Origin of the sequence: Mesorhizobium prunaredense, assembly GCF_900156895.1 — a bacterium.
Classification (GTDB): domain Bacteria; phylum Pseudomonadota; class Alphaproteobacteria; order Rhizobiales; family Rhizobiaceae; genus Mesorhizobium; species Mesorhizobium prunaredense.
Genome location: NZ_FTPD01000006.1, coordinates 1 through 57,671, shown reverse-complemented (window position 1 = coordinate 57,671; position 57,671 = coordinate 1). Strand labels below are relative to the sequence as shown.

Genomic DNA, 57,671 nt, shown 5'->3' with positions numbered 1-57,671 from the left:
GCTTCTTGAGAGAGATGATCAGCAAACTCTCGGTGGCAGGTGCCCAAATTATTGAGCGGCCGACCTTATTGTTAGACGCCGTGCGAAAGTTCGACCTTCGAGCGCTGTATCTGCCGGACCGCAAACGTATTTTGCTGGATCAGTCACAACCCGACGCGAAACAGCGATGGAACGAAGCCCACGAGATTGGACATAGTCTTCTCCCCTGGCATGCCGACCTAATGTTGGGTGATCACGAACAGTCACTGACCCCGGGTTGTCACGCTCAGATCGAGGCGGAGGCCAACTACACCGCCGGCCAACTTCTCTTTTTGCAGGAGAGATTTGTTCATGCAGCCAACGATTCGGTGCCCAGCCTTTCAGCTGTGCGGGACCTTAAGGATGACTTTGGCAACACATACACCACCACCTTCTGGCGCTATGTTGAAGGTGCCCACACCAATTTGCCGATGGTCGGTTTGATCGGGGCCCATCCGAAGCGACCGTCAGGGACCTTCAGTATTTCACGGCCCTTTCGTTATTTGATTGAGTCGCCGGCTTTCTCCGCAGCATTTGGAGGCGTCACGCCAGCCGAACTACACCGTGCCATCACATCATATTGTGGCCCTCAAAGAGCAGGGCCTCTGGGCTGTGCAGAGCTGATCCTGCCTGACAATAACGGAGATCCACACGTATTTTTCTTTGAGTCCTTCTCCAACACGTATGATTGCCTGACGTTGGGCATTTATCGGCGTCGTCACTCTCGCGTTGTCGGGTTTTAAGCCCACCTTGTCGTTCAGATGGTGGTTCAATGTGGTCGGAACGACACCGGAAGAGCACGTCGTATCATCGGCATCGGCAACGCCATAGTTGGAAGAGACACCGCATGGTCTTGCCTGGGCATACCGACCACCATAGTGGACAGGCTTGAGGTTGGAAGGCACAGACGCTACTACTACAGGCCTGAGGTAAGGACTCAGGGGATAGATGGGCTACGGAGTGCTGACCCAGACGCGGTACGGACCTTGACCCATGGTCCCATCTACTCTATGTTCCATTCTATCGGTGCAGATCGACTGAGAACCTACGGGGTTCGATAGTGCCGATGTCGTCAGGGTAACCTGATCACTTGCCTAGTGCTGTGGGCCTTTGGGTTTGACATTAGTCGAGGACATATGGGGAGGCTTCGTGCCTCCCCACCCGTTTCAGTAGTACGCTTCCCCCCCAACATCGTCATGGCCGCCACGGTGCCAAAGGGCACTTTCTTCCTGACGTCAACCATGTTGGTCCGGACGTACCCGCTCTCCACAAACATATCCAAGGGGTAAGACTCATCGACCATGCCGTCGACATCCGTCCTTCTCACACGGAAGAACACGCAGTAGCGGTACTGGGCTCCCTCGGCGGGCTTGGCATAGAGTTGGTAGATGGTCCAGTTGGGCTCGTAGGTTAGCGACACGGTGGTACCGGGCTTGACGAAGAGGCCGTTGATCATCTCGCATAGCTTCGGGGTATGGTCGTACCGCTGCCTACAGAACAGCCTTAGCGGGGATTGCTCAACCACAACGTCGTCCTCTGCCTGGACCTCGCCATCTCCGAGCGAACGTGAATAGCAATGGTTGCTGTAGCGGACGCTGACCTTGAACTTGGTCTTTTCGCCGCCCTTGGGAGTCCATTCAAACTCGCCAAATGATTGGGACAAATGTGCCAGCGCGAGCTTTTCCTCGCGGTGCGTGATAAATTCCGGATGCATGATGGACCTGTGATGGCGGGCAAATGTAGTCTTTTCTTGCTATATAGCGGTTTGTCGGCGAGATGCGTCCGATTTGTTAAAAAAGCGATGCAAAACGATGATCTCCGCATCGGGCGATCTCGAAAATTGCATCAGGACATGCCCATCATCAGAGAGCGCCAATGCCTTTTCCCTGGACTCGCACCGATGAACGACACGCTCCTGATCTCGCGACCATTGAATAGGCCAGCCTGGAATATTGGCCCGATTCGTTCTCACCGATGGTCTGGAACCCAATCCGCCTCGAATGACTTGTTCATGGTTAGACCTTGAAGGAGAGACCCCGTTGCCCGCACCGGAGGAAATGGATGTCGTCCTCGAAAAGCTGCCTTTGAGGATCGGCGCCTACGTACCCGACGACTTGCTGGAAGACTGGTTCGCGCCGGGAACGGGCATGAACCCGGTCAGCCCGGCAGCGCTGGCGGCCGCCAAGACTTACGGATGGCGCTTTGAATGCGAGTTCAAGCACTATCCCGAGCGGATGGAGGGCGTATTCTGGAAGTGGGTGCCGGCGATCTGATCCGCACAACGACGCCAGCCTAAGTAAGGCGACGCTGCCGTTTCTGGTCTCGGATCTGTCAAACCGAGTGGACTTGAAGGCCATGCGTACCTATCTGCTAATACGTTCTCAGCGAATGTTAGGCATATGGGTAACGAACGCATTCAACGTCGGCTTGCCGCCATTCTGGCGGCTGACGTCGTCGGCTACAGTCGGCTCATGGAGTGGGATGAAGCAAGCACGCTGACGGAGCTGAAGCTCCGGTGGAGCGATATGGTGGAGCCGCTCGTCGCCCGCCATCAGGGCCGTGTCTTTAAGACGATCGGCGATGCGATACTGGCCGAGTTCGGCAGTGCCATTGGCGCCGTCGAATGTGCGATCGAAGTGCAGCAGGCCATGGCCGCGGCGAATGCCGACGTTCCCGCGGAACGGCGCATCGTGCTGCGCATTGGTGTCCATCTCGGCGATGTAATGGTCGAGGGCAGCGATCTTTATGGCGACGGCGTCAACGTGGCCACCCGCATCGAGGGGCTCGCCGATCCGGGGGGCGTGGTGATTTCAGATGGCATCCACGAGCATATGCGCGGCCGCCTGGGCATCGATTTCGTCGACGGCGGCAATCGCGAGGTCAAGAACATCGAGCGCGCGCTGCACATCTGGACCTGGTCGCCGAAGACAGCCGCGCCCGCCGATGCAGTCGGTGGATTGCAGCCGCCGCTCGGCAAGCCGTCGATTGCGGTGCTGCCGTTCGACAACATGTCGGGCGATCCCGAGCAGGGCTATTTTGCCGACGGGATCGCCGAGGACATCATCACCGACCTTTCGAGGGTCTCGGGCCTGTTCGTCATCGCCAGGAATTCCTCCTTCGCCTACAAGGGCCAGGCACCGGATGTGCGCAAGGTGAGCCGCGAGCTCGGCGTCCGCTACGTGCTGGAGGGAAGCGTGCGCCGGGCCGCCAACCGTATCCGCATCAACGCCCAGATGATCGACGGGACGACGGGCGGCCATCTCTGGGCGGAGCGCTATGATCGCGATCTCGAAGACATCTTCGCGGTTCAGGACGAGGTGACCCGCACCATCGTTAGCGCACTCGAGGTGAAGCTGACCGCCGGCGAGGAGGCGCGGCGCGGCAAGCACGGCAAGGTCGATCCGGAGGTCTACGATCTGATTGTCCGCGCCCGTCAGACCGCCTTGCAATTTCGTCCCGAGGCATCGGTTGAAGCGCGCAAGATGCTGGAGCGCGCACTGGCGATAGATCCGGGGCTGGCTCTCGGCTATTCGGGGCTCGCCATGGTCACCTTCGCCGACTACGCCAACCAGTGGAACGGCGCGACCGAGGACAATCTGACCAAGGCGCGGGAACTGGCGCATAAGGCGATCGAAACCGACGACACCGAGCCGCAAGGCCATGTCGCGCTTGCGATCTGCCTTTCCTGGATGCGGCGCCTGGACGAGGCGGAGCATGAAGCGGAGCGTGCCATCGCTCTCGACCCCAATTCCGCGCAGGCCTTCAGCGTACTCGGCAACGTGAGGGATTTTCAGGGGCGGCATGAAGATGCGGTTGCGCTTTTCACCCGAGCCCATCGGCTCGATCCCCAGTTCGACCTGTCCCTGCATTTAATGGGAAGGGCCCTCCTGGCGCTTGGCCGCTTCGACGAAGCCGAGATCGCGTTCAAGCGGCGGCTGGCGCTGGCGCCGCGGACGGACATGACGCGCTTCTATCTCGCCTGCCTCTATGGCCTCACCGGACGCCACGACGAAGCGCGCCGCTACTGGCAGGAGACGCAGCAGGTCAATCCGAACTTTTCCGTTGAACGCCTCGGTCAGATACTCCCCTATCGGAATCCCAGTCAGCTCGGTCGGCTGGTGGAGGGGCTGCGCAACGCCGGCATCGCGATCTGATCAGATATTCCGGTCCACCAGGCAGGCGATAGTTCTATGAGGATAGCAATTTTCGCCGGAGCAAATTGTATCACGAGGCCAGGCTCTGTGAGGCCCCGGGCATCGTGAGAATAAATATGCCTTTTAGACTGTGTCCCCGGTCCATGCTGCAAGTTGCGCTTGGCTATGCCCGCCAGCAGGGCGGCATAGCCCAATGCCACGCCCCAAGGTGGGACGACCGACCAATGAAACCGACCGGCATCCAATGCTGCAACGGGAATGATCGCCACCATCGCCGGTAGGATGACGGACAGCAGTACCTTGTCCCAGCGTTTCGTGCCGGGCCGAAACCGGCTGCGCGCGCGGAAGATTATCGGATTGACGCGCGCCAGCACGAGCGCCGAGATGCCGAAGGCCAGGATGACAACCGCCACGAATAGCCACCCGGCTCGCCAGCCGATTGAGCCGGCCGGGAGGAATAGCAAGCCGAGCAGGGAAAGTGGCAAACCAATCGCATAACCAACCGCCTTGCCGCGCGACATTGGTCTCGAGTCCTGAGGTGCTTGCAGGGCGATATCCCTCCATCGTAACCGCGGACGCCAGCCAGGGCGAGGGCTGCACGTAATTATGTCATTCTCCGAACGACCCAGAGCGACCGGCCCGCATGAGCGATTCCGGACACGAGTCGAAGGCGAGGATCATCTTTGAGCCGGTCAGCCTCAACCCCATCAAGAAGCAGGATCCGCTGATCGGTCTCGTTTGCGTTCGGCGTAATCCAGCAGCGCCGATCCTCGCAGCAAAGCCCGGCTTCCGGATGCTCCTGGAGGTACTCAATCGCATATTCGGCGTCTACCTTTCTCGGTCCCGCGTCCACGGACATTTGTTCTTCTCCTCCTCCGTCTGCGATCGGCGAGGGACTATACTTGATTATGGCGGTGTGCGGCGCCATCTCTGGCGCGCCTAAGAAGAGTCGGGCTGGCGGTCGCGTTGGAAAAGGCCGAGAGCGGCAGACGCGCCTACAGGATCAAAGACGGACCCTCGCAGCCGAGGATGATCGCGCCATCTCCAGACCTTCGCGAAACCCCCGCAAACGTCGCGCTCGTGCACCCTGCTGACCGGCACCGGGTGGCCGCTCCTTGGATATATCAGCCCATCGACATGAGCCGCTTTCGCAAGTGCCTTTAGCGAACACTGGCCCGTCGCATAGCGCTGAACAGGTCTGCGGAATTCCGCATAGATTCTCGGGAATCACGAACATCGCACTCTGTGAGCATACCTTACACCTAAAATCGTCATGGACGGGTGCCTTGGCATCCGGTCACAAAGGTTAGAGACGGTGGAGAATTGCAGTCATGTCGGGAATTAACCTTCAGAGCTTTTGCCGCCGAACAATAAGCCGCCGGCCGCATTGAACCAGGCGCCCCGGCACGCAGGCAAGCGCCGACCGGCGTCAGGGCAAACCGGCCGTCCGTCTCCTCGGTGAACAGACCGACGCTGGCGAGCAGACGCAAGACGCGCTTAAGGGAACGGGCGTGCGTCCCGGTCGCCTTGGCCAGATCATCGACGTGACGCGGGCCTTCGCTCAAGTGATCGGCGATGCCCAGCTTTGCGACGACGTGGATCGCCCGCGAGACATGGTAGCCGGTGATCATTCCGAAGAGGGGGAAGGGTGGCGGAATCTCTTGCGATGACATTCGAAGGACCTCCGGTTTGTGCGAGTGCGAAAGTCAGCGTGCGCCTCGTTGAACAAATGTTACCAGAACAATGCACGCTACCGGTCTGCCGCTGGCAGGCACACAACGCGGGGTTCTGGTAAAGCCCATGAAGAATGGGCAGGTGGGAGGGTTGAATGAGCTTCGAGCTAGCAATGCTTGCGGCGAGCTGCGTGCTCTGTTTGATCCAAATTGTTATCTCCTCCCACGCAGCCAGCCTTCAGCGAGGTTATCGGTGGACTGCCAGCTCCCGTGACGCCGAAGTCCCCCCGCTCACGGGCATAGCTGGGCGCTTGGAAAGAGCGCTTCGAAACTTCCTCGAGACGTTTCCGGTGTTTGTGGCTGCGGTCTTCCTTGTTCACTTGCTCGGCCGTGAGAGCGCTCTCAGCGAATGGGGAGCTGGTCTCTATGTTTCGGCCAGGTTGGTTTACCTTCTACTCTATGCAGCGGGCGTTCCCTTGCTCCGCTCGCTCGCCTGGAACGCCGCGTTCGTTGGAATTATCCTTCTTTTGCTCGCGTCAGTCTGGCCTTAGCTGTCGTGACCGTATGCCGATCGCCGCTGCGGCGACGTCCGCTTCCTTGACCATCGCGGAAGTTCCAAGAACAACTCTCGAACGACCTCATTGGGTCAGGTTTTGCCGCTTGAGCCGGCGGCCCGAACCGGTAACTAGCGCCATAAGGCGACCTTCATGTCGATTCTCCAAACATGCCGTTCGCGCTACGACCTGATGCGACCCCCAAGCTGACGTTAACGCGTCGGTCACTATTGCTCCGCACTCAGATGCGCTGGATGTAACCTTTGAAGCTCAGAAAGGCGCCCAGCGTGCCGGTAATCAACGCCGCCACAACGGTTGAGGTGCGGCCGCTATAGATTGTCGAACCTACCGCAAGTGCGACCTGGGGCAAGACGATGCGCATGATGCCACCGATCGTCATTAGCCAACCCAGCACTGTAATGATTACGCGCCAGTCCAACTCCCATCTATTGTGCAGGTTAACGATTGCGAGGCCAGCGAGTAGCGACAGCAAACCGGACAGATAGAACAGGATGCCAGGGCGTAGTCCCTCAGCGATCATACTCTCGTACACGTCGAGATTAATCAGCATGCCGAGCGCGACAGCGATGAACGTCGGCCCCAGAAGTCTGGCGAGAAATAGCGATCGATCCAAAGAGACACCTCCGCATCGCGCCGACCAATCAGAGTGTACACTCCTCAGCGTCCGCAAACCACCCGACACGGTCATACCACACTCTTAGGACGGTTTGCCCATGACGCGAGACCCTGGGACTTGGTCGCGCCAATAGCCGACCTTCGGCTGGAATCGATTGTTGCCAATGGCATCGAACGCAAAGGCGACGAGCCAGGGAATCCGTCTGGAAGTAGACGTGTGGCGTCGTTCGAATGATGACAGTGTTCTTCAAGCCCGCCCAGATCAATGCGATCCGAGCATGATGATATTGTTCTCGCTGTCGCGGAAAAGGGCGTAGGTGGCGCCTGGCTCCCAAGGTGCCGGCGACGGCGGTTGCGTGAACTCCACGCCGCGCTCTGTCAGCCGTTCATAGGCCGCCCCGACATCGGGTGTAATTAGAATTGCACTCGGCGTCTCGCCGGGCGTGTCGTCGGGCCGCTCTGTGAAAAGCAGATGGGTGGGCGACTCACCGACGGCCAGCTCGATCCAGCGGAGACCGTCCCGATAGGGAGCATCCGTCGCGACCTTAAGCCCTACCTTGTCGCGATAGAATGCGATCGCGCGATCCTGGTCGCGCACTGGCAGATGGGCGAATTTTACATGGCTGAACATATGATTCTCCTTGGTCCCGCCCGGTCCTCCTCACCCCTCCATTGAACGATGAAGAACGATGAACGCTCTCGCTGCATCGCCTACCCGGCGCCACGGCCAAGACGGTGAGATCGCCGACGTCGAGGACACGGTCGCCGCCGGCTCAGACATTCCAGGGAAGCCTCCCGGAAGCACTGAGTCACAAACCACGTGAACCATCTCTTCCGAAGCCCGAGCCCACAGGTCACGTGCCTGAAACCCGGAACTGTGGATCGGCGCGGTCGCGTCGGCCGTTTGCCTGCGCCAACGGTCGGCGCGATCTTTATTGTCGCTTCTTTTTTCAGCCCATCTTGGCAATGACCTTTGCCATATCGTTGGCGTCGAACGCCCTTAGCGTCTGCGTTCGGACGTTGCCGAGCGAAGCTATTGATAAGCTGAGCGCGGTCGCGGCTATATCATCGTCGGCTTCGGCAATCGCGACCACGTCGTGCTGACCGAGCGTCCAGTAAAGCGAATGCACTTTGACCCCGCTCTTGGCCGCCATCTCCTTGAATGCTTCAGCACGCTTTACGGTGTCCTTGACTGTCTTTGCCCCCTGATCCGTGAAGTTGGTGAGCAGCACATAGTAAGCCATATTATCCTCCCATAGACAGGGAGGCGTGCGGGCGCTTCGGCGACCGCCGTATCTCCCGCCTCAAAGCATAGCACGTCACGCGAACTGCGTCCCATTGCTAGGGCCGATTGCAAGAATGGCTCCCTTATGACGCCTTGGCTCGGGAACAGTGGGCGGAAGGCCCTAGCAGGCCGTTGAAGAAGGATCACGTTTGGCCTGGAGGATGGCCTCGTCGCCATTGTGATGCGAATGTGATCTCGATCGAGCCGTGGTCCAGCAGTTCGGCGAAGCCATCCCTGCGACGTCGTCCAACTCCTCGCAGCCGGCCCAAGTGTAGGAAGACCGTCGAGGGACTGTAGCTGAGATCGACGGCCACTTGGAGGACAAGACTTACAGCACGCTTTCGCCACCAGCCAGAACGATTGTCATAGCGGTGTCTGTCGCTGTCCTGAGTCCAGAAGCTCGAGTCTCGATTTTCGGGCAACAATCTTCGCCCGATGTGTGGACGGGTTCATGTAAAGCGCTCTATCGCAGAGATGGTGGCGAAGTTTTCCTTCGCTGGTCCGGACAAGGTCGACCGGCTGTCGAACCAGTTTCCGGTCTAGAACGGCGCACTCCGGCTGACATAATCCGATGATCGTTGTCGATGAGTTGGTGCGCGGTACGACCATGTTTGTGTCGGCGCGGTGGGGTCTGATCCCGTATTGGGCGAAGGACCCGAAAGGTGGCGCACAGCCGAATCAACGCCAAGAGCGAGACTTTGAAGACCGACGGCCGAGCGGTGCCGCGCGAAGGCGGCGACTGGCAGGTGTCAAACGTGCGGTGCCGTGCCAATCGGCAGCTTTGCCCATTCCAAGATTGCGGGTCCCTGATATATTACTCTGACCATCTCGTTCGCAGGATCCGTTTTGCGCATTTGCAGCCGGCAACTCGAGCGAGAGCGTAAGCAAGCCTTCCTTCCCGCCGACGCGCCGAACCTCGGAGGTGTTATGCTAGTACTGCTTTTCGGCCTCGTGATCTTCTTCGGAATCCATTCTGTTCGGATCGCCGCCGGCAGCTTTCGTGATGAGCAAATCGCCACAAACGAGCGGCGCTGGAAGGGACTTTATTCGCTCCTATCGATCATCGGCTTCGTGCTGATCGTCTGGGGCTGGAGTCTTTATCGGCCCAATGCGCCTGAGATCTACGAGCCGCCCTCCTGGGGCCGCCATGTCGCGTCGGTGTTGGTGCTCGCCGCATTCGTCTTTCTGGCAGCCGCTTACCTGCCCACGGGTTCAATCAAGCATCGGCTGAAGCACCCGATGCTGGTGGGCATCATCCTTTGGGCCATCGGCCACCTCCTAGCCAATGGCGACCTTGCCTCGCTCCTAGTCTTCGGAGCATTTCTGGTTTACGCGATTGTCGATCTCATTGCCGTCATTCCACGCGGCGATCCGGCACCCGCGGTCGTGCGACCGCGTAGCGACCTGATTGCTGTGGGCATCGGCTTGGTGGCTTTCGCATTGTTCGGGCTCTGGCTGCACGGCTGGCTGTTCGGAGTCTCGCCCTTCGCTTGAACGTCTCTGCTTCCGGCCCCGGTCCTGCCGGACGGCAAGGCGCCCACAAGCGGCCGTCAAGTATGCCCCATAGCTCCATCTGCAACCTTGTGAGAACACGCTAGCCGGCGTTCGACCAACCGGCGGCGGCGGGCGGCCTGAAATGTGCAGATCGAGAGACAGTCGCCCATCACGTTTCCCTTCCACTCTGCCATTGTCTGGAACCCAATCGGTTTCAGATGACTTGTTCGTTGATAGCTCTTGAAGGGAGACCGCATTGTCCGCACCTGACGAAATGGATGTCGTCCTCGAAAAGCTGCCTTTGAGGATCGGCGCCTACGTGCCCGACGACTTGCTGGAAGACTGGTTTGCGCCGGGAACGGGCATGAACCCGGTCAGCCCGGCAACTCTGGCGGCCGCCAAGACTTACGGATGGCGCTTCGAATGCGAGTTCAAATACTACCCCGAACGGATGGAGGGCGTGTTCTGGAAGTGGGTGCCGGCGATCTGATCCGCGCAATTTGCATCGGCCTCTTGGCGCTTCGGTGATCGAGGTTGCCGCGCAGTCGCTCTCCCTGATCGCCTCAGCCTATCGGCGTCTTTCCGGTTCCGCCGCATTCGGGGCAGGTGCGGCCGTCGATCATGCCTGTCCCGGCGCAGCGGCGACAAATCACGCCGGCGCCGGGAATGCCTGGCGCGTCGGGATGGCTTCGCCAAATTGCGCGGGTTTGCCTTGCAGCTGTTTTCCTAGCCTGGCGCCGGCCTCGTCGACTTCAAGCAGCGTGCTGCTGTCATCCGGCAGACCTTCGCCGGATTGGCCTATGGTTTCGTTGTGCGGCCGGTCGTTCGTGCCTGTGGTTATCTTTGCTTTCTGAGCCATTGCGGTACTCTTTTGCGGTGGCGCAGCTCTCAGCTCCTGCGGTTCGAACGCCTCAGTTCCGCAGAGGTTCCGGTGGGCAATCGTCCGCCGGCGGGCGGACGGAAGCGGCAAAACGGCCGGCGAGCTCATCGCTCAAGCATCGGAGATCGCTTCAATGGCGCCCTCGCAGCCTTTGCGTCAGCCCAGCCGCTCCGAGCGCACTTTCACATCGTCGCTCAGCTGCCGCACGATAGCGGCGGTCTTGCGGATATCCGCTTCGTCGAGAGCGACACCCATGGTCGAGGCGATCGCCATCAACTGGGCGTTCAGCTCGTCATAGCGCGCGGCGCCTTTGCGCGTCAGCTGCACAAGCTTCGAGCGCCGGTGTTTTGGATTGTCGATGAATTCGACCAGCCCCTCGGCCGCAAGCTCATCCGCCAGTCGCTGCATGCGCTGACGGCTGGTGGGCCGCATCTGGGCGATCTGCGGCACGGTGAGCGGACCAAGCAGCGCGAGGCTTCGCATGAAGCCGAACGCACCGCCGCCCCAACTGGTGATGAGCCCTGTCTTCTGGCCGAGAGCCCGGATTCTGAAGAAGCACTGGGCCACTTCGAGCATCAGCTCGGCGATCGCCTCGGCCTTGCCGTCAACGTTGGGGTCCGCCCCCGTCGTTCGGTCAGTCCCGTGTCGTGCCGACGCCATCGCTTCAGTTCCTTTTGTCCGGGCCAATCTCTGCGATTGACACCTCCGTTGTCAACTTTTAGAATGACACCTTAGTTGTCGTTTCTAGGCGGCTATGAGCTTCGTAGCCCTAGGCATCTGCGGGAGCAGACATGGCAATGGACCAGGCTGGGCAAACCGACAGCGGAACCGCAGGTGTCATCGCGAGACCGCCGCTGCTCTTTCTCGCTGCTTTGCTGATTGGCTTCGTGCTGGATCGCCTGCTGCGTTTGCCGTTCCCCGGTCCGGGGCTGGTTAGCTGGATCGTCGGCGGCTCGCTGATCTTGATCGGTTTTACGCTTTTCGCGGCGGGCATTCGCAACTTCATGCGCGCGGCGACGCCGGTGCCGACGAATGAGCCGACGCGCGTGCTGGTGACGACCGGCATCCACGGCTGGACGCGCAATCCGATCTACCTCGGCATGTTCCTCATCTATGGCGGCATCGGCGTCGCCGCGCAGAATATCTGGATCCTTGTCCTCACGCTGCCGCTTGCCATCCTGATCCGCTACGGCGTCGTCGCCCGCGAGGAGGCCTATCTCGAGCGGCGTTTCGGCGGTGCGTATCGCGGCTACCGGCAAACCGTGCGGCGGTGGCTCTGAGCGTCGCAAAAAATGCCGACAGCAGCGTCAGGAAACCGCAACGAGATGACCGTTGCCAAGATCCTTCAAAGCCAGCTTTGGCGGGTCCTCGCCGATTTTTCGGGTCGGGCTCGGGATCTCCTGATCGAGACGCGCAAAACGCGGCCGGCGCTTTGCCGGATCGGGCACCGGCACGGCCTCGATCAAGCGCTTGGTGTAGAGATGGCGCGGGTTCGAAAAGACCTGGTCGCGGGTGCCCATTTCGACGATCTGGCCGAGATACATGACGGCGACACGATCGGAAATGTTCTCGACCACCGCCATGTCGTGCGAGATGAACAGATAGGCGATGCCGAATTCGCGCTGCAGTTCCTTCAGCAGGTCGAGCACGCGGGCCTGCACCGACACGTCGAGCGCCGAAACGCTCTCGTCGGCGATGATGAGTTTGGGTCTGAGCGCCAGAGCGCGCGCGATGCAGATGCGCTGGCGCTGGCCGCCCGAGAATTCGTGCGGATAGAGCTCCATCTGGTCGGCCGACAGGCCGACGCGCTCGAACAGCGCCGCCACAAGCTGGCCGCGCTCTTCCTTCGAGGCAATGCCATGGATCAACAGCGGCTCGGCAACGAGGTCGCCGACGCGCATGCGCGGGTCAAGCGAGGCATAGGGATCCTGGAAAATCATCTGCACGTCGCGGCGAACCGCCTTGCGCTGGTCACGGCCAAGGCCCGCCAGATTGCGCCCGCCGATCACGATATCGCCGTGGTAGGGCACAAGCCCGGCCAGCGCCTTGGCGGTGGTCGACTTGCCGCAGCCGGATTCGCCGACCAGCGCCAGAGTCTCGCGCGGCGCGATCGAAAAGCTGATGCCTTCGACGGCGTGGACACGGCGGTTCACTTGGCCGAAGAAGCCACCGCGCAGGTCGAAATGGACATGCAGATCGTTGACCACCGCCACGCTCCCGGGCATTTCCGCTTCGACGGATTTTTGTTCGGCGGATTTTTGGCGGCCGACGCCGGTACCAATGCGCGGCACGGCGGCGAGCAGCTCGCGCGTGTAGTCGGCTTGCGGGCGGGCAAAAATATCGGCGGCTGTTCCCTGCTCGACCATGCGGCCGTGCCGCATGATGACGACGCAATCGGCCATTTCGGCGACCACGCCCATGTCGTGGGTAATAAGGATGATGCTGGTGCCGTGTTCGCGCTGCAGATCGCGCAGCAATTCCAGCACCTCGCCTTGCACGGTGACGTCGAGCGCCGTCGTCGGCTCGTCGGCGATCAGCACATCCGGTTTCAGCGCCAGCGCCATGGCGATCATCACGCGCTGGCGCATGCCGCCGGACAGTTCGTGCGGAAACTGTTTTAGCCGGCTTTCGGCTTCCGGGATGCGGACGGCCTTCAGCGCCTCGACGGCGCGCCGGCGCGCCTCGGCGCGGGAGAGACTGGTATGCGCCTCGATGGATTCGACCAGTTGCCGGCCGATCGACAGCACCGGATTGAGCGATGTCATCGGCTCCTGGAAGATCATCGCGATGCGGTCGCCGCGAATGCGGCGCATCTGGCGCTCATCGAGCACCGCCAGATCGATGTCACCTCGATCGATATCGCGAAGCCGGATCGTGCCGGATTCTATCCGGGCGGCCGGCTGCGGCAGCAACTGCATGATCGCCAGCGCGGTCATCGATTTGCCGGAACCGGATTCGCCGGCAATGCAAAGCGTCTCGCCGCGCGCAAGCGAGAACGAAAGGTCTGATACCACCGGCCGCTCGCCGTCTTCGCCGCGCACGCTGACGGTCAGGTCGGAGATCTCCAGCACCGGACCAGCCGTGACCGAAACGGCCGGGGCGGGAGCCCCGGTCCGCTTGCTGGTTGCGCCTTTGCTCATTCGAAGACGCAGCGCGGGAAGTAGAACGACACCACCCAGTTCGGCATGTCGACGATCTCGCTGATCCGGAGATCGCCGCAGACCGAAACCAGCATGTAGGCCTCGACCGGGTCCATTGCGTAGCGGCCGGCAAGCAGGTCGATCATCTGCGAGACCGCTTCCCTGGCGCCCGTCATCAGGTCCGGTCCGATGCCGGTCGTCACCTCATAGCCCTTGGCATCGAGATGGCGCGTCACCGGCCCGGGCGTGGTGAAGCGCGGTGTCTTCAGCCTGATATCCTTGACCAGATCGAGCTTGAGCACGACATCCATCGGGCTTTCGATCGCCGTGCCGCACACTTCACCGTCGCCCTGCGCGGCATGCGTGTCGCCGACCGAAAACAGCGCACCGGCCACCTCCACCGGCAGATAGAGCGTGGTGCCGGCCGCGAGATCGCGGATGTCGAGATTGCCACCGACGCGCCTTGGCGGCACCACCGAGTGGAGGCCCATTTCAGCCGGCGCGTTGCCGATGGTGCCGGCAAAGGGTTTTAGCGGCACCCGGGCCTGCTTGCCGAACAGCGCCGGCTCGAGCGAGGCGGCGTCGTATGTCCAGATGTTCAGCGCCGGCTCCGGAAAGTCGTCGGCGAGCAGGCCGAACCCCGGAATGTTCGCCGTCCAGCCGAAGCCGGACGGCTTGAACATCTCGATCGTCACCTTCAGTGCATCGCCCGGCTCAGCCCCGTCGACGAAGATCGGCCCGGTCACCGGGTTGATCCTGTCAAAGTCGAGCTTGGCGACATCGGCAACGGTGCTGTCGGGCTGAAGCTGGCCACCGGACGAATCAAGGCACTGGAACTCGATCGTCGAACCGGGCGCCACCCGCTCAGTCGGGACAAAGGAATTGTCCCAGCCGAAATGGTGATGGCGCCCATGGATGGTGTAGTCGCAGTTATTGCACATCGGTCACATACACATTGTCATAGTTGATCGGGATATGGACGGGGTCGACATAGAGATTGTCGGCGCCGCCCATCCGGGTCGATTTCATGGTGAAGCGCTGCTCGTTGAAGACCGGCGCCCAGGGTGCGTCTTCCATGATCTTGCCGTAGATCGCGCTCCACATCCTGGCACGTTCGGCTGATTTGGCCGGATCGACGATCGAGTCAGCCTCCGCCGCCTTGGCGTCGAGATCCTTGTTGCAGTACCACGACCAGTTCCAGCCGCCCGGAACCGCGCCGGCGCAGCCGAGAATCGGCCCATAAAAGTTCGACGGATCGGGGAAATCGGCGATCCAGGCCATGCCGCCGGACCAGATCATCGGCGCGCCGGCCTTGTCGCCGCCGGCGGCGATGACGTTGGCCTGCGCGAGCGACTGGATGCTGGCCTTGATACCGACCGCCGCCAGGTCCTGCTGGATGGCCTGGGCGATGCGCGGGTTGGGATCGGTGTTCATGGCGAACAGCTGCGTGTCGAAACCATCGGGATGACCGGCCTCGGCAAGCAAAGCCTTGGCCTTGGCCACGTCATAGGGATAGCCCTTGAATTCCTTGTCATAGCCGGGCATCGACGGCGGCAGCGGCTGGTTGGCCGGTACTGCGCGGTTGTTGATCAGCTGGACGATACGGTCCTTGTTGATCGCCATGTTGACCGCTTGCCGCACCTTCGCATTGTCGAACGGCGCCATGGTGGTGTTCATGGTGATGTAGCCGGTGTGCAACTGGCCGCCCTCGACGACACGGGCCTTCTGCTCGGGATCGGCCATCACCTCCTGGAACTTGGCCGGCGGAATGACGTCGCCGAGCACATCGATCTCGCCCTTCTGCAGCCGCAGCAGCGCAACGATCGGCTCCTGGCCGATCTCAAAGCTGATCTTGTCGAGATGCGGCAGACCCTTGTGCCAGTAATCCGGGTTGCGCTCGAAGACGACGCGCTGGCCGAGCGTCCATTCGGCGAACTTGAAAGCCCCGGTGCCGACCGGATGCTTGCCAAAATCCGCGCCGTATTTCTCGACCTCTTCCTTGGGCACGACATGCGAGAAGTTGATGGCCATGACATGCAGGAAGGTGGCGTCGGGCCGGGTCAGTTCGAACTTGATCGTGTAGGGGTCGACGACGGTGACGCCCGACAAGCTTTCCGCCTTGCCGGCAGCGACCTCGTCATGGCCCTTGATCGAGCCGAAGAAGCCGGCGCCCGGGCTCTGCGTCTTCGGATTGGTGACGCGGTCGAGCGAATATTTCACGTCGTCGGCGGTCATCTCGCGGCCATTGTGGAACTTCACCCCCTGGCGCAGCTTGAAGGTGAAGGTCTTGCCGTCGGGCGCAATCTCATAGCTCTCGGCGAGGTCGGGACGCAGATTGGTGGTGCCCGGCTCGTAGTCCATCAGCCCGTCGAACAGGCTCTTGATCATCGACCAGTTCTGCCAGTCATAGCCGATGGCCGGATCGAGCGTGGCGACGTCGTCCTTGTAGGTGATGGTGATCGCGCCACCCGGCTTGGCGTTCGGATCGACGGCGTGTTCGGCGCGGGCGCTTGTCATGCCGAGCATCAGCGCGAGCGCCGACACCGCAACGGTGGAGGTCAAGAATTTCTTCATCTCATGTTCCCTTTCTCTGGTTGTTATCGGTCTTTTGGTTTTCATCTGAGCTTGATGCGCGGATCGATGAACGGTGCGACGGTGTCGGCCAGGAGATTGCCGAGCACGATGGCGAAGGCCGAAACCAGGGTGACACCCATGATGATCGGAATGTCGACGCGCTGGATGGCCTGCCAGGCAAGCTGGCCGATGCCGGGCCAGCCGAACACGCTTTCGACCACCACGATGCCGCCCATGAAGATGCCGATGTCGATGCCGATCATGGCGATGACCGGCAGAATGGCGTTGGGCAGAGCGTGGCGGAAGATGATGGCGCCGCGCGCAAGACCCTTGGCGCGGGCGGTCCGCATATAATCCTGGCGCAGCACGTCGATCATCGACGAGCGCATCATGCGGGCGTACCAGCCGGCGCCGAGTATTCCCATGGTCAGGGACGGCAGCACCAGATGGCGCCAGGTGCCGTAGCCGCCGATCGGAAACCAGCCGAGCTGCACGGCGAATACGTAAAGGAGCAGCAGGCCGACGACGAACTGCGGCGTCGAGACGCCGACAAAGGACGCGACCATCAGCGTCTGGTCGGTGGCGGTGCCGCGCCTGACGGCGGCAACAAGGCCCATCGTCAGGCCGATCGCCAGCTCGCAAAGGATGGCGCCGACCATCAGCAGCAAGCTTGCCGGCAGCCGCGAGATGATGAGCTCCGTGACCTCGGAACGCTGGATGTAGGAGCGGCCGAGATCGCCGCTGAGCAGGCTAATCAGATAGTGCCAGTACTGGATGAAGAAGGGCTGATCGAGGCCGAGCTGCCGGCGGATGTTCTCGACCGTTTCGGGCGTGGCACTGCGGCCGGCGATCTGCCGGACGGGGTCGGCGGGCAGCAGGTAGAGCAGTGCAAAGGTGATCAATGAGACGCCGAGCAGGATGAGCACGGACTGGATAACGCGGCGGCCGAGATAGGCGATCATGCCCGACCCCTTTGCGTCGGATCGAGGATGTCGCGCAGCGCATCGCCGATGAGGTTGAAGGCCAGCGCCAGCGCCAAGATCGCCGCACCAGGAAAGAAGACCAGCCAGGGCGCTGCCTGAAAATATGTCTGGTTCTCGAAAATGATGTTGCCCCAGGATGCGGTCGGCGGCTGCACGCCGATGCCGAGAAAACTGAGCGTTGCTTCGAGCAGCACCGTGGTCGAGATGCCGAGCGTGCCCCAGACGATGATCGTCGGCAGCAGATGCGGCAGGATATGGCGAAACAGGATGCGTGGCGCGCTGGCCCCGATCGTACGCTCGGCGTCGATGAACTCGCGCTCGGCGAGCGAGCTTGTCTCGGTGTAGATGACCCGCGCGGTCTGCACCCAGTTCACCAGAGCGATCACCATGGCAACGATCCACAGGCTCGGCTGGAGCACCGCCGCCAGGCAGATGGCGAGCAGCAGCGCCGGAAAGGCCATCATCAGATCGGTGAAGCGCATCAGCGCGCCACCGATCCAGCCGCGGAAATAGCCCGCGGTGACGCCAACCAGCGTGCCGATCAGAAGCGCCACGCCGTTGGCGACGATGCCGATGATCAGCGAGGTGCGTGCGCCGAAAAGGATGCGGGTCAGCAGATCGCGGCCGAGCAGATCCGTGCCCAGCCAGAAGCTGGCATTCGGCGGCAAGGGCGCGCCTTCAAGCGTCAGCCCGTCGAACATCTGCTCGTTCGGATCGTAGCCCGTCAGCCACGGCGCCAGGACGGCGCCGGCCACGACGACGGCAACGATCACCAGGCCGATCAATGCCAGAGGACGCTTGACCAGGCGCCGCCAGACGCCGGCGCGTGGCCTGGCCGGCATGCGCCCGGTTGCGGGGAGATCAGGCGCGATGGGACTGGTCATCGCCGCCTTCTTCCGTCATCGCCACGATCCTGCGCGCGGCCTCCTCGACGCTGATCTGCCAGCTCATCGCCAGCGACCGCAGTTGCGCATAGGCGCGGCCGTCCTCGGCACCTTTCGATAAGGCCTCCACCGCGCGCACGATGGTCTGGCGCTCCGCGACGCGCAGGCGAAGCGACGATATCTCGCTTGCCAAAAGCTTGCGCGCCTCGAAACTCTGCCGCGCGATCAAAAGGGCGCTGTAGACGCCGGCATTGCCGACCGGCTTCAGCAACTGGGCGTCGGCCTTGTGCGACAGCGCCCACTCGATGCGGCCCGGCGCTTCGGAGCCGATCAGCGCGACCAGCGGCATCGGTGCCTCACCCGGCGTCCACGGGAATTGTTCGTCGAAGCCGAGATCCGCATCGAAGAAAACGAAGTCCGCCGCCAGCGCCTCGGCCGGCAGTTCCGGCCAGCAGCCGACCGTCTCGAGGCCGATGGCCGACAATTGCCGCGTGATAGCTAGCACCGTCGGATGCGGACGATGCAGGACAAAGGCCCTGGCGCCGCCGAGGTTCGGGATGCGCGGGACCTTGCTCACGACACCACCCTCAGGCGTGGGCGGCCGAACGTCTCGGTCCGGTCATAGCGGGACAGATAGGGATCGGGCGCGACACCCTTGGTCACCATCACAGTCTTGAACGCGGTGCCCTCGATGCGCCCGATCTGCACCGGCAAGGTGGCGTGCTGGGTTTGCGGATCGATGGAGATGTCGCCGAGCGGGGTTCGAAACGAGGTTCCGGCAAAGGCCTGGGGAAGGTCCGGCCATTGTGCGCCGGGATTGCGGGCGAGGATCTCGGCAAGCGTCCGCACCGAGGCATAGGCCGCCGCCTCGAAGGACGAGGCAGGCATGATGGAGGGCGCCGAATCGCCCTGGCGATCCGCTACCGAGATATCGTGAAAGTACGGCCCGACGGAAAGGTGGCCATTGCCCGCCTCGTTGAGCGCCGGCAACTCACATTCGGTCAGATTGCAGGACAGGATCGGGCAGCGCTCCGGCCTGAAATGCGGGTCGCGTTCGGCAAGTTCGGCATAGGCCGCGATGAAGGCATAGGACGAGGAGCCGATCAGGTTGTTCAAGATGAAATCCGGCCGGGTCGCCTGGATCTCGGCGATCAGCCTGGAGACATCGACCTCGCCGAGCGGCAGGTAGCGCTCGCCCAAAACCTTGCCGCCGGCGTCGGCGATCAGGTCGCGGGCGACACGGTTGGTCTCCCAGCCCCAGATGTAGTTCGAGCCGAGCAGGAAACCGTTGGCGCCGAAGCGCGGCACGACATGGGCCAGCAGCGGAACGAGATGCTGGTTTGGGCAAGCGTGCATGTAGACGACATGCTCGTTTGCTTCGAAGCCCTCATAGGGACAGGCATACCAGAGCGTGCCGCCGGCGCGCTCGAGGATCGGGATGACCTCCTTGCGGCTCCATGACGTGATGCAGCCAATGATGTGGCGCGCGCCGCTGTTGGCGAGAATGTCGGCGCATCCCGTCGCGTAGCCATCGATGTTGCCTTGCGGGTCGCGCTCGACCGGAACGAATTCGATCGGGATGGCGGGATCGGCATTGATGTCTGCGATGGCCGTCATCGCACCCGAACGGCAGGATTCGGACAGCAGGCGGTAGTTGCCAGACCGCGAGTAAAGGATGCCGATTTCAATACGCCGTCCCAAGCAAATCCCCAAAATAACAATGCCCCGCAGCCGCCGCCGCGGAAGGCGAGGCATACGAGGCATTTTTGCCGCCCGGCGATCAGAGCCGGTATTTTCGTCGATAGCGTATTCGGTACGGCGGGTCAGTCAAGCGGGAAAGTGAAGGCCGGGAAAGTGACGGCGTTGCTGTAGAAGGGGGAGCGCCATTCGGGCATTCACCAATTGTCGATGTCGGCGCTGCCCCTCATCGCCCTGCCGGGCACTTCTCCCCGTATAGTGACGGGGAGAAGGACAACCGTCACCGAGGATTTCGCCAATCGGCAGCGGTGCAGGAAATCCCCTTCTCCCCGTCACTATACGGGGAGAAGGTGCCGGCAGGCGGATGAGGGGCAGCACAAGCCTCAAGCAATTGCCCCACCTACTCGCCGTAGACGTCGAAGGCAAAATACTTGTCGTTGATTTCCTTGTATTTGCCGTTGGCGCGGAGCGCGTCGATCGCCGCGTCGAATTTTGCGGCCAGATCCTTGTTGCCCTTCTGCAGCGCGATGCCGACGCCTGGGCCGTGGATGGCCGGGTCTGGGGCCAGGGTGCCGAGCAGCTTGCAGCAGGCGCCCTCGGGCTTTTTCAGCCATTCGGTCAGCAGGATCGAGCCGTCCATCACCGCGTCGAGACGACCGTTGACCATGTCGGTGCGGGCGTCGTCGCCGGTCGGATACGGTCTGATGGTCGAGCCTGCGTATTTCTGCTCGGCGAAATTCTGATGGATCGTGGCGCTCTGCACGCCAAGCGCCTTGCCTTTCAGGTCCTCGGGCGAGGTGCCGGTGACGGTCGAATCCTTCGGCACCGCGATGGCCGGCGGCGTCTGGTAGTATTTGTGGGTGAAGTCGACCTTCTCGGCGCGTTCCGGCGTGATGGTGATGTTGATGATGGCGTCGAACTTGCCGGCCTGCAGCGCCGGGATCGAGCCGTCGAAATCCTGCACGACGAACTCGCACTCGGTCTTCATCTCGGCGCACAGCGCCTTGCCGAGATCGATGTCGAAGCCGCCCAGCGTGCCGTCGGCATTGGCATAGTTGAAGGGCGGATAGGCGCCCTCGGTGCCAAGCCTGAGTTTCTTGTCCTGGGCGGAGGCAGCGCCGGTGGCGAGTGCCATGGCGACGGAAGCGGCAGCCAGGAAACGAGCGAAAAGGCGCATGATCCAGATCTCCGTTGATGGGAGAAGTCTACGGGCTTTTCTACGCGCGGCGGAGACGGAAACGACATGGCCTGCGGCGATCACGGCGCGGCCGGGCCGATTGGAGGCTTCGGCGGTCAGCGTTGCCCGGCTGCTCGCGCCCGCTCGGTGGCGGCCTGGTCGATTGCCGACCCGTCCGCGGAAAAAGCGACGCCAAATTTCTCGCTGGCCTGTTCGGGCGTGTAATAGCCCAGGGCGACATCCCGCAGCACCAGTTGTGGATCGCGCTGCAGGGGATCGCCATAGCCGCCGCCGCCCGGCGTGCCGACGCGCACGCGGTCGCCGGCCTGCAGCGCGATGTCCTGCTCCTTGGAAAGGTGCGGCGGCACATGTTCCTCGCCGTCGCGAAACACGGTCACCGTGTTGACCGCGCCGTCCTTGCCGCCGAGCGCGCCCTGCGGGCCGAAACGGCCATGGTCCATGACGAAGGAGGCGCGGGCGTCGCCGCGCAGGATCTCGACCTCATAGGCGAGGCCGAAACCGCCGCGACGCTTGCCGGCGCCGCCCGAGCCTTCGCGCAGGGCATAATGGCGGTAGAGCACCGGAAACGCCTGCTCCATGATCTCGACCGGCGGCGATTTGGAGATGCCGATGGTCGAGCAGCCATTGCTGAGGCCGTCGTGACCGGCATTGCCGCCATAGCCGCCGCCGGAGATCTGGTACATGACGTAGTCGCGGCCGCGGGCCGGGTCATTGCCGCCGAGCGCGAAATTGCCGCTGGAGCCGGCCGGAGCCGCCGTCACCTTGTCGGGCAGCGCCTGCACCATCGCCGCGAACACCGCTTCGGCAATGCGCTGCGAAACCTCGGCGGCGCAACCCGACACCGGGCGCGGATATTTTGCGTCGAGGAAAGTGCCTTCCGGCCGCTTGACGATCAGCGGCTCGAAGGCGCCGGCGCTGATCGGCACGTCGGGGAAAATATGGCGCATGGCGAGATAGACCGAGGACAAGGTCGTCGCCAGCACGCTGTTCATCGGCCCGGCGCAGGGTTTTGACGAGCCGGCGAAGTCAAAAGTGAGCGTGTCGCCGTGTTTCTCCACCGCCAGCGCGATGGTCAGCGGCTCGTTGACCACCCCGTCGGAATCGACGAAGGCTTTGGAGCGATAAATGCCGTCGGGAATGGCCGCTATGTTGGCGCGCATCTGCTCGGCGGCGCGGCGGCGCAATTCGGCGATCGCCTCAACGACCGTTTCGTCCCCGTACCGATCCAGGATTCCATTGAGCCGGTCCTGGCCGATGAGCAGTGCCGCCGCCTGCGCGCGGATATCGCCGATGCGCTGGTCGGCAACCCGGATGTTCGAGCAGATGATGGCGTAGATCTCGCGATCGAGCACGCCCTGCTTGAACAGCTTTACTGGCGGCAGCCGCAAGCCTTCCTGCTCGACCGCCGTTGCCGAGGCGGAAAAGCCGCCCGGCACCGAACCGCCGATATCGGGCCAGTGGCCGGTGTTCGACAGCCAGCAGAAGATTTTGCCATCGCGGTAGACCGGCATGGCGAAGCGCACGTCCATCAGATGGGTGCCGCCGAGATAGGGGTCGTTGACGATGTAGATATCGCCGGGCTCGGGCGGCAGGCAGCGCCCGTCGGCGATCATCTCGATCACCGTTTTGGTCGAATACTGCATGACGCCGACGAACACCGGCAGGCCTTGGCTGCCTTGCGCGATCAGCGACCCATCGACGGCCGAATAGATGCCGTCGGAGCGGTCATTGGCCTCGGCGATAACAGGCGAAAAGGCGGCGCGCGAAAACGTCAGGTCCATCTCGTCGCAGACCTGCTGCAGCGCCGCCTGGATGACCGAAAGTGTGATGGCGTCGAGCTTTTCCATCTCAGGCCTCAATGCCGATGTCGATGATGATGTTGCCGTCGGCGTCCGAGCGCGCCCGGTCGCCGGGCTCGAGCACGGTGGTGGCGTCCATCTGCTCGAGGATCGCCGGCCCTTCTATGGCGGCATCGAGCGGCAGCTTTTCCCTGACGTAGACCGGCGTATCGTGCCAGCGCCCGCCGTACCAGACCGGCCGGATCTCGCGGCGCGCCTCGTCAAGCGTTTTGGCGCGGCCAGCCGGGTCGATCAGCCGCGACAGATCGATCGCCGGCCTGACACCAGTCACCGAGGTGTTGAGGTTGACCAGATTGGCGCGGATTTCCGGCAGCTCGACCTTGAAGCGGGCGAAATAGGCCTTTTCGAACAGCTGCTGCAATGTTTCGCGCGTCACCGCGGACGACGGCAGCGGCACGTTGATGATATGGGTCTGGCCGACGAACTGCATGTCGGCGGAATGGGTGACGCGGATCGTCTCCGGTTTCACCGCTTCCTTGCCGATCAGCTCCTCACCTTCGTTTCGGTGCCGTTCCAATATCGCGTGAAGCTGGGTTTCATCGAGACTGGCCACCGGCTGGTTGACGGTGTTGACGAAATCGTGCCGGAGATCGGCGACGACGCAGCCGAGCGCATTGGTGATGCCCGGCCGCGCCGGCACCAGCACTTTTGGCAGGCCGAGCTCGCGCGCCAGCGCTGTCGCATGCAGCGGCCCGGCGCCGCCGAAGGCGAACAGCGCGAAATCGCGCGGGTCGTGGCCGCGCGACACCGAGACCATGCGGATGGCGCCGGCCATCTTGATGTTGCCGAGCCGCAGCACCGCACCCGCCGCCTCGACGCCGGACAGGCCGGTGGGGCGGCCGATCCTGTCCTCGAATATGCCGGTGACGTGTTCTGATGTGACCGGGTTCTCGACGGCGAGCAGTTTTTTCGGCGCCAGCCGGCCGAGCACCAGATTGGCGTCGGTGATGGTCGGTTCAACGCCGCCGCGGCCGTAGCAGATCGGGCCGGGATTCGCGCCGGCGCTTTCCGGGCCGATCTGGATCAGGCCGGCGGCATCGACGCGGGCGATCGAGCCGCCGCCGGCGCCGACGGTATGCACCGCCACCATCGGCACGTGGATCGGCATCGCATATTCGATCTCGATCTCGTTCGACACCGCCGGTTCGGCATTGCGGATCAGCGCCACGTCGGTCGAGGTGCCGCCCATATCGTAGGTGACGAGGTTTTCGAAGCCGGCGCGTTTTCCGGTATAGGCGGCGGCGATGACACCGGAGGCCGGGCCGGACATCACGGTCTTGGCCGATTCACGGGTGACAAAGCGGGCCGAGATCATGCCGCCATTGCCGTTCATGATCAGGAAGTCGCGGGCGTAGCCTTTCGACCCCAGTTCCTTGCGCAGCCGCTCGACATAGCGTTCGAGGATCGGCTGCACCGAGGCGTTGACCGCAGCGGTGACGCCGCGCTCGAATTCGCGCGCTTCCGACAGCAGCGCATGGCCCGTCGTGATGTAGCTGTTCGGCCAAAGCGCGGCGGCGATCTCGGCGGCGCGCCGCTCATGCGCCGGATTGGCGTAGGAATGCAGGAAATGGATGACCAGGGATTCGCAGCCGGCCGCGATCAATTGTGAAACCGCCGCGCGCATCTCGGCTTCGTCGAGCGGAATGCGCACCGCGCCCGAGGCTTCGACGCGCTCCGAGACTTCAAGCCGCAGGTTGCGCGGAATGATCGGGACGAAGCTGCCGGTCATGCCATAGGCCTGCGGCCGCGTCCGCCGGCCAAGCTCGATGACGTCGCGAAAGCCGCGCGTGGTGATCATGCCGGTCTTGGCCAGCCGGCGCTCGAGCACCGCGTTGGTGGTGGTGGTCGTGCCGTGCACGATGAGGTCGATGCCGCGGATGGGAAAACCGGTAGCGTCTAGCGCCGAAACGACCCCAAAAGCCTGGTTGTCGATGGTGGTCGGGGTCTTGGCGATATGCACCTTGCCACCATTACGGCCGTCGATCAGCAGCAGGTCGGTAAAGGTGCCGCCGACATCGATGCCGGCGACGACGCTGCCCGAGGAATCCGGCGTCTGCGCCGAAAAATTCTCTTCCATTGTCGAAACCCGAAATGCCAGGACTACAGATATGTCTCAGTTTGGAAAGGTGTTTCCCGCTGGCGTCTTGACGCAAATATCATTTGTATACTAATAAATTCCCGACACAAGAGCTTACCGCTTGGCAGTGTGCAAACGGCACGCCGGAACCTGATCGGCTCGGGCGCGCAGCAGAAGGTTTGGCGTCAGCGCCCTCGGGTTGGACCAGAAGGATAGGTTTGATGAACACCACATCCGCGCTCAACACCGTCGGCGCCCGGCCGCTGCAGTTTCCAATTCCGGCCAATGTCTATGCGGAGACCGTGGTCTCGGTGAAGCACTATACCGACCGGCTGTTTTCGTTCCGCATCACCCGGCCGCAGTCGCTGCGCTTCCGCTCCGGCGAGTTCGTCATGATCGGCCTGCCCAATGCCGAAAAGCCGGTGTTCCGCGCCTATTCGATCGCCAGCCCGGCCTGGGACGACGAGCTGGAATTTTTTTCGATCAAGGTACCGGACGGCCCGCTGACCTCGCAGCTGCAAAAAATCGAGATCGGCGACACCGTCATCATGCGGCAAAAGTCGACCGGCACACTGGTGGTCGACGCGCTGACCCCGGCCAAGCGCCTGTTCATGATCTCGACCGGCACCGGCATCGCGCCCTTCGCCAGCCTGCTGCGCGATCCCGACACTTTTGAGAAATTCGACCAGGTCGTGCTGACCCACACCTGCCGCGACAATGCCGAACTGACCTATGGCCAGGAGCTGGTTGCAGAGCTGGAGAACGACCCGCTGATCGGCGAACTGACCGGCGGCCGCGTCACGCTCTACAATTCGACGACGCGCGAAAACTCCGAGCGCATGGGCCGCATCACCGCGCTGATCGGCTCGGGAAAATTCTATGCCGATCTCGGCATCGACAAGCTCGACCCCGAGACCGACCGCATCATGATCTGCGGCTCGATGCACATGCTCAGGGATGTCAAGGAACTGGCCGAAAGCCTCGGCTTCGAGGAAGGTTCGCTGCATCATCCGGCAAGCTTCGTCGTCGAACGCGCGTTTGTCGGGTAGTTTTCTCGCTTCGTCATCCGAGAGCGGAGCGTGGCGGCGATGCTGGCCTTTTTGACGCCGGCGGGACGGATCACTACTACTTTCATTCCACGCCGCAGCACTGTTCGGCTGATGTCACAGCAGGCTTTTTCCGTTATGACCGCCTGAAGGACTCGTGAAGCGCTGCTTCACGGGCTATCTTCGGCAAAAATCGTCGAACGAAAGGGCAGGAGATGAGCAGCACCAGCCGCGAAGCCGAACTTGGTGCCGACAGGTTGGGACCTTCGAGGATCACGCCGCTGCCGGCGCGCAGCGCCGCCAATGCGCCGGCGCTGCAAGCGCACGGCATTGCCCGCAACCCCGGCATGAAGCTCGATCTCGGCTTCATGGAATCGATGCGCAGCGTCAACCGCTCGGCGCTGGAACGGCGTGTCGCCAGCCTGACCAAGCGGCGCTCGATCAAGGCCGACAACCAGGCCGCCTGGCTGCTGCGCGCCGTCGCCTGCATGGACCTGACGACGCTGAACTCGAACGACACCGACGAGCGCGTCCGCCGGCTCTGCGCCAAGGCGGTCAATCCGTTCCGCCGCGACATCGTCGAAGGCCTTGGCATCACTGGCGAAAAGATCCGCCCGGCGGCGGTCTGTGTTTACCATCCCTTCGTCGCCACCGCCGTCGAGGCGCTGCGCGGCAGCGGCATCCATGTCGCCGCCGTTTCCACCGCCTTCCCGCACGGCCTCACCCCACTGTCGACGCGGCTGCAGGAGATCGAAGCTTCGGTCAGCGACGGCGCCGACGAGATCGACGTCGTCATTCCGCGCGGCCTGGTCTTTGCCGCGAAATGGCAGGAGCTCTACGACGAGATCGTTGCGATGCGCGCCGCCTGCGGCGAGGCGCATCTGAAGGTCATTCTCGGCACCGGCGACCTCGCCACGCTGCGCAACGTCATGCTCGCGTCGATGGTGGCTATGATGGCGGGCGCCGATTTCATAAAAACCTCGACCGGCAAGGAAAGCGTCAACGCGACGCTGCCGGTCGGCCTCGCCATGGTGCGCGCCATCCGCGCCTATTTCGAGGAGACCGGCTATCTCATCGGCTTCAAGCCGGCCGGCGGCATTTCCACGGCAAAGGCGTCGCTCGACTGGCTGGTGCTGATGAAGGAAGAGCTTGGCCGGCGGTGGCTGGAGCCCGACCTGTTCCGCTTCGGCGCGTCGAGCCTTTTGACCGACATCGAGCGCCAGCTCGAACACCATCTGACCGGTCATTATTCGGCCAATCATCGCCATGCGATGGCGTGAGGTGGGTGAAGCTTTGAACGTGGAGTTCCTTCGCGCCCCCCTCTGTCCTACCGGACATCTCCCCCACTTGGGGGGAGATCGGCTGTTTCGCCGACAGCGCCTCTTTTTTCGAGGTTGGCCGTTGGCGAAATCGCCGATGACAGCCAATCTCCCCCCTCGTGGGGGAGATGTCCGGCAGGACAGAGGGGGGCGCCACGGAACGCCCCACCAAGATGATTATCGGGAGCCCCCATGAACATTCTCGAACGCTATCACGCCATGGATTACGGTCCGGCGCCGGAGGCCCGCAACGAGGCCGATGCCTGGCTTGCCGCGCGTGATTTTTCCAAAGCCCTGTTCATCGGCGGCGACTGGAAAGCGGCCAGCGGCGGCAAGACCTTCAACACCAGCGATCCCGCCTCCGGCAAATTGCTGGCCAAGGTCTCGGATGCCGGTGCTGCCGATATCGATGCGGCAGTTTCGGCGGCCGCCAAGGCGCTGCCGAAATGGAGCGCCAGCAGCGGCTACAGCCGAGCCAAGGTGCTCTACGCCATCGGCCGCGCCATGCAGCGTCATCAGCGGCTGTTTGCGGTGCTGGAATCGATCGACAACGGCAAGCCGATCCGCGAAAGCCGCGACATCGACGTGCCGCTGGCCATCCGCCATTTCATCCACCATGCCGGCTGGGCGCAGGCGTTGGACAGGGATTTTCCGGATCACAAGGGCGTCGGCGTCGTCGGCCAGATCATCCCGTGGAACTTTCCGCTGCTGATGCTGGCCTGGAAGATCGCGCCGGCGCTGGCCGCCGGCTGCACGATCGTGCTCAAGCCGGCCGAGTTCACACCGCTCACCGCCATCCTGTTTGCCGAGATTTGTCAGCGCGCCGGCGTGCCGAAGGGCGTCGTCAACATCGTCCAGGGCGGGCCGGAGGCGGGCGCGGCAATCGTCAACCATCCCGGCGTCCAAAAAATCGCCTTCACCGGCTCGTCCGAGGTCGGCAAAATCATCCGCAAGGCCACTGCCGGGTCAGGGAAAAAAATATCGCTGGAGCTTGGCGGCAAGTCGGCCTTCGTCGTCTTCGAGGACGCCGATCTCGACAGCGCCGTCGAGGGACTGGTCGACGGCATCTGGCTCAACCAGGGCCAGGTCTGCTGTGCCGGATCACGGCTTTTGGTGCAGGAGAGCGTCGCTGAAGCCTTCATCGCCAAGGTCAAGATACGGATGAGCCGGCTGCGCGTCGGCAGCCCGCTCGACAAGAACACCGATATCGGCCCGCTGGTCGATTTGAGCCAGCTCGACCGCGTCAAGGGTCTGGTCGCCGAAGGCGCCAAACAGGGCGCCGTCTGCTGGCAGCCCGACGTGGCGCTGCCGGCTTCCGGCTATTACCATCTGCCGACACTCGCCACCGGTGTTTCTCCGGCCAATATCCTGGCCCAAGAAGAAGTATTCGGGCCGGTGCTGGCGACCATGACCTTCCGCAACACCGAGGAAGCGGTCGAACTCGCCAACAACACGCGCTACGGCCTGGCCGCCTCGGTGTGGAGCGAGAACGTCAACCTTGCGCTGCACGTCGCGCCGCAATTGAAGGCCGGCGTCGTCTGGGTCAACGGCACCAACATGTTCGACGCCGCCTGCGGCTTTGGCGGCTACCGCGAGAGCGGTTTTGGCCGCGAAGGCGGGCGCGAGGGCATGCTCGAATATTTTTCGGCAAAACTGCCGCTCGGCCCCGCCATCAAGCCGGCACCGGCACCGGCCCAGCCAATCGAGCGGGCGGAAGGCGACGCCATCGATCGCACGGCAAAGCTGTTCATCGGCGGCAAGCAGGTCAGGCCGGACGGCAATTATTCGCTGACGATAGCCACTGCCAAGGGCAAGCTTGCCGGCGAGGTCGGCCTCGGCAGCCGCAAGGATGTTCGCGATGCCGTCGCGGCTGCACGTGCCTGCAAGGCCTGGCCGGAGGCGACCGCCTATAACCGCAGCCAGGTGCTGTATTATCTGGCCGAGAACCTGTCCGGCCGCGCGGGCGAATTTGCCGCCCGCCTCACGGAGCTTACCGGCGCCACCGCCAAGGCCGCGCGCGACGAGGTCGAGCTGTCGATCGAGCGGCTGTTCCTCTATGCCGGCCTGGCCGACAAGTTCGAGGGCCGCGTCCATCAGCCGCCGGCCCGCGCCGTCACTTTGGCACTGCACGAGCCGGTCGGCGTCGTCGGCATCGTGGCGTCCGACAATGCGCCTTTGCTCGGCCTGATCTCGCTGGTGGCGCCGGCGCTGGCCATGGGCAACACAGTGGTCGCGGTGCCTTCGGAAAAATATCCGCTGCTCGCCACCGATCTCTACCAGGTCATCGAGTATTCCGACGTTCCGGCCGGCGCCATCAACATCGTCACCGGGCGCAGCGCCGAGCTCGCCGGCGTGCTGGCCAAGCATGACGATGTCGACGGGCTTTGGCTGTTCGCCGATGCCGAGACCTGCGCCAGGGCCGAGGCCGACTCTGTCGGCAATCTCAAGCGCGTCTGGACCGGCAACGGCCGCAGCCTCGACTGGGCGTCGGCCGAGGCCGCCGGCGATGCGTTGCTGCGCCGTGCCGTCGAGGTCAAGAACGTCTGGGTGCCCTACGGCGACTGAGCGTGTGTAGATTGCAATTGTCGACGTCGGCGCCGCCCCTCATTGCCCTGCCGGGCATTTCTCCCCGTATAGTGACGGGAGAGGATGCCGGCAGGCAGGTGAGGGGCAGCGCCAATGCCCGGAAGGGAATCTCCGGGCTTGACGGGCCAAAAGATGTTCTTTACCGAGAAAAAACATTTGGCTCGCAGGCGAACATCGGAATAGGCGGCATGGTAGCGTCCGGCTGGCACACTGCGCCTTGGCCTTGAGCCGGTAAAACCTTGCGATCGCAGACAGGCCAGGAGAAAAAAAGCATGGCGGATCTGGCAGGCAAGATCGTTGTCGTCACGGCGGCAGCGCAAGGCATCGGCCGGGCGAGCGCGCTGGCTTTCGCCAAGGCGGGCGCTGTCGTCCACGCCACCGACATCAACGAGGTGCTGCTCGCCGAACTCGGCAAGACGGCTGGCATCAAGACCCGCAAGCTTGACGTGCTGAACGACGAGGCCGTGACGTCGGCCTTCGCCGAGATCGGCGCCGTCGACGTGCTGTTCAACTGCGCCGGCTTCGTCCACTCCGGCTCGATCCTCGAGATGAAGGACGTCGATCTCGATTTTGCTTTGGATCTCAACGTTCGCTCGATGATCCGCACCATCCGCGCCGTGCTGCCCGGCATGCTGGAGCGCGGCGACGGCTCGATCATCAACATGGCGTCGCTGGCCGGCTCGACCAAGGGCGTGCCCAACCGCTTCGTCTATGGGCTGACCAAGGCTGCGGTCATCGGCCTGACCAAATCGGTCGCCGCCGACTATGTCGGCAAGGGCATACGCTGCAACGCCATTTGCCCGGGCACGGTCGAAAGCCCGTCGCTGGAGGACCGCATGCATGCGCAGGGCGACTACGAGGCGGCCCGCGCCGCCTTCATCGCCCGCCAGCCGATGGGCCGCCTCGGCACAGCAGAGGAAATCGCCGATCTCGCCGTCTATCTGGCCGGCGCCAGCTATACGTCGGGACAGGCTTATAATATCGACGGTGGCTGGTCGATCTAGGGGTCTAACGATCCTATCCTGCCGGGCGCCTGACGTGGCGTCTGCGCTTGCCTAGGCACTTTAAGTACGCTCCGCTCCGGCCTTCGCCGGCCGTAGCCCTCATAAGCACCTCCGCCCTATGAGGGCTACGGCCGGCGTAGGCCGGTTCTCGAAAACCACGCCATTCGCCGCAGCGGAGCGAGTTTGCAAACGGCCTCTGGTCGCAACTGGGAGAAAAAAGAATGAAACTGCTGCGCTATGGCGAGGCGGGGAGCGAACGCCCCGGCCTGCTCGATGCGGATGGGACGATCCGCGACCTCTCCGCCCATGTCACCGACATTGCCGGCGAGGCGCTCGGCCCGGCATCGCTCGAAAAACTGTCGAAGCTCGATCCGAAATCGCTGCCGGCGGTTTCCGGCAATCCCCGCATCGGCGCCTGCGTCGCCGGCACCGGCAAATTCATCTGCATCGGCCTCAACTATTCCGACCACGCCGCCGAGACCGGCGCCACCGTGCCGCCGGAGCCGATCATCTTCATGAAGGCAAGCTCGGCCATCGTCGGGCCAAACGACGACGTGCTGATCCCGCGCGGCTCGGTCAAGACCGACTGGGAAGTCGAGCTTGGCGTGGTCATCGGCAGAAAAGCCAAATATGTCACCGAGGCCGAGGCGCTAAATTATGTCGCCGGCTACTGCGTCGCGCATGACGTGTCCGAGCGCGCCTTCCAGGCCGAGCGCCAGGGCCAGTGGACCAAGGGCAAGTCCTGCGACACGTTCGGGCCGATCGGCCCGTGGCTGGTGACCAAGGACGAGGTCCAGGACCCGCAGAACATCCCGATGTGGCTGAAGGTCAACGGCAAGACGATGCAGAACGGCTCGACCAGGACCATGGTCTATGGCGTCGCCTACCTCGTTTCCTATCTCAGCCAGTTCATGTCGCTGCATCCGGGCGACATCATCTCGACCGGCACGCCGCCCGGCGTTGGGCTGGGCATGAAGCCGCCGGTGTTCCTGAAGCCCGGCGACGTCGTCGAGCTCGGCATCGAAGGGCTGGGCATGCAGAAGCAGACGTTCAAGGCGGACGAGTAGGCGCTTCACTTTGGCAAGTTTGCGCCGCGCCTCATCTGCCTGCCGGCATCTTCTCCCCGTATAGTGACGGGGAGAAAGACGAAGCTGCAGCGCTGACGCCCCCTCTCCCCCTCTCTGTACGGGGAGAGGGTAAGGGTGAGGGGCAGCGCCAACCTTTGCCGCAACCCTACTTCAGCACCTTGCCATCAGTCCCGAACCGATAGGTCTTGGCCGGATCCGGCGTCGCGTAGAGCGTGGCGCCCGGTTCGGCGTTGTAGACGCCAAAAATGCGCACGGTGATCAGCCCGGCCTTTTCGCAGTCGAGATAGAGGTTGGTGTCGGCGCCGAGGTGCTCGGCATGGACGACCGTGCCTTTCCAGGCACCGGATTTCGCATCGACGGTCAGGTGCTCTGGCCGGACGCCGATGGTCTTGGCCGTCTCGCCAAGCCTGGCGCCATCGACGAAATTCATCTTCGGCGAGCCGATGAAGCCGGCGACAAACTCATTCGCCGGCGCATTGTAGAGCTCCATCGGTCCGCCGATCTGCTCGATCCTGCCGGCATTGAGCACGACGATCTTGTCGGCCAGCGTCATCGCCTCGACCTGGTCGTGGGTGACATAGATCATCGTCGCCTTCAGCCGGCGATGCAGTTGCGCGATCTCCAGCCTGGTGTTGACGCGCAGCGCGGCATCGAGGTTGGACAAAGGCTCGTCGAACAGGAAAAGCTTGGGCTCGCGCACCACGGCGCGGCCAATGGCGACGCGCTGGCGCTGGCCGCCGGACAGCTCGGCCGGGCGCCTGGCGAGATAGGGTTCCAGCGACAGCATCGAGGAGGCGATGCCGATGCGGCGGTCGATCTCGGCCGCCGGCGTGCCTGCCTGCTTGAGGCCGAGGCCCATATTGTTCTTCACCGTCAGATGCGGGTAGAGCGCATAGGTCTGGAACACCATGGCGATGCCGCGTTTGGCCGGCGGGGTCGCGGAGACGTCCGCGCCGTCGATCACCACCCGGCCCGAGGTCGAATCCTCCAGCCCGGCGATGACCCTGAGCAAGGTCGACTTGCCACAGCCGGAGGGGCCGACGAAGACGACGAATTCGCCATCGGTCACTTCGAGGTTGATGCCCTTCAGCACCTCGACCGGCCCAAAGGCTTTTTTCACGTTCTCGATGTTCAGTGCGCCCACTTTGTTCCTCCGGATTGGGATGTGGGCGCCAAGGCACCCCAGAGGGGGGCGCCGTAGAGCGCAAACCCCGACGAAAATTCCCCTGTCACAATCGCACCGCCTTGCCGCTGCGCACGCTCTCGTCGGCGGCAAGGCAGACGGCGAGCGACTTCACCGCGTCGTCCATGTGGCGGGAGAGATCAATATCCTCGCGGATCGCCTTGAGCAGAAAAGCCTGTTCGCGGTCGCAGAGATCCTGATGGCCGGGTTCGCCTTCCATCGACAGCATCTCGTCCGCTTTGGCAAACCTGCCGTCAGCGCCGGTCGCCGCGCTGTGCAGGCGGATGGTCGAGGTCTTGGTGTGGGTGTCGATGTCGTCGGATCTGACGCCCTCCTTCATGACGATCGACACGCAGCCATTGGGCGAGATCACGTCCTTCACGAAGAAGGCGGTTTCCGAGATCATCGGCCCCCAGCCGGCCTCGTACCAGCCGACCGAGCCGTCGTCGAACAGCACCTGCAGGTGCCCGTAATTGTACATCGTCGGCGCAATCTCGTCGCTCAGCCTCAACCCCATGCCGCGCACCTCGACCGGCCTGGCGTCGGTGATCTGCAGCATCACGTCGAGATAATGCACGCCGCAATCGACGATCGGCGACGTCGTCTGCATCAATTGCTTGTGCGTCTCCCAGCTGTGGCCGGAGGATTGCTGGTTGAGGTTCATGCGGAACACGTAGGGACCGCCCAGTTTTCGCGCCTCGGCGATCAGCCTGATCCAGGACGGGTGATGGCGCAGGATGTAGCCGATCACCAGTTTTTTGCCGTTGGCCTTGGCTGCCGCGACGACGCGTTTGCCATCCGCCACCGTCGTCGCCAGCGGCTTTTCGACGAAGACATGGCAGCCGGCCTCGAACGCCTTGACCGCATAGTCGGCATGGCTGTCGGAATAGGTGGCGATGCAGACGACATCAGGTTTTTCGTCGCGCAGCGCCTCGTCGAAGGAGCGCCTGATGCCATAGCCTGAAAGCCCGGCCGGCAGCGGCACGTCGGAACGATTGATCAGCGCCGCGATCTCAAAACCCGGATTGGTGTGATAGGCCAGCGCATGGCTGCGGCCCATATTGCCGAGCCCCGCGACGACGACGCGAAGAGGTGCAGTCATTTCAACCTGCCTTTTCTTGCTTGCGGGCCACAAGTGCCACCATCACTTGTGGCTCGCATTCATCTGCGACCCGCAAAGCCGCCTGTTCTGTTTCGCAACGCGCCAGAAGTCCGAAGCCATATTCATCGACACCGTCCTTGATCAGTGAATATCTGTGATCGTCCGGCATCGGGTGGTCCAGATCGAGTGCACCCGTGAACGCCTCCGACTGCTCGTCTTCCATCTGGGAATTGACGCGCCAACGAATGTGACAGTTGTATTCTTTCGGCCGGCGTTCCTTCCCAAGCCGCGTAAACCAGACAGCGGCGTTCATATAGAACTGCGGCCCCCAGGAAGACTTCTGAAGGTTTAGCAAGCAGATGGTCTCCGGCCACTCCCGGTAAAAATTCGTGGCGCGAACGCCTCGAAATCCATAGCGGCTCGCTGTCTCGACAAGGGCCTGTACGACAATCTCTCGACCATCACTCACTTGACCGCTCCGGAAGTTATGCCGCGGATCAGTTGCCGCGAGAAGATGACGTAGAGGATCAGCACCGGCATGATCGCCAGCGACAGCGCGGCCAGGATCGCGTTCCAGTTGGTGACGAACTGGCCGAGGAACAGCTGGGCGCCGAGCGTCACCGTCTTGGTTTCCTCCGACGGCGCCAGGATCAGCGGAAACCACAGATCGTTCCAGATCGGGATCATGGTGAAGACGGCGACCGTCGCCATCGATGGCCTGACCAGCGGCAGCACCAGCCGGAAGAAGATGGTGTATTCGGACAGGCCGTCGATGCGTCCGGCATTCTTCAGATCGTCGGACACCTGCTTCATGAACTCCGACAGGATGAAGACGGCGAGCGGCAGGCCTTGCGCCGTATAGACCAGGATCAGCGCCGTCAGCGTGTTGACCAGCCCGCTCGCCACCATCAATTGCAGGATGGCGACGGTGCCGAGGCGGATCGGGATCATGATGCCGAGCGCGAGATAAAGCCCCATCAGCGAATTGCCGCGGAAGCGGTATTCCGACAGCGCAAAGGCGGCCATCGCGCCGAACAGCAGCACGAAGAACAGCGAGGCGACGGTGACGACAAGGCTGTTCTGGAAATAATGGATGAAATCGCCTTGGCCGATGACGGTGGTGTAGCCGATCAGGTCGAAGGTTTTCGGGGTTGGCGGCGTCAGCGGCGCGCCGAAGATGCCCGCGCGGGATTTAAACGAATTCATGATGACGATGATCACCGGAAACAGCGCGATCACCGTGTAGGTCAACAGCACCGCATGGGCACCGATGGTGCGGGGCAGGGAGTGGGTTGCCGTGCTCATCTTACGCCTCAGAACTGATAGCGACGCAGGCGCGTCTGGACGAGGAACAGGTAGACGCAGACGCCGCCAAGGATGATCAGGAACATCATCGTGGCGATCGCCGCGCCCATATTGGGATCGCCGATTTGCAGCTGGAAACCGAAGAAGGCCCGGTAGAGGAAGGTGCCGAGGATATCGGTCGAATAATTCGGCCCGGCCAGCGCGCCTTGCGCGGTGTAGATCAGGTCGAAGGCGTTGAAATTGCCGACGAAGGTGAGGATCGAGATGATGCCGATCGACGGCAGGATCAGCGGCAGCTTGATCTTCCAGAACTGCGCCATGCCGGTGATGCCGTCGCATTCGGCGGCTTCGATCACCTCCTCTGGGATCGACAGCAGCGCGGCATAGATCAGCATCATCGGGATGCCGACGAACTGCCACACCGAGATCAGGCTGAGCGTGGTGAGCGCATATTGTTCTTTGCCGAGCCACGGCGTGAACAGGCTTTTGAGGCCGACAAGATCCATCAGGTTCGGCGCCACGCCCCACAGCGGCGACAGGATCAGCTTCCAGGCGAAGCCGACGATGACGAAGGACAGGATCGTCGGCACGAAGATCGCCGTACGGTAGAAGGCGGAGAATCTCAGCCGCGGGCTGGACAGCAGAGCGGCCAAAAGCACCCCGATCGGATTCTGCACGATCATGTGGATGATGAAGAACCAGACGTTGTTGCGCAGTGCGTTCCAGAAACTGACCGACCAGTTGGGATCGCCGAACAGCCTGCGGAAGTTTTCCAACCCGACGAAGACCTGAACCTGGTCGATGTTGCGAAACAGCGAGAGCTGCAGCGTGCCGGCCAGCGGCAGGATCATGATCGCCGTATAGACCAGCACCGCCGGCGCCAGAAAGACGCCGATGTGCCAGCGGAATGGTCGTTTCGGTGCTGCGGCCATGCGTTCGGTCCCTGCCGATCAGGTTCTTGCAGTTGCCGCCAAAGGGTGCGGCGCCTCCCTACCCCTCGAGGGGAGGGTGCCTCGCGAAGCAAGGCGGGTGGGGTCGGCCGAGCAGTGCGCCATCGTGACTTCGACCGCGCCTTCCGGCAACGATCAGGTCGCAGCCTGCCTTTACCGACCCCCTCTGTCGCCTTCGGCGACATCTCCCCCCTCGAGGGGGGAGATAGCGCTCGCTCTTACTTCGCCGGCTTGTACCAGCTGTCGAGACCGTCCTGCAGTTTCTTGGCGGCAGCTTCCGGCGTATCGGTGCCGTTGATGACGTTAGCCGACTCAACCCATGTCTCGTTTTCGAGGTTCGGCGTACCGCGGCCCAGGATCTGGTAAGTCGAGCGGATCGTCGACTTGCACTTGTCGCGCCAGGAGACGAATTCCTGCGCCAGCGGGTCTTCCATCTTCACCGGCGTGTTGTTCAGGCTGAAGAAGCCCGGCAGCGCGTTGGCGTAGATAGTGGCAAAATCCGGCGAGGCGACCCAGGACAGGAAGGTCTTGGCCGCATCGGCATTCTTCGACGCCGCATTCAGACCCATGCCGATATCGGTGTGGTCGGAGATGTAGCAAGTGTCGCCGGCCTTCTGCACCGGCGGCGGGAAGGCGCCCATCTTGAACTGGGCTTGGGTGTTGAAAAGGCCGATTTCCCACGAGCCGGCCGGGTAGATGGCGGCGCGGCCAAGCGTGAACAGGTTCTGGCTGTCCGGATAGGTCTGTGCCTCAAAACCGTCGCCGAGATACGGCTTCCATTTGGCGAGTTCGGCAAAGGGCGCGACCCACTGCGGGTCGGTCAGTTTTTGCTCGCCCTTGATCAGCGCGGTGCGGCCTTCCTCGCCCTTCCAGTAGTTCGGGCCGATGTTCTGGTAGCCCATGGTCGCGGCTTCCCAGAGATCCTTGGTGCCCATCGCCATCGGGATGTAGGTGCCGTCGGCCTTGATCTTGTCGAGCGCGGCGTAGAACTCCTCATTCGTCGTCGGCACCTTGATGCCGAGCTGGTCGAAGGCGTCCTTGTTGTAGATGAAGCCGTGGATGACGGAAGCCATCGGCACGCAGAAGCTCGCCTTGCCGTCGTCGGTCTGCCAGGCGGCCTTGGCGACGTCGGAAAAATTCTCCATGCCGGGCAGCGTCGAGATATCGGCGAGGTTGCCCTTCTTGAACAGTTCAAGCGACTTGTCGAACGGGCGGCAGGTGATCAGGTCGCCCGCCGAGCCGGCCGCGAGCTTGGCGCCCATCGCGGCGTCATATTCGGTCGGCGCCGACGGCGCGAACACCACCTTGATGCCCGGGTTCTTGGCCTCAAAAGCCGGGATCAGCTTGTCCTTCCAGATGGCAAGGTCGTCGCCGCGCCAGCTTTCGATGTTGAGCGTTACGTCCTGGGCATAGGCCATTCCGGCGGAGCCGAGAATGCTGGTGCCGAGAAGCAGTGCCGTCAGTAGTTTGGTTGTCATGCTCAGTCTCCCTGTTGACCTTTTTCAGGTTCGGTTTTGAGAACAGAGGCTTTCCGCCCCATGCTCCCCTCGATCGCGGAAAGCGCCGGACGCAGCTTCTGGCCGGTGCCTTCCAGTATCTTCCGCGCCGCATCGGCGCTGGCGGCGCCGGCGGCGAGCAGAATGGCGGTCTTGACGACGCCGCCGCTGTTCTCGAGCAGGCGCGCCGCATCGTCCCTGTCGCGTCCGCTGATGGCGGCAACGATGCGGGCGGCGCGGTCGCGCAGCTTGATGTTGTCGGCCGTGAGATTGACCATGTAGCCGTCATGGACATGGCCAAGATGGATGGCGGCCAGCGTCGACAGCATGTTGAGCGCGATCTTCTGGGCGGTGCCGGCGCCCATGCGCGTCGAGCCGGCGATCAGCTCCGGCGGTGTTTCGAGCAATATGGCGATGTCGGCCAGCCGAAGCAGCGGCGCATCCTTGTTGTTGGCGATGGCGATGGTTGCCGCACCCCGGCGCCGGGCGTCCTCGATCGCCCTGACCGCATAGGGCGTCGAGCCGCTGGCCGAGACCGCGATCAGGCAGTCGCCCTCGCCGATGCCGGCAGCGACAACCGCTGCCGAGGCTTCTTCGGTGTCGTCCTCCGGCCCGCCGGCCAGTGCCTTGAAGGCATCGTCGCCACCGGCGATCAGGATGGCGATACGGTCGCGCTGAATGCCGAAGGTGCCGGGCAGTTCCAGCGCATCGGCCAGCGCCATCAGACCCGAGCTGCCGGCCGCTGCGTAAGCGAGCTTGCCGCCGCTGTTCAGCCGGCTGGCGATGATCTCGGCGGCTTTGGCGATAGCGGGAACGGCGCCGCGCACCGCCTTGGCGGCCTCGATCTGCGCGTTGGCCAACGAGGAAAGGATGGCGTCCGGAGCCTGGATATCCAGCCCCTCGGCATTCTGGTGAAGCGCTTCGGTGCGCGTTTCGGCCATCGCTTTCCCTCCAATCCGCAAAACAATACCAAAAAAGTACCACTTGTCCACAACCATTAGCGGCTTCCCTGCCCTGAAATCGCCGTTCAGACAAAATACGTAGGTTTTTCAATCAAATGCGCCTTAATCTTTTTGAAACAGAAATTAATCCTTGGCTATTGGTATTTTATTGGTATTATCAGCCCGGAGGAGAAATCGTGTGAAATTCGTGCTCGGCATCGATGGCGGCGGCACCAGCTGCAGGGCGGCCCTTGCAACAGTGGACGGCACCGTCGTCGGCCGCGCCAAGAGCGGTGCGGCCAACATCCGCACCGATCTCACCGGCGCCAGGGCCAACATCGTCGAGGCGGCAAGGCAGGCCTTTGTCGCCGCCGGACAAAACCCCGAACTGATCCCGCAGACCCCGGCCGTCCTCGGGCTCGCCGGCGCCAATGTCGGCACCTACAGGCAGCAGCTCGAAGCGATCCTGCCGTTCAGCCAAAACCGTGTCGAGACCGACGCCGAGATCGCGCTGGAAGGCGCGGTCGGCTCCGGTGACGGCGCCATGGCCATCCTCGGCACCGGCACCGCCTACATGGCGCGCAGAAACGGCAAGTCGCGCGCCATCGGCGGCTGGGGTTTCCAGGTCGGCGACCAGGGCAGCGGCGCCCGCATCGGCCGCGACCTGCTCGAGCAGACGCTGCTCGCCTATGACGGCATCCGCCAGGGATCGCCGCTGGCGCAGGCCATGCTCGCCATCTTCCGCGACAATCCCGAGGATTTGGTCGAGTTCACCACCAACGCAAAACCCGGCGATTTCGGCGGCTTCGCGCCAAAGGTCTTCGAGCATGCCGAAAAGGGCGACATCGTCGCCAACTGGATCCTCGACAAGGCAATCGCCGACGTCGAGGCAGCACTTGGCGTGCTTGATCTCGGCGACGACGATCCGCTCTGCCTGCTTGGCGGGCTGGCGCCGCTCTATGCACCACGCCTGTCGGCGCGCTACCGGGCGCTGCTGAAGCCGCCGCTCGACGATGCGCTGGGTGGCGCCGTGCAGATGGCGGTGCGTGTTTTCTCGAGTGCGACGGAGGCGGCGCGATGAGCGAGGCCGCCGAGCAGATCTTCGCCACGCTGAAACAGTCGGCGCAAAGCGGCGCGCCGCTCTATCTGCAGCTCAGGAAGAGCATCGAGGACGCGGTCAATCGCGGCCTGATCGGGCCGGGCGACGCGCTGCCGTCCGAGCGCGACATCGCCAGCAAGGCCGACATTTCGCGCGTCACCGTACGCAAGGCGGTGCAGGATCTGGTCAAGGGCGGCATCCTCGTCCAGCGCCACGGCTCCGGCACCTTCGTCGCGCCGCGGATGGAACGCGTTGAGCAGTCGCTGTCGCGGCTGACGTCCTTCACTGAGGATATGGCGCGGCGCGGCATGGCGGTGCGTTCGGCCTGGCTCGACCGCGGCCTCTATGCGCCCTCGCCGGACGAGATGATGGTGCTCGGCCTGTCATCGAACGAACTGGTGGCGCGGGTGGCGCGCCTGCGCATTGCCAACGACACGCCGCTGGCGATCGAGCGCGCGGCACTGTCTGCCAGCGTGCTGCCCGACCCGGCGGCGATCGGTTCGTCGCTCTACGCGGCGCTTGAAACGACCGGCCATCGGCCGGTGCGGGCGGTGCAGCGCATTTCCGCCGCCAATCTCGGCGACGACGACGCGCGCCTGCTCGAAGTGCCGCCTGGCATTGCCGCCCTGCACATCGAGCGTATTTCCTATCTGGCGAGCGGCAAGGTGATCGAATTCACCCGCTCGATCTACAGGGGCGACGCCTATGATTTCGTCGCCGAACTCCGGCTCAGCGGGCCGGGCGAAGAGGGCCGGCCATGAGCGCGACAATTACCCATATGCGGCGCGAGATCGAGGAGATCCCGGAGGCCACCGCCCGCCTGCTCGACGGCTCGGCGGCGGTGCTGACCGAGGCCGGGCGCGGCATTCGCGAGCGCGACCCAAACTTCGTCGTCACCGTGGCGCGCGGCTCCTCCGACCATGCCGCCACCTTCATGAAGTATGCGGTGGAACTGACCGCCGGCCTCGCCGTCGCATCGGTCGGCCCGTCGATCGCTTCGATCTACGGCGCCAGGCTCAGGCTGGCCGGCTCGGCCTGCCTGGCGATCTCGCAGTCGGGCAAGAGCCCGGACATCGTCGCCATGGCGCAAGCCGCAAGAGCCGGCGGTTCGCTGACCGTCGCCATCACCAACACCGCCGATTCGCCGCTGGCGCGGGCCTGCGATTATGCGATCGACATCCTGGCCGGCCCGGAGCGCAGCGTCGCGGCGACGAAGACCTTCGTCAATTCAGCCGTCGCCGGCCTCGCCTTGATGGCGCATAGCACCGGTGACGACAAGTTGCTGGCGGCGCTCGCCCGTTTGCCGGAACATTTCCGCAAGGCGATCGCCTGCGACTGGATGGCGCTGGCCAGCGCCCTTGAGACGCAGAAGTCTCTGTTCATCCTCGGTCGTGGTCCGTCCGCGGCGATCGCCAATGAAGCGGCGCTGAAGTTCAAGGAAACCTGCGCCATGCATGCCGAGGCCTATAGTGCTGCCGAGGTGATGCATGGCCCGCTGGCACTGGTCGGGCCCGAATTTCCGGTGCTGGCGCTCGCCGCCCGCGATGCTTCCGAGCCGTCGGTAGCAGCGGCCGCCGACAGCCTGGCGGGCAAGGGCGCGGCGGTCTTCGTGACTTCGGACAAGGCGACAAGCGCTCAGCAGCTGCCGCATGTCGCCACCGGCCATCCACTGACCGACCCGCTGGCGCTGATCGTGTCCTTCTATGGCTTCGTCGAGGCCTTTGCTCGTCATCGCGGTCTCGATCCGGACACGCCGCCCAATCTTCGCAAGGTGACGGAAACCATATGAGCGAGTGTTTTGCCCTGACTGGCGCCCGGATTTTTGACGGCGACGACTGGCACGACAACGCTGCCCTTGTCGTGCAAGACGGCCTCGTCGAGGCCATCGTTGCCACCGGAGCCGTTCCGTCCGGCGTCGAGCGTATCGAAACCGGCGGCGGCATGCTTGCACCGGGCTTTGTCGACCTGCAGGTCAATGGCGGCGGCGGCGTCATGCTCAACGACCACCCCGATGTCGCCTCGATCGAGACCATCTGCCGGGCACATGCGCCTTTCGGCACGACGGCGCTGCTGCCGACGCTGATCACCGACACGCCTGCCATCACCGCAGCGGCGGTTGCCGCCGGGGCCGAGGCCGCACGGCAAAAGGTGCCTGGCTTTTTGGGCCTGCATCTCGAAGGCCCGCATCTGTCGATCGCCCGCAAGGGCGCGCATGACCCGGCGCTGATCCGGCCGATGCTGGATGCCGACCAGGCGATGCTGATTGCGGCGCGGAAAACCCTGCCGGTGCTGCTGACGACTGTGGCGCCGGAATCGGTGGAGCCGGCGAGGGTTTCGGCGCTGGTCGAGGCCGGCATCGGCGTCAGCCTCGGCCATTCCGACACCGGCTATGCCAAGGCGCGCGGCTTCGCCGATGCCGGCGCAACAATGGTCACCCATCTGTTCAACGCCATGAGCCAGATCGGCAACCGCGAGCCGGGTCTGGTGGGTGCCGCCATCGGTACCGGCACATTGTTTGCCGGCATCATCGCCGACGGCATCCATGTCGATCCCGCCACCATAGCCATCGCGCTGCGCGCCAAGCAGGGCCCCGCAAAAATTTTCCTGGTCACCGACGCCATGGCGACGATCGGCACCGACATGACCTCGTTCACGCTGAACGGCCGCGCCGTCTACCGCAGGGACGGCAGCCTGCGGCTTGCCGACGGGACGCTGGCCGGCGCCGATCTCGACATGATCGCCGCCGTCCGCTTCGTCCACCGCGTCGTCGGGCTGGACCTGTCGGAGGCGCTGCGCATGGCTTCGCTCTATCCGGCGCAGGCGGTCGGCCAATCACACCGGCTCGGGCGCTTCGCCAACGGCACCGCCGCCGATATCGTTGCGCTGTCGGACGAATTGGACGTCAAGGGCGTCTGGATAGAAGGCAAGAGGGTTTTCGAGGTCGGTGTCGCAAAGGGTGCCTAAGATATCAGCCGTTTGGCCCGCAGCCTGAAGCGGGTGATTGCTCATGCATCCCTCTGAGTCTGGGCTGGCGCCGGAAGCCGCGGCGCGGCAGGTCTCGCCGGTTTCGGCAGCAGGCGGCGCACGGCGGTTGCGGCCGCCACATCGTTCCTGGCGGCGAACAGCTCGTGGTTCTTCTCGATGTCGTCGAGCTTGTAGCGATAATTAACCATCAGGCCATGCGCCTGACGCAAGGCGCGGGGCGACAGATCGCCGAAAAGGTCGATGCGCTCCAGCCGCGCGCCATTGCCGAGATGGAACCGGGCGACCGGGTCGATCACCTTGCCGGAGGCGGTGCGGGATTCGAGGAAATACTGTGCCGCAAGAGGAAGCAGCGCCGGGCCGACGCGGTCGCGAGCGCCAGCGTCCGCATGCCAACCCTCGTCGGCGACGAGGTCCAACACTTCGGCGGCGGAGGGGATGGTTTCGGCCTGCTCGGCCAGCCAGCGGGCAAAGCCCGGCACTGGGGACAACGTGACGAAATCGGTCAGGCCGGGAAGGTCGCGGCGCAGATCCTCGACCACCTGCTTGATCAGAAAATTGCCGAAGGAGATGCCGCGCAAGCCCTCCTGGCAGTTGGAGATCGAATAGAACACCGCCGTCGTAGCCTGCCGTGGCGGCACCGGCGGCCGCTCGTCGGCGAGCAGCTCGGCGATCGTCGTCGGCATCGCCCGGGTCAGCGCGACCTCGACGAAGATCAGCGGCTCGTCGCCGAGCTGCGGATGAAAGAACGCATAGCAGAGCCGGTCGGCCGGCTCGATCCGGCGGCGCAGATCGTCCCAGGTGTGGATGGCATGCACCGCCTCGTAGCGGATGATTTTTTCCAGGATGTTGGCCGGCGTCGACCAGTCGATCCGCCGCAGCACCAGGAAGCCGCGGTTGAACCACGACGACAGCAGGTGCGTGAAGTCGGTATCGACGATGGCGAGATCGGGCGATGTGGGCAGCCGGGCAAGCAGATCCTCGCGCATGCGCACCAGCGTCTCGATTCCGCCGGGCGCCAGGTTCAGGCGGCGCAGCAGCTCCTGCCTGGCCGGCTCGGCGGCGTCGTGCAGGGCAAGTGCCGAGCGATCGTCCGGAGTGGCGCGATAGGCATCCACCGCGGCGGCAAGCCTGGCGTGATCGGTGCCGAAACGATCGCGCAGCACATGCAGGAAAGCCAGCCTGCCGTCGGCGCCGAGGGTGCGCCAGCGGTCGAGTATTTCCCTTGCATAGGCGACGCCCGATGCCTCGCCCTGGCTGGAAAGCAGACGGACGCACAGACGTGCCAGGCTGTCGGCCGAAACCGGCTCGTCACCGCGCACGAGGTTCAGCATCATCCGGCCGCGGTCGGCGATGGTGTTCAGCAGGTCAGCGAAGAAAGGGCTGCGGTTCATCGATCCGACCGTCGAAGAGGAGCCTGCGGGAGGGGTCCGCAGAAGCATGAGGGTGAGACAGAGAATATGGATGACAGTTTTGGATATACCAATAAAATCGCCAAAAATGGACAGGGCCATTTTTGGCTGGGGCCGCATGCCACGAGCACAAGCGCACCGGCGTCGGCCAACGAATTCCTGACCGGCCGGGGAGAACAACGCCTGCCGGTGACGGCGCGCCGGCAGGTCAGCCGGCCACCTGGTCGGCCGCTGTCCTGATCGCCTCGATGTTCGCCCGATAGGCTTCGACGCTGCCGCCCTTGAAGATAGCCGCACCGGCGACCAGCACGCTGGCGCCGGCGGCGGTGACCAGGGGCGCGGTTTCGGGCGAGATGCCGCCGTCGATCTCGATCCGGATCGGCCGATTGCCGATCAGCGCCTTCACCCGCTTCACCTTGTCGACGACCTCCGGAATGAAGGCCTGGCCGCCAAAACCCGGATTGACGGTCATGATCAGGATCAGATCGAGCCGGTCTAGCACATATTCGATCGCCGTTTCATGTGTCGCCGGGTTGAGCGACACGCCGGCCTGCTTGCCGAGGTCCCTGATCGTCTGCAGCGAACGGTCGAGATGCGGCCCGGCCTCGGCATGCACCGTCATGCCGTCGCAGCCGGCTTCGGCAAACGCCTGCAGATAGGGATCGGCCGGCGCAATCATCAGATGACAGTCGAAGAAGGCCTTGGTGCGGTTGCGGATCGCCTTGATCACCGGCGGACCGAAGGTGATGTTGGGCACAAAATGCCCGTCCATGACGTCGAGATGGATCCAGTCGGCACCGGCCGCCACCACCGCCTCGACCTCGTCGCCCAGCTTCGAAAAATCCGACGCCAGCACAGATGGCGCGATCAGGGTCTTGTGAGCCACGTTCGCTTCCCGTTCTTGAGCCCGCCTTCGCCGTAATGGTCTCAGCGCTGCTTGTCGACAGGAATCCGGTGCCTGCGCAAAAGGAGAGAGGCAGCGTCGGCCACCTCTCCCTGTTCAAGCGTTGCGATTTCAGTTCACTGGATGCAGCGGCCTGGCCGGTCGTGGCAGCAACACCTTGCCGCTGCCTTGCTTCACTTTCTGCAGGTTGAGCTTCTTCACAGGTTGCTTGGGCACGCAGTGGCCACGCAGCAGTTTTTCGGTTGCCGGGCAGGCGGTGATGATCAGCGGGTTCTTAACGCATGCCTTGCCGACCAGATGATAGCCGCGCTTGCAATCGATAATGATGGAGGGCTTGCGCACGCATCTCCCGTCGATGCGCTGTTCGTTGCGCTTGCACCTGTCGGCGATCACCGCATTGCGCACGCATTTCAGGCCGACCTGATGGTAACCGGGCAGGCAGTGGATGCTGACCCCGATGCACTTGCCGTTGACACGCTTTTCGGTGCTGCGGCAGGCAGCCACGAGCGGCCTGTCGACGCATTTGCCGCGGATCGGCCTCTGGCTCGGCACGCATGTGCGGCCGGCATCGATGACGACCGGCGGAAGTTGCGGTTTGCCGGGATTGGATGGCGTATCGACCGCCAGACCATCGGCATTCGGATCAAAATTGCGCTTGATACAGGTAAAATCCTCGCTGCTGTTGTCGACGGTTGCGATCGAACCGTTCTGCTTGATCTCCTGCAGGGTGCACTGGATCGAGCGGGTTCTGACGATGCTGAGTTCGTGTGCGGCACTCGCCCTGAACACGCCGCCATCATCGAAGGCGGCCGTCGTGCCGGTGAAGAATGCGCCGTTCGAGCAGCTGATGCGGTAGTGAAACGCACCCGGCGCCTCGCGCTCGACTTCGAACGCCACCTGGCCCTTGCGCGGGCAGAGTTTTTTGAAGCCAGCGCTGTCCGAGACAGTGACCTCGCCCTGCCAGTCCGAATGCGCCGGCGGGTTGTCGGGGTTGTCCTGAGGTGCGTCGGTGAAGCCGCCCCCACCCGCGCCGGTGCAATGGACAGTGATGTCCTTCCAGCCGTCAAATGGTTCGAACGGACCGTTGCCGATGATCTCGGTCTTGTATTGGAAATAGGCGGTGGCGCCGACATCCTCCCACTTCTCATAGGTGGCGAAATAGCCATTCTTGGTCGCATCGTATGACGCCCACGCCTGCTGCACCTCGGAGGTGATCGGCCCGTCGTTCTTCCGGCGCCAGATGCGCATCGACACAGGCCCGGCCTGATTGGCCTGCGCCCGGCTCGTGACCTTCAACGATGGGCAGACCGTACCGGGCGTCGAGCCGGTCTGGTTCGACTGGTAGGTGGTCAGGAACAGCTTGACGTCGTCCACGTCGAATTCGCCGAAATCATTGGCGACGTCCTGAACCGGCGGCTTGACGACGGGGTCGCAGACAATTTGGACGTCGAACGATCCATGCTCGGCATAGTGCGAGTCGTACAGGGGATGGGGCCAGCTGCCGTCCTGGGCCTCGCTGACCGCATTGTCCATGTCGAGCGCCGTGTCGGTCAGTGCCGAGAAGCTCGCATGGAAGCTGTGCGTGAACGAGTAAGACTTTGTCGGCCCATCGGGCTGGAGGTGCTGATTGCACCGGGCAATGATCTGATCGCCGTAAGGCACGACGGCGATACCGGTGTTTGACGACAGCGGTATTTTGGAGGGATCGAAGGAGAAATTTTCCTGATGATCGTAGTGGCGGCTGACAGGTGACGTGCTCCAGATCGGCGGAAACGCGCCGCACTGGCCCGGTCCACAAACGCCGAGCGCCACGCCGACATCCTGCACATAACCTGGCCACCGTGTGTTGAGCTTCATGTGGCCCCAGAACTGGACATTGCCACTTTTCAGCGTGTCCCATTTTTGCTTGTCGCTGGAGCCGACATGGATCGTCGTGTTGGCGCTTTCGGTGTTGAACGACATTGACTTGATGTTCGCCTGCTTGGCGAAGGCCGGTGTGGTGGCGAGCGCGGCTGCGATCAGGGCGACGGTCGCCGCCGTGTTGCGAAGAACATGCTTGGCTGAAGACATTTTCTCTCTCCCTGAAATGTTGCTTCAGGGAGTTTGTCGCCGACTGCCGCGATAAGGTTCACGCAGCGGCCGAAACACGTTCGACCGACAAAAAAACCCCGCCGGATTGCTCCCGCGAGGTCTTGGTGTTGCGGTCCAATGTGACGGACTGTTGCGCGCCGGGTCCCCTACTGGAGAGCCCGCGGCCTGCGCCTCGGCTGCTGCAGGATGTTCGGGTTCAGCAGCAGGTTCGGATTGATCTGCAGCGTCGGCGCCCTGCGGATCGGGTTGCAGTCCGGATACTGTCCGACTGTCCCGACCGGGCAGCGCCGCTTGATGATCGGCTGGCACCGGCCGTTGATCAGCCGTGAGCCAGGCGCGCACTCCAGCTGCGCCCGGCGGCATGCGCCTCTGATCACCTCGGTCCCGCGCGGGCAGACACAGGCGCCGTTTTTGGTGCGGATCTGGCCGGGCAGCAGCTTGCACAGGCGTGCCGGCGGCTCGTCGGTCGACACGCACCTGCGGTTCTCCAGCTCGGTTCCGCGCGGGCAGACGCAACGCCCGTCGGAGGTGCGGATCTGGCCCTTGAACAGCACACAGCGCGCCTTCGGCTTCGGTATGATGACCGTGCCGCCCGCCGACGAGCACTGGCCGTTACGGAAAGTGGTGCCTTGCGGGCAGACGCAGCGGCCGGCGTCGTTCATGACGAGGCCCTGCGAGCACGCCTTCTTCACCTCTTTCTTGATGGTGAAGGGATGGCAGGCATAAGCCTTGCCGCGATCGCCCTGCACATTGGCCGGTTCGCCGGAGGGCGAGTCGCCCGCGCCTCGCACCGGCGTGTCGGGCGACAGCACTCCGACGCAGTTCTGGCCGCTGACGGTGCCCTGCAGATTGGCCAGGCGGCCGGCGTCAGGAATGATCACTGTCACACGGTGAACGTGGCTTCCCCCGGCGCCGAGCGTCAGGTTGGCTATGCAGGATAGAGGCAAGGTCGCCGGTTCCGGCGCACAGCCGAAGGGCGGGTCGATCGAGGTGATCGCAACGCCTTCCAGCCGGCCGAGGCCTTCGACACCGATCGCATCACCAATGCGAACCGGACCGGAGAAGGCGTTTTTCCCATCGTTCGCGATGGTGATCTCGAACGAGCAGGGCTGGCCGATCCGGCACTCGGCATCGCCGGTCTTCTCGACACGGATGCTCGGGGCGCCGCCGCCCTTGGCGCAGGTCCTGCCGATCGGATAGACGACGTCGTCTCCTGACGCTGGGCCGTAGGAGCCGCGTGAGCAGTTCTCGAACACGCCATTCGCTGCAAGCGCCACGTCGAAGTGGCGGCTGGTTCCGGGTGTCATGACGGCGCCGGGAATCTGGCACGACAACGCATTGGCCGGAGCCGGTCCGCACGTCCATTCCGCGCCGTCGGGCGTGACGGTCTGGATCTGAACGGGCCTACCGCCGGCCACCAGTGTGGCGGCATCGTTGATCCGCACCGGACCGGTGGGGGCAGTGGTGCCGGTGCTGATGACGGTGATGCGGCAGGTGACGGAAGCAGCACCGGCCAGCGCTCCGCTGCACATTTTGGTGATGCGCATGGCCGGCTTGCCGCTGTCGGAATGACGGATGCGTTGCGTGACGCAGGCCCTGTTGTTGGTGAGGTCGTTCTCGCCGGGGATGGCTTTCACCTCGGCGCAGTTCTCGACCGAGTTTGGCCGGTAACCGGCCGGCATCACCGCCTTGACGAAGATCGGCGTCGAGGCGCCCGGCGAGAGCACGATGCCGGCATTGTCGCAACGGAACTGGCCGGAGCCGTTCGATCCACATTTCCATGGCGGGATCGGGCCGAAGCTCGACGATGCCGGCGCGCCACCCGGATAGGTGTCGGTGACCGTCAGCGGCCCGTCGTAGAGGGCGCTGCCGTTGTTGATGATATCGATCACGAAGGTGCAGACACCATCTGCCGTGCAGACCGGGGTGCGGGCACGCTTCTTCAGGATCAGATCGACCTTCTTTTCCACCGGCGGCCGGCAGTCGCGGTCCCGGTCGCCACGCCGGCAGATTGGGATCGAGGCGCAGCCGCGGCCAAGGCAAGGAGGCACGCCGCCACCCGGCATCTGCTCGTCATAGCCGGCACGGCCTTCGCAGGGATGCCAGACTTCGACGTCGCCGACATGCCCTTCTACCTCGGGGCCTTCTACCTCGGAGTCTTCAAAATAGCCGTCAAAGTCGACGAACCACGCGCCGAAAGGCGGCGCGTTGGCCGGCTTGACCAGCGCCGTCGGCGTGATCTGCACACCGTGCACGGCGAGCGGTCCGCCGCCGGCAAGCTGTTCGGCAAGTGCAGGGTTGTCGCGCAATTTGTCGGCGGACTTGACCAGCGTCTCGGTGCAGGCGCTCGCGTCGAGATTGCCGTCGGCGTCATAGCCATATTGCAGGTCCAGGCCGCCGGCCGACTGCCGGTTGTCTTGCGGGAAGCCGACCGCATAGTCCTGCGGCATTTCCACCCAGATTGATTCCGTCGCCGGATCGTCCGGGTTTTCGCGCCAGTAGCGGAACACCTCGCCCGCGCCGGTAACGGCGAACCGGCTGTAGTCGTAGCGGTTTTCCACCGGGCCGCGCTGGGCCAGGTACATGAAGCCGCTGATGTCGAAAGCGATGTCGGTGACAGCGTGGTCGTTGTCGGCCTTGACCGCCAGTTCCCAGCGCGGGTCGCCAGCAAAGCTGCCGTCGCGGGCAACGCCCACCGACCAGAACTCGGCCTTTTCACCGACGGAATAATAGAGGCGGCCGCCGTGATAGGCGACGGACCAGACGCGACGCTCGTCCTGCGTATAGCCCCAACTGTCGGCGTCTTCGCTGTCGAAGGCAGCGTCTTCGATGTCCATCGCCAAGCCATCGTCGGCTAGCGAGGTTAGCCCGTGCGCCGGGCGCCCGGCAACGCCGTGATCGAAGCTGTCGATCAGTGCGCCGTTGGCGTCAATGCGATGGATGAGACCGGTGTCGAGGTCGCTGGCGAAGAACTGGCGGCGGATATTGTCGAAGGTGACGTCGCCGATGCCAGGGCCGCTGTTGGTGTCGAGGTCGGCGAATTTGCTGACCTGGCCGGTGATGCCGTCGATCTTCCAGATCGTGCCCGGTCCGCCACCGTTCTCGGTGCCGAACTGGCCGTTCATGAAGGTGGCGCCGGCAGCACCGCGACGCTGCCGCTCGGGACGACCGTCCGCATCTTCGTCTGATGTGACGATGCGGATCCCATGCAGCGAGGTGGCGCCGGCATAGAGGTTCGCAATGCCCGAGGGAGCGCCGTCGCGTACGCCGTCGTCATAGGTGATGGCGAACACCTGGCCGATCTGCCCGGCCGTCACTTCGAAGGGCGGCGGCGTGAAGACGAGTTGGCCGGAGGCCCGCCCGCCCAGTCTTGAAACGTCAAAGACGCGCAAGGTTGCGCGCGTCGTGTCGATAAAGGTCTCGTCGACCGGGTCGACGCTGGGCGGCAGGCTCTCCTCAAGATCACGAATGACGGTACCGGAAAATCCGGTCACCGCCATCGAGCCTGGATAGATGACCTGCGTTTCCTGCGCCTGCACGGCACCGCCAAGCCACAGGATGGTGGCGAGCGCCAACGCCGGAAAGCCGCTGGCTGCCAGGAATCTATTGGTTAATTGCATCGCACGGCGCAAACGGCCAGCACGAGAGCGCACGAACGCGCCGTGGTCGCAAGACCAAGACATAGAATTCCCCCCGCGGGCGACGGGAGAAACATCCGCCGTTTCCGCGCAAATCAGGGCAAGGCGCGACGTCCCGGCACGTTTTTCCCTGATCGAATTGTCTGCTTTCCTCGTAATCACGATATGCCGGCTCTTACGCATGGTCAACGGAACCAGCGGAACGCCTGGCATATCGACCCCACCCCGAAAGCGGTGGTCGGGCTGAGCCTGGATATCCAGTCATGGCCTTGCCTTTCCAGGGCCGCACCACACGGCGCATCTGGGTGTCAGTCGCGAGCCGAAGCGGAAAGGTTCATGGGCCGGAGAACCCTGGCCGGCCCGAGAAAAGGATGTGTTGGATGCCTTGCGCAGAATGCTTGCGCGGCGCGCAGCCTGTTCTTATATACGCGCCAAGCCGTTCGGCGCCGGAATGCCGGTTGCCGAAGCGGAATTTCTTGTGAACAGGGGCTTTCGTCGGAACGCCTGTACGGGTCCTGAGAGCCTGCTTAGCGGAGAGATTAGAAAAATGGCAAAAGTAATCGGTATCGATCTGGGGACCACCAACTCCTGCGTCGCCATCATGGACGGCAAGGAATCGAAGGTCATCGAGAATGCGGAAGGCGCGCGCACGACCCCATCCATCGTCGCCATCAACAGCGACGGCGAGCGCCTCGTCGGCCAGCCGGCCAAGCGCCAGGCGGTCACCAATCCTGAAAACACCATCTTCGCGGTCAAGCGCCTGATCGGCCGCCGCTATGACGATCCGGTTACGGAAAAGGACAAGAAGCTTGTCCCCTACAAGATCGTCAAGGGCGACAATGGCGACGCCTGGGTCGAGGCCGGCGGCAAGAAGCAGTCGCCCAGCCAGATCTCGGCAATGATCCTGCAGAAGATGAAGGAAACGGCGGAAGCCTATCTCGGCGAGAAGGTCGAGAAGGCGGTGATCACCGTTCCGGCCTATTTCAACGACGCCCAGCGCCAGGCCACCAAGGATGCCGGCAAGATCGCCGGCCTTGAAGTGCTGCGCATCATCAACGAGCCGACCGCGGCCGCACTTGCCTACGGCCTCGACAAGAAGGAAGGCAAGACCATTGCCGTCTATGACCTTGGCGGCGGCACGTTCGACATTTCGGTGCTCGAAATCGGCGACGGCGTCTTTGAGGTGAAGTCGACCAATGGCGACACCTTCCTCGGCGGCGAGGATTTCGACATGCGTCTGGTCGAATATCTGGCGGCCGAGTTCAAGAAGGAACAGGGCATCGACCTGCGCAGCGACAAGCTCGCGCTTCAGCGCCTCAAGGAAGCGGCCGAAAAGGCCAAGATCGAGCTGTCGTCGACGACGCAGACCGAGATCAACCTGCCCTTCATCACCGCCGATGCCACCGGCCCCAAGCACCTGACGCTGAAGCTGACACGGGCGAAGTTCGAGAGCCTGGTCGAGGATCTCGTCCAGCGCACGATCGAACCCTGCAAGGCGGCGCTCAAGGATGCCGGCCTGAAGGCCGGCGAAATCGACGAGGTCGTCCTGGTCGGCGGCATGACCCGCATGCCCAAGATCCAGGAGATCGTGAAGCAATTCTTCGGCAAGGAGCCGCACAAGGGCGTCAATCCGGATGAGGTCGTCGCATTGGGCGCCGCCATCCAGGCCGGCGTGCTGCAGGGCGACGTCAAGGACGTGCTGTTGCTTGACGTGACACCGCTGTCGCTCGGCATCGAGACACTGGGTGGTGTGTTCACGCGGCTGATCGAGCGCAACACGACGATCCCGACCAAGAAGAGCCAGGTGTTCTCGACTGCCGAGGATTCACAATCGGCCGTGACCATCCGCGTCTTCCAGGGCGAGCGTGAAATGGCCGCCGACAACAAGGCGCTCGGCCAGTTCGACCTGGTCGGCATTCCGCCGGCGCCGCGTGGCGTACCGCAGATCGAGGTCACTTTCGACATCGACGCCAACGGTATCGTCAACGTCTCGGCCAAGGACAAGGGCACCGGCAAGGAGCACCAGATCCGCATTCAGGCGTCTGGCGGCCTTTCGGACGCCGACATCGAGAAGATGGTGAAGGACGCCGAAGCCAATGCCGAGGCCGACAAGAAGCGGCGCGCGCTGGTCGAGGCCCGCAACCAGGCCGAGGCGCTGGTGCATTCCTCGGAGAAGTCGCTGAAGGAATATGGCGAGAAAGTTTCCGAGGCCGACCGCACGGCGATCGCCGATGCGATCGCGGCGCTGAAGACCGCTGCCGAAGGCGACGACGCGGCCGACATCGAAGCCAAGACGCAGGCGCTCGCCGAAACCTCGATGAAGCTCGGCCAGGCCATGTACGAGGCTTCGCAGAAGGAAGCCGCGGAAGCTGACGCCAAGGCGGACGCCGCCAAGGACAGCGACGTGGTCGATGCCGACTTCGAGGAAATCAACGAGGACGACGACAAGAAGAAGTCGGCCTGAGCGGCCTGACGGCAGGTTTAGGCGCATGACCCCGAAATCGGAATCGATTTCCGGAAGGGATCATGCGCAAAAATCAAAGTGCTACAGCGTCCTTTGCGGGTCCAACAGGACGCGCGGCGCTGTAGTAAAGCCCGGCGTAAAGCCGGGCTTTTTTGCAACTCTGGCCGAGAAAGTGCGCGCCTGATCGAAAAAATGCGGGCAAACCCGTGTCAACACTGGCATCCCGGCTCCATCGCACCTAAATCGGAACAGCGTGCCGGCGAACGACGCAAAGTGCTTCAAGACGCTGAATATCCGGACTGCGGGAAAAGATGAAAGCTGATTTCTACGAAACGCTGGGCGTGCAAAAGGGGGCCGACGAGAAGGAGCTCAAGAGCGCTTTCCGCAAGCTCGCCATGCAGTTCCACCCCGATCGCAATCCCGGCGATCATGCCTGCGAGCACAAGTTCAAGGAAATCAACGAAGCCTACGAGACGCTGAAGGATCCGCAGAAGCGCGCGGCCTACGACCGTTTCGGCCATGCCGCCTTCGAACAGGGCGGCATGAACGGCGGCGCACACGGCTTCGGCGCCGGCGGCTTCGCCGACATCTTCGAAGATATTTTCGGCGACATGATGGGCGGGCGCCAGCGCCGCTCGTCAGGCGGACGCGAGCGCGGCGCCGACCTGCGCTACAATATGGAAATCACGCTGGAGGAGGCGTTTACCGGCAAGACGGCGCAGATCCACGTGCCGGCCTCGATCTCCTGCATGGAATGCTCGGGCAGCGGCGCCAAGCCCGGCACCCAGCCCGTCACCTGCTCGATGTGCAACGGCCACGGCAAGGTGCGCGCCACGCAAGGCTTCTTCTCGATCGAGCGCACCTGCCCGCAATGCCAGGGGCGTGGCCAGACCATCAAGGAGCCGTGCCAGAAATGCGCCGGCCAGGGCCGCGTCACCGAGGAGCGCTCGCTGTCGGTCAACATCCCGGCCGGCATTGAGGACGGCACCCGCATCCGCCTTGCCAATGAGGGCGAGGCCGGCCTGCGCGGCGGCCCGTCGGGCGATCTTTATATTTTCCTGGCGGTCAAGCCGCACGAATTCTTCCAGCGCGACGGCGCCGATCTCTACTGCAAGGTGCCGATCTCAATGACGACGGCTGCCCTTGGCGGTTCCTTCGAGGTGACGACGCTGGACGGCACCCAGACAAAGGTCAAGGTGCCGGAAGGCACCCAGAACGGCCGCCAGTTCCGCCTCAAGGGCAAGGGCATGCCGGTGCTGCGCCAGCACAATGTCGGCGATCTCTACATCCAGACCGCGGTCGAGACGCCGCAGAACCTGTCCCGCCGCCAGCGCGAGCTGCTGGAGGAGTTCGAGCAGCTTTCCTCGAAGGATAATTCGCCGCAGTCGAGCGGCTTTTTCGCCCGCATGAAGGACTTTTTCGAGACCTTCGGCGAGCGCTGATGGCGACTCTCGCCGATCAGGTGTAGGATACAGCCGAGCGGAAGCTCCCCTAGCGTCATCAACACCTTATACCGGCGTCCGCCTTGCCTTGAAGCCCGTAGCTGCTAAGTAGCCACTCGGGGGACCGTTCAGGAGAACTTGCATGGCACATGGTCCCGGACTGCGGAAGACGCTGGCAGAGAAGTTCGACGACGAACTGAAGTTCTTCAAGGGCTGGATCGACAAGCCGAAGGCGGTCGGTTCGATCGTGCCGACCAGTTCCATCACGGCCCGCAAGATGGCCTCCGTCGTCAACCCGAAGTCGGGCCTGCCGGTGCTCGAAGTCGGGCCCGGCACCGGCGTCATCACCCGAGCCATCCTCGCCCAGGGCGTAAAGCCTGAAAATCTCTACGCAGTCGAATACTCCCCCGATTTCGTGCGCCATCTGCGCCAGCTCTATCCCGGCGTCAACGTCATCGAGGGCGATGCCTTCAATCTCGATGCGACGCTCGGCGACAAGAGCGGCCTGACATTCGATTCGGTCATCTCCGGCGTGCCATTGCTCAATTTCCCGGTCGAACAGCGCGTCGCCTACGTCGAAAGCCTTCTCGACCGCATCCCGAAAGGCCGCCCGGTCGTGCAGCTGACCTACGGCCCGCTGTCGCCGATCCCGCCCGGCCGCGGCGACTACACGGTCGAGCATTTCCATTTCGTCATCCGCAACATCCCGCCAACGCAGCTGTGGATCTACCGGCGCGGGGCGCATTAGGGGTGTGCGAATATTCAGGTGAGGCCGGCCTGACCTGAATCTCATCACACACACTTCACGCATGTGCCCCCTTTTCGATTTTTGGCCGGTGCGTTGATTTGACAGATCCTTGGCTGTACCTGTCCGGGAACAAAGGGGGCCGATGGCAGTGATCGCGAAAATTCTCGTCTTCGCCGGTTCGATTCGCTCTGGCGCCTTTAGCGGCAGGACCGCCGATGTGGCGCAGAAGGAATTCGCCTTGCAGGGCGCCGAGGTGGCCCGCATCTCGCTTGCCGACTATCCGCTGCCGATCTTCGACGAGGATCTGGAAAAGGAGAAAGGCATTCCCGAGAACGCCATCAGGCTTGCCCGGCAAATCGCCGCCCATGACGGGCTGCTGATCGCGACGCCCGAGTATAACGGCTCGATCCCGCCGCTGCTCAAGAATACCATCGATTGGGTGAGCCGGGTGCGCACGGATGACGGGCGGTCGTTCAGGCCGTTCACCGGCAAGCCCGTCGGCCTTTGTTCGTCTTCCAAAGGACATTTCGCCGGGGTACGCTGCATCAACCATCTGCGCGCCGTGCTGGTGCGCTGCCAGATGGAGGTGGTGACGCCGGAGTGCTCAGTCCCGGAGGGCGGCAACGCCTTCGACGAGGACGGGAATTTCAGGGACGAGCGACTGCACAGATCGATGGAGCACCTATGCCGCACGCTGATCGAAACCTCGCGCCTGCTGTCGACGCGGATCGAGGCGTGATCCAGGAGCGCGCCAGCACCATGCAAGACAGGCTGATCGTCGGCCTCGACGTGCCGACGCTGAAGGACGCCGAGAAGGTGGTGCGCGAACTCGACGGGGTCGTCTCCTTCTACAAGATCGGCTATCAGCTCGCCTTCGCTGGCGGCCTCGACCTCGCCCGCGAGCTCGCCAGCGGCGGCACCAGGATCTTCCTCGACATGAAGCTGCTCGACATCGACAACACGGTAGCCAAGGGCGTCGAGGCCATTGCCAGGATGGGCATGACCATGCTGACGATGCACGCCTATCCGAAGACGATGAAGGCAGCGGTCGCGGCCGCCAGGGGCAGCGATCTCTGCCTGCTTGGCGTCACCGTGCTGACCTCGATGGACGAGCAGGACCTGATCGACGCCGGCTATGAGCATGACCCGCATACGCTGGTGCTGAGGCGCTCCGAACAGGCGCTGCATGCCGGCATGGGCGGCATCGTCTGCTCGGCCGAGGAAGCGGAAGCGGTGCGCCGGATCGTCGGCCCCAACATGGCCGTCGTCACACCGGGGATACGGCCCAGGGGCAGCGACCATGGCGACCAGAAACGTGTCGTCACGCCGGCGCAGGCGATCCGCAACGGCTCCAGCCATCTCGTCGTCGGCCGGCCGATCGTCGGTGCCGCCGACAGGCGAGCGGTCGCGGAAGCCATCCTTGACGAAATGCGCTCGGCCTAACAATTCGGAGAAGAAGCATGCCCAAGGGATATTGGATCGCCCGCGTCGATGTGCGTGATGCCGAAGGTTACAAGGACTATGTCGCAGCCGCCAAGCTTGCCTTCGACCGTTTCGATGTAAAATTCCTGGCACGCGGCGGCGCACATGAAAAAGTCGAGGGGCCCGGTCGTGACCGCAACGTCATCATCGAGTTTCCGTCGTTGGCTGCGGCGCATGATTGCTATCACTCGCCGGAGTATCAGCGGGCGGTCGCGATCCGCCAGAAAGTAGCCGACGGCGAGATCGTGCTGGTCGAGGGGCTTTAGAGCGGGATGAATTGAG

At 63.3% G+C, this 57,671-nt stretch carries 51 protein-coding genes (1 of these 51 running past the window's edge); 22 read left to right on the top strand and 29 right to left on the bottom strand.

The annotated features are described in order from the left end of the window. On the top strand, positions 1–761 hold the 3' portion of the coding sequence (locus BQ8794_RS05955) for an ImmA/IrrE family metallo-endopeptidase (protein ID WP_077374447.1). 160 nt of this gene lie to the left of the window's left edge; only the last 761 of its 921 coding nucleotides appear in the window; its start codon lies off the left edge, out of view; it ends in the stop codon at positions 759–761. Positions 762–1,090: 329 nt separating this feature from the next. On the opposite strand, the gene BQ8794_RS05950 is transcribed toward BQ8794_RS05955, so the two are convergent. Continuing rightward, positions 1,091–1,732 carry a hypothetical protein gene (locus BQ8794_RS05950; protein WP_077374446.1) on the bottom strand — a complete coding sequence of 214 codons (642 nt, stop codon included), beginning with the start codon at positions 1,730–1,732 and terminating at the stop codon, positions 1,091–1,093. A gap of 325 nt (positions 1,733–2,057) precedes the next feature. On the opposite strand from BQ8794_RS05950, the gene BQ8794_RS05945 reads away from it, so the two are divergent. Next, the gene (locus BQ8794_RS05945) at positions 2,058–2,291 is read left to right on the top strand and encodes a hypothetical protein (RefSeq protein WP_127291355.1); all 234 of its coding nucleotides are present in this window, start codon (positions 2,058–2,060) and stop codon (positions 2,289–2,291) included. A gap of 126 nt (positions 2,292–2,417) precedes the next feature. Continuing rightward, the gene (locus tag BQ8794_RS05940; protein WP_077374444.1) at positions 2,418–4,172 is read left to right on the top strand and encodes an adenylate/guanylate cyclase domain-containing protein; all 1,755 of its coding nucleotides are present in this window, start codon (positions 2,418–2,420) and stop codon (positions 4,170–4,172) included. On the opposite strand, the gene BQ8794_RS36015 is transcribed toward BQ8794_RS05940, so the two are convergent. After that, complete coding sequence (locus BQ8794_RS36015) at positions 4,121–4,693, bottom strand: hypothetical protein (RefSeq protein WP_210189819.1); 573 nt, start codon at positions 4,691–4,693, stop codon at positions 4,121–4,123. The two genes, BQ8794_RS05940 and BQ8794_RS36015, sit on opposite strands and share 52 nt — an antisense overlap. A gap of 750 nt (positions 4,694–5,443) precedes the next feature. Then, on the bottom strand, positions 5,444–5,803 hold the full coding sequence (locus BQ8794_RS05925) for a methyltransferase family protein (RefSeq protein ID WP_210189818.1): 360 nt from the start codon (positions 5,801–5,803) through the stop codon (positions 5,444–5,446). Between the two features lie 197 nt (positions 5,804–6,000). Between BQ8794_RS05925 and BQ8794_RS37290 the strand changes: the two genes are divergently transcribed. Next, positions 6,001–6,396 (top strand): MAPEG family protein, encoded by a 396-nt coding sequence (locus tag BQ8794_RS37290; protein WP_077374442.1) that lies wholly within the window; start codon positions 6,001–6,003, stop codon positions 6,394–6,396. 244 nt (positions 6,397–6,640) lie between these two features. Here BQ8794_RS37290 and BQ8794_RS05915 read toward each other — a convergent pair whose 3' ends face one another. From BQ8794_RS05915 to BQ8794_RS05905, 3 genes are all read right to left on the bottom strand, one after another. Further along, complete coding sequence (locus BQ8794_RS05915; protein ID WP_077374441.1) at positions 6,641–7,033, bottom strand: hypothetical protein; 393 nt, start codon at positions 7,031–7,033, stop codon at positions 6,641–6,643. A gap of 264 nt (positions 7,034–7,297) precedes the next feature. Further along, positions 7,298–7,666: a VOC family protein gene (locus BQ8794_RS05910; protein WP_077374440.1), complete on the bottom strand. Its 369-nt coding sequence runs from the start codon at positions 7,664–7,666 to the stop codon at positions 7,298–7,300. A 319-nt stretch (positions 7,667–7,985) separates the two neighbouring features. Then, complete coding sequence (locus BQ8794_RS05905) at positions 7,986–8,279, bottom strand: GYD domain-containing protein (protein ID WP_065012366.1); 294 nt, start codon at positions 8,277–8,279, stop codon at positions 7,986–7,988. Positions 8,280–9,247: 968 nt separating this feature from the next. Between BQ8794_RS05905 and BQ8794_RS05900 the strand changes: the two genes are divergently transcribed. Next, positions 9,248–9,814, top strand: a complete 567-nt coding sequence (locus BQ8794_RS05900; protein ID WP_077374439.1) for an NnrU family protein — start codon at positions 9,248–9,250, stop codon at positions 9,812–9,814. 256 nt (positions 9,815–10,070) lie between these two features. Then, a complete protein-coding gene (locus tag BQ8794_RS05895; RefSeq protein ID WP_077374438.1) occupies positions 10,071–10,304 on the top strand; it encodes a hypothetical protein in 234 nt (77 codons plus the stop codon). 159 nt (positions 10,305–10,463) lie between these two features. Here the strand turns inward: BQ8794_RS05895 and BQ8794_RS35520 are convergent, their stop codons facing one another. Together BQ8794_RS35520 and BQ8794_RS05885 are read right to left on the bottom strand one after the other, a co-directional pair. Beyond that, entirely contained in the window at positions 10,464–10,673 is a 210-nt protein-coding gene (locus BQ8794_RS35520; RefSeq protein ID WP_077375112.1) for a hypothetical protein, read from the bottom strand. A 177-nt stretch (positions 10,674–10,850) separates the two neighbouring features. Continuing rightward, positions 10,851–11,354 (bottom strand): MarR family winged helix-turn-helix transcriptional regulator, encoded by a 504-nt coding sequence (locus BQ8794_RS05885; RefSeq protein ID WP_077374437.1) that lies wholly within the window; start codon positions 11,352–11,354, stop codon positions 10,851–10,853. Positions 11,355–11,485: 131 nt separating this feature from the next. On the opposite strand from BQ8794_RS05885, the gene BQ8794_RS05880 reads away from it, so the two are divergent. Then, on the top strand, positions 11,486–11,974 hold the full coding sequence (locus tag BQ8794_RS05880) for a methyltransferase family protein (RefSeq protein ID WP_077374436.1): 489 nt from the start codon (positions 11,486–11,488) through the stop codon (positions 11,972–11,974). A 27-nt stretch (positions 11,975–12,001) separates the two neighbouring features. Here BQ8794_RS05880 and BQ8794_RS05875 read toward each other — a convergent pair whose 3' ends face one another. From BQ8794_RS05875 to BQ8794_RS05830, 10 genes are all read right to left on the bottom strand, one after another. After that, positions 12,002–13,834: an ABC transporter ATP-binding protein gene (locus tag BQ8794_RS05875; RefSeq protein WP_077374434.1), complete on the bottom strand. Its 1,833-nt coding sequence runs from the start codon at positions 13,832–13,834 to the stop codon at positions 12,002–12,004. Further along, on the bottom strand, positions 13,831–14,775 hold the full coding sequence (locus BQ8794_RS05870) for an acetamidase/formamidase family protein (RefSeq protein ID WP_077374431.1): 945 nt from the start codon (positions 14,773–14,775) through the stop codon (positions 13,831–13,833). Before BQ8794_RS05870 ends, BQ8794_RS05875 begins: the two co-directional genes overlap by 4 nt. Further along, positions 14,765–16,360 (bottom strand): ABC transporter substrate-binding protein, encoded by a 1,596-nt coding sequence (locus tag BQ8794_RS05865; RefSeq protein ID WP_425293524.1) that lies wholly within the window; start codon positions 16,358–16,360, stop codon positions 14,765–14,767. The genes BQ8794_RS05870 and BQ8794_RS05865 overlap by 11 nt, the downstream gene beginning before the upstream one ends. An 89-nt stretch (positions 16,361–16,449) precedes the next feature. Beyond that, positions 16,450–17,370: an ABC transporter permease gene (locus BQ8794_RS05860; RefSeq protein ID WP_077374425.1), complete on the bottom strand. Its 921-nt coding sequence runs from the start codon at positions 17,368–17,370 to the stop codon at positions 16,450–16,452. Further along, positions 17,367–18,275 (bottom strand): ABC transporter permease, encoded by a 909-nt coding sequence (locus tag BQ8794_RS05855; RefSeq protein ID WP_077374422.1) that lies wholly within the window; start codon positions 18,273–18,275, stop codon positions 17,367–17,369. Before BQ8794_RS05855 ends, BQ8794_RS05860 begins: the two co-directional genes overlap by 4 nt. Continuing rightward, positions 18,253–18,852, bottom strand: coding sequence for an ANTAR domain-containing response regulator (locus tag BQ8794_RS05850; protein WP_077374419.1), 600 nt, complete (start codon positions 18,850–18,852; stop codon positions 18,253–18,255). The genes BQ8794_RS05855 and BQ8794_RS05850 overlap by 23 nt, the downstream gene beginning before the upstream one ends. Beyond that, positions 18,849–19,976: a transporter substrate-binding protein gene (locus BQ8794_RS05845; RefSeq protein WP_077374416.1), complete on the bottom strand. Its 1,128-nt coding sequence runs from the start codon at positions 19,974–19,976 to the stop codon at positions 18,849–18,851. Before BQ8794_RS05845 ends, BQ8794_RS05850 begins: the two co-directional genes overlap by 4 nt. 397 nt (positions 19,977–20,373) lie before the next feature. Next, the gene (locus BQ8794_RS05840; RefSeq protein WP_077374414.1) at positions 20,374–21,150 is read right to left on the bottom strand and encodes an ABC transporter substrate-binding protein; all 777 of its coding nucleotides are present in this window, start codon (positions 21,148–21,150) and stop codon (positions 20,374–20,376) included. A 116-nt stretch (positions 21,151–21,266) separates the two neighbouring features. Further along, complete coding sequence (locus tag BQ8794_RS05835; RefSeq protein WP_077374411.1) at positions 21,267–23,018, bottom strand: hydantoinase B/oxoprolinase family protein; 1,752 nt, start codon at positions 23,016–23,018, stop codon at positions 21,267–21,269. A gap of 1 nt (position 23,019) precedes the next feature. Then, on the bottom strand, positions 23,020–25,107 hold the full coding sequence (locus BQ8794_RS05830) for a hydantoinase/oxoprolinase family protein (protein WP_077374409.1): 2,088 nt from the start codon (positions 25,105–25,107) through the stop codon (positions 23,020–23,022). 221 nt (positions 25,108–25,328) lie between these two features. On the opposite strand from BQ8794_RS05830, the gene BQ8794_RS05825 reads away from it, so the two are divergent. From BQ8794_RS05825 to BQ8794_RS05800, 5 genes are all read left to right on the top strand, one after another. Beyond that, entirely contained in the window at positions 25,329–26,156 is an 828-nt protein-coding gene (locus BQ8794_RS05825; RefSeq protein ID WP_077374406.1) for a ferredoxin--NADP reductase, read from the top strand. Between the two features lie 212 nt (positions 26,157–26,368). Continuing rightward, entirely contained in the window at positions 26,369–27,433 is a 1,065-nt protein-coding gene (deoC, locus tag BQ8794_RS05820) for a deoxyribose-phosphate aldolase (RefSeq protein WP_077374404.1), read from the top strand. Positions 27,434–27,664: 231 nt separating this feature from the next. After that, positions 27,665–30,037, top strand: coding sequence for an aldehyde dehydrogenase family protein (locus BQ8794_RS05810; protein WP_077374401.1), 2,373 nt, complete (start codon positions 27,665–27,667; stop codon positions 30,035–30,037). Positions 30,038–30,330: 293 nt separating this feature from the next. Beyond that, positions 30,331–31,062 (top strand): SDR family oxidoreductase, encoded by a 732-nt coding sequence (locus BQ8794_RS05805; RefSeq protein ID WP_077374398.1) that lies wholly within the window; start codon positions 30,331–30,333, stop codon positions 31,060–31,062. A 221-nt stretch (positions 31,063–31,283) separates the two neighbouring features. Beyond that, positions 31,284–32,129 (top strand): fumarylacetoacetate hydrolase family protein, encoded by an 846-nt coding sequence (locus tag BQ8794_RS05800; RefSeq protein WP_077374395.1) that lies wholly within the window; start codon positions 31,284–31,286, stop codon positions 32,127–32,129. A gap of 166 nt (positions 32,130–32,295) precedes the next feature. Here the strand turns inward: BQ8794_RS05800 and BQ8794_RS05795 are convergent, their stop codons facing one another. The 7 genes from BQ8794_RS05795 to BQ8794_RS05765 form a co-directional block, all read right to left on the bottom strand. Then, positions 32,296–33,294: an ABC transporter ATP-binding protein gene (locus BQ8794_RS05795; protein ID WP_077374392.1), complete on the bottom strand. Its 999-nt coding sequence runs from the start codon at positions 33,292–33,294 to the stop codon at positions 32,296–32,298. 85 nt (positions 33,295–33,379) lie between these two features. Then, positions 33,380–34,435: a Gfo/Idh/MocA family protein gene (locus tag BQ8794_RS05790; protein ID WP_077374389.1), complete on the bottom strand. Its 1,056-nt coding sequence runs from the start codon at positions 34,433–34,435 to the stop codon at positions 33,380–33,382. Between the two features lies 1 nt (position 34,436). Beyond that, on the bottom strand, positions 34,437–34,904 hold the full coding sequence (locus BQ8794_RS05785) for a DUF4304 domain-containing protein (RefSeq protein WP_077374386.1): 468 nt from the start codon (positions 34,902–34,904) through the stop codon (positions 34,437–34,439). Beyond that, positions 34,901–35,740 carry a carbohydrate ABC transporter permease gene (locus tag BQ8794_RS05780; protein WP_023801468.1) on the bottom strand — a complete coding sequence of 280 codons (840 nt, stop codon included), beginning with the start codon at positions 35,738–35,740 and terminating at the stop codon, positions 34,901–34,903. Before BQ8794_RS05780 ends, BQ8794_RS05785 begins: the two co-directional genes overlap by 4 nt. 8 nt (positions 35,741–35,748) lie before the next feature. Next, a complete protein-coding gene (locus BQ8794_RS05775) occupies positions 35,749–36,672 on the bottom strand; it encodes a carbohydrate ABC transporter permease (protein WP_077374382.1) in 924 nt (307 codons plus the stop codon). A 236-nt stretch (positions 36,673–36,908) separates the two neighbouring features. Further along, on the bottom strand, positions 36,909–38,168 hold the full coding sequence (locus BQ8794_RS05770) for an ABC transporter substrate-binding protein (RefSeq protein WP_077374379.1): 1,260 nt from the start codon (positions 38,166–38,168) through the stop codon (positions 36,909–36,911). A gap of 2 nt (positions 38,169–38,170) precedes the next feature. Then, positions 38,171–39,127: an N-acetylmuramic acid 6-phosphate etherase gene (locus BQ8794_RS05765; protein ID WP_077374376.1), complete on the bottom strand. Its 957-nt coding sequence runs from the start codon at positions 39,125–39,127 to the stop codon at positions 38,171–38,173. Positions 39,128–39,326: 199 nt separating this feature from the next. Here BQ8794_RS05765 and BQ8794_RS05760 point away from each other — a divergent pair, with 199 nt between their 5' ends. Genes BQ8794_RS05760 through nagA form a run of 4 tightly spaced genes read left to right on the top strand, consistent with a single transcriptional unit; the run spans position 39,327 to position 43,190 of the window. Continuing rightward, complete coding sequence (locus tag BQ8794_RS05760) at positions 39,327–40,208, top strand: glucosamine kinase nucleotide-binding domain-containing protein (protein ID WP_077374373.1); 882 nt, start codon at positions 39,327–39,329, stop codon at positions 40,206–40,208. Next, complete coding sequence (locus tag BQ8794_RS05755; protein ID WP_077374370.1) at positions 40,205–40,987, top strand: GntR family transcriptional regulator; 783 nt, start codon at positions 40,205–40,207, stop codon at positions 40,985–40,987. Before BQ8794_RS05760 ends, BQ8794_RS05755 begins: the two co-directional genes overlap by 4 nt. Then, a complete protein-coding gene (locus BQ8794_RS05750) occupies positions 40,984–42,015 on the top strand; it encodes an SIS domain-containing protein (RefSeq protein WP_077374367.1) in 1,032 nt (343 codons plus the stop codon). Before BQ8794_RS05755 ends, BQ8794_RS05750 begins: the two co-directional genes overlap by 4 nt. Beyond that, positions 42,012–43,190, top strand: coding sequence for an N-acetylglucosamine-6-phosphate deacetylase (nagA, locus tag BQ8794_RS05745; RefSeq protein ID WP_077374364.1), 1,179 nt, complete (start codon positions 42,012–42,014; stop codon positions 43,188–43,190). The genes BQ8794_RS05750 and nagA overlap by 4 nt, the downstream gene beginning before the upstream one ends. Before the next feature lie 41 nt (positions 43,191–43,231). On the opposite strand, the gene BQ8794_RS05740 is transcribed toward nagA, so the two are convergent. From BQ8794_RS05740 to BQ8794_RS36270, 4 genes are all read right to left on the bottom strand, one after another. Next, positions 43,232–44,602, bottom strand: a complete 1,371-nt coding sequence (locus BQ8794_RS05740) for a malonyl-CoA decarboxylase (RefSeq protein ID WP_077375109.1) — start codon at positions 44,600–44,602, stop codon at positions 43,232–43,234. A 226-nt stretch (positions 44,603–44,828) separates the two neighbouring features. Next, a complete protein-coding gene (gene rpe, locus BQ8794_RS05735; protein ID WP_077374361.1) occupies positions 44,829–45,506 on the bottom strand; it encodes a ribulose-phosphate 3-epimerase in 678 nt (225 codons plus the stop codon). A 129-nt stretch (positions 45,507–45,635) separates the two neighbouring features. Continuing rightward, a complete protein-coding gene (locus BQ8794_RS05730; RefSeq protein WP_077374358.1) occupies positions 45,636–47,594 on the bottom strand; it encodes an EB domain-containing protein in 1,959 nt (652 codons plus the stop codon). A gap of 167 nt (positions 47,595–47,761) precedes the next feature. Then, positions 47,762–51,235: a hypothetical protein gene (locus BQ8794_RS36270; RefSeq protein WP_244554874.1), complete on the bottom strand. Its 3,474-nt coding sequence runs from the start codon at positions 51,233–51,235 to the stop codon at positions 47,762–47,764. 565 nt (positions 51,236–51,800) lie between these two features. Between BQ8794_RS36270 and dnaK the strand changes: the two genes are divergently transcribed. From dnaK to BQ8794_RS05690, 6 genes are all read left to right on the top strand, one after another. After that, positions 51,801–53,717 (top strand): molecular chaperone DnaK, encoded by a 1,917-nt coding sequence (gene dnaK, locus BQ8794_RS05715; RefSeq protein ID WP_077374356.1) that lies wholly within the window; start codon positions 51,801–51,803, stop codon positions 53,715–53,717. A gap of 311 nt (positions 53,718–54,028) precedes the next feature. Then, positions 54,029–55,159 carry a molecular chaperone DnaJ gene (gene dnaJ / locus BQ8794_RS05710; RefSeq protein WP_077374353.1) on the top strand — a complete coding sequence of 377 codons (1,131 nt, stop codon included), beginning with the start codon at positions 54,029–54,031 and terminating at the stop codon, positions 55,157–55,159. A 142-nt stretch (positions 55,160–55,301) separates the two neighbouring features. Further along, on the top strand, positions 55,302–55,907 hold the full coding sequence (gene pmtA, locus BQ8794_RS05705) for a phospholipid N-methyltransferase PmtA (protein WP_077374350.1): 606 nt from the start codon (positions 55,302–55,304) through the stop codon (positions 55,905–55,907). 142 nt (positions 55,908–56,049) lie between these two features. Next, positions 56,050–56,646, top strand: coding sequence for an NADPH-dependent FMN reductase (locus tag BQ8794_RS05700; RefSeq protein WP_077374347.1), 597 nt, complete (start codon positions 56,050–56,052; stop codon positions 56,644–56,646). Positions 56,647–56,666: 20 nt separating this feature from the next. Beyond that, positions 56,667–57,350: an orotidine-5'-phosphate decarboxylase gene (gene pyrF, locus BQ8794_RS05695; protein WP_077375106.1), complete on the top strand. Its 684-nt coding sequence runs from the start codon at positions 56,667–56,669 to the stop codon at positions 57,348–57,350. Between the two features lie 17 nt (positions 57,351–57,367). Continuing rightward, a complete protein-coding gene (locus BQ8794_RS05690) occupies positions 57,368–57,655 on the top strand; it encodes a DUF1330 domain-containing protein (protein ID WP_077374344.1) in 288 nt (95 codons plus the stop codon). Positions 57,656–57,671 lie beyond the last annotated feature (16 nt).

Coding starts and splice junctions, on each gene's coding strand:
- BQ8794_RS05860 (WP_077374425.1), bottom strand. CDS start 17,370: ATGATCGCCTATCTCGGCCGCCGCGTTATCCAGTCCGTGCTCATCCTG.
- BQ8794_RS36015 (WP_210189819.1), bottom strand. CDS start 4,693: ATGTCGCGCGGCAAGGCGGTTGGTTATGCGATTGGTTTGCCACTTTCC.
- pmtA (WP_077374350.1), top strand. CDS start 55,302: ATGGCACATGGTCCCGGACTGCGGAAGACGCTGGCAGAGAAGTTCGAC.
- BQ8794_RS05855 (WP_077374422.1), bottom strand. CDS start 18,275: ATGACCAGTCCCATCGCGCCTGATCTCCCCGCAACCGGGCGCATGCCG.
- nagA (WP_077374364.1), top strand. CDS start 42,012: ATGAGCGAGTGTTTTGCCCTGACTGGCGCCCGGATTTTTGACGGCGAC.
- BQ8794_RS05950 (WP_077374446.1), bottom strand. CDS start 1,732: ATGCATCCGGAATTTATCACGCACCGCGAGGAAAAGCTCGCGCTGGCA.
- deoC (WP_077374404.1), top strand. CDS start 26,369: ATGAGCAGCACCAGCCGCGAAGCCGAACTTGGTGCCGACAGGTTGGGA.
- pyrF (WP_077375106.1), top strand. CDS start 56,667: ATGCAAGACAGGCTGATCGTCGGCCTCGACGTGCCGACGCTGAAGGAC.
- BQ8794_RS05775 (WP_077374382.1), bottom strand. CDS start 36,672: ATGGCCGCAGCACCGAAACGACCATTCCGCTGGCACATCGGCGTCTTT.
- BQ8794_RS05870 (WP_077374431.1), bottom strand. CDS start 14,775: ATGTGCAATAACTGCGACTACACCATCCATGGGCGCCATCACCATTTC.
- dnaJ (WP_077374353.1), top strand. CDS start 54,029: ATGAAAGCTGATTTCTACGAAACGCTGGGCGTGCAAAAGGGGGCCGAC.
- BQ8794_RS05885 (WP_077374437.1), bottom strand. CDS start 11,354: ATGGCGTCGGCACGACACGGGACTGACCGAACGACGGGGGCGGACCCC.
- BQ8794_RS37290 (WP_077374442.1), top strand. CDS start 6,001: ATGAGCTTCGAGCTAGCAATGCTTGCGGCGAGCTGCGTGCTCTGTTTG.
- BQ8794_RS05905 (WP_065012366.1), bottom strand. CDS start 8,279: ATGGCTTACTATGTGCTGCTCACCAACTTCACGGATCAGGGGGCAAAG.
- BQ8794_RS35520 (WP_077375112.1), bottom strand. CDS start 10,673: ATGGCTCAGAAAGCAAAGATAACCACAGGCACGAACGACCGGCCGCAC.
- BQ8794_RS05840 (WP_077374414.1), bottom strand. CDS start 21,150: ATGCGCCTTTTCGCTCGTTTCCTGGCTGCCGCTTCCGTCGCCATGGCA.
- BQ8794_RS05810 (WP_077374401.1), top strand. CDS start 27,665: ATGAACATTCTCGAACGCTATCACGCCATGGATTACGGTCCGGCGCCG.
- BQ8794_RS36270 (WP_244554874.1), bottom strand. CDS start 51,235: ATGCAATTAACCAATAGATTCCTGGCAGCCAGCGGCTTTCCGGCGTTG.
- BQ8794_RS05865 (WP_425293524.1), bottom strand. CDS start 16,360: ATGCTCGGCATGACAAGCGCCCGCGCCGAACACGCCGTCGATCCGAAC.
- BQ8794_RS05800 (WP_077374395.1), top strand. CDS start 31,284: ATGAAACTGCTGCGCTATGGCGAGGCGGGGAGCGAACGCCCCGGCCTG.
- dnaK (WP_077374356.1), top strand. CDS start 51,801: ATGGCAAAAGTAATCGGTATCGATCTGGGGACCACCAACTCCTGCGTC.
- BQ8794_RS05875 (WP_077374434.1), bottom strand. CDS start 13,834: ATGAGCAAAGGCGCAACCAGCAAGCGGACCGGGGCTCCCGCCCCGGCC.
- BQ8794_RS05825 (WP_077374406.1), top strand. CDS start 25,329: ATGAACACCACATCCGCGCTCAACACCGTCGGCGCCCGGCCGCTGCAG.
- BQ8794_RS05770 (WP_077374379.1), bottom strand. CDS start 38,168: ATGACAACCAAACTACTGACGGCACTGCTTCTCGGCACCAGCATTCTC.
- BQ8794_RS05750 (WP_077374367.1), top strand. CDS start 40,984: ATGAGCGCGACAATTACCCATATGCGGCGCGAGATCGAGGAGATCCCG.
- BQ8794_RS05780 (WP_023801468.1), bottom strand. CDS start 35,740: ATGAGCACGGCAACCCACTCCCTGCCCCGCACCATCGGTGCCCATGCG.
- BQ8794_RS05765 (WP_077374376.1), bottom strand. CDS start 39,127: ATGGCCGAAACGCGCACCGAAGCGCTTCACCAGAATGCCGAGGGGCTG.
- BQ8794_RS05940 (WP_077374444.1), top strand. CDS start 2,418: ATGGGTAACGAACGCATTCAACGTCGGCTTGCCGCCATTCTGGCGGCT.
- BQ8794_RS05740 (WP_077375109.1), bottom strand. CDS start 44,602: ATGAACCGCAGCCCTTTCTTCGCTGACCTGCTGAACACCATCGCCGAC.
- BQ8794_RS05910 (WP_077374440.1), bottom strand. CDS start 7,666: ATGTTCAGCCATGTAAAATTCGCCCATCTGCCAGTGCGCGACCAGGAT.
- BQ8794_RS05925 (WP_210189818.1), bottom strand. CDS start 5,803: ATGATCACCGGCTACCATGTCTCGCGGGCGATCCACGTCGTCGCAAAG.
- BQ8794_RS05880 (WP_077374436.1), top strand. CDS start 11,486: ATGGCAATGGACCAGGCTGGGCAAACCGACAGCGGAACCGCAGGTGTC.
- BQ8794_RS05700 (WP_077374347.1), top strand. CDS start 56,050: ATGGCAGTGATCGCGAAAATTCTCGTCTTCGCCGGTTCGATTCGCTCT.
- BQ8794_RS05900 (WP_077374439.1), top strand. CDS start 9,248: ATGCTAGTACTGCTTTTCGGCCTCGTGATCTTCTTCGGAATCCATTCT.
- BQ8794_RS05730 (WP_077374358.1), bottom strand. CDS start 47,594: ATGTCTTCAGCCAAGCATGTTCTTCGCAACACGGCGGCGACCGTCGCC.
- BQ8794_RS05830 (WP_077374409.1), bottom strand. CDS start 25,107: ATGGAAGAGAATTTTTCGGCGCAGACGCCGGATTCCTCGGGCAGCGTC.
- BQ8794_RS05690 (WP_077374344.1), top strand. CDS start 57,368: ATGCCCAAGGGATATTGGATCGCCCGCGTCGATGTGCGTGATGCCGAA.
- BQ8794_RS05755 (WP_077374370.1), top strand. CDS start 40,205: ATGAGCGAGGCCGCCGAGCAGATCTTCGCCACGCTGAAACAGTCGGCG.
- BQ8794_RS05790 (WP_077374389.1), bottom strand. CDS start 34,435: ATGACTGCACCTCTTCGCGTCGTCGTCGCGGGGCTCGGCAATATGGGC.
- BQ8794_RS05805 (WP_077374398.1), top strand. CDS start 30,331: ATGGCGGATCTGGCAGGCAAGATCGTTGTCGTCACGGCGGCAGCGCAA.
- BQ8794_RS05835 (WP_077374411.1), bottom strand. CDS start 23,018: ATGGAAAAGCTCGACGCCATCACACTTTCGGTCATCCAGGCGGCGCTG.